Raw genomic sequence first — 51,210 nt, forward strand, 5'->3', positions numbered from 1 at the left:
ATCAGTACGGGAAGCAGCAGGCCCATGCCGGCATCGACGGCCACCAGCAGCAGGCTGACCAGCAGGGGCAGGCCGAAGCCGCGCAGCAGTCGGCGCAGCCCGTAGTCGTGCTCGGGGCGCACGGCGCGGGCCTCGTCGATGCCGGGGGTGCCGTCGGCCGGGGGCAGCGCCTCGACCTGGGCGAGCAGCTCGGGGGTCGCGCCGGGGATGGGGGTACCTCCCGTGCCGGAGGCTACGGGGGACGACGACTCGGCGTTCTCCTCGCGCTCCCACAGCCGGGGCGTGATGCCGCGCTCGGCGTCGAACTCGGCATCGAGCTCGTCCCGTACGGTGTGGTCCTCTTCCGGGTCCGCGGCGGGCAGCGGTGTGTGCCCCGGCGATACGCCGCCGAGCTCGTCCGGGTCGGTCAACAGCCGCCGGTACAGGGCCGAGCGGCGCGTCAGCTCCTCGTGCGTGCCGATGTCGGCGAGCCGACCACCGTCGAGCACGGCGATGCGGTCGGCGAGGCCGAGGGTGGAGCGGCGGTGGGCGATCAGCAGGGTCGTACGCCCGGCCATGACCGATCTGAGCGCTTCGTGGATCTCGTGCTCGACGCGTGCGTCGACGGCCGACGTGGCGTCGTCGAGGAGGAGCAGCCGGGGGTCGGTGAGGATCGCGCGGGCGAGGGCGACGCGCTGGCGCTGGCCGCCGGAGAGGGTGAGGCCGTGCTCGCCGACCTTGGTGTCGTAGCCACCGGGCAGCTCGGCGATGAAGCGGTCGGCCTGCGCGGCGCGCGCCGCGGTCTCGATCTCCTCCTGGGTGGCGTCCGGCTTTCCGTACGCGATGTTCGCGCGCACCGTGTCGGAGAAGAGGAAACTGTCCTCCGGCACGAGCCCGATGGCCGCGCGCAGCGAGTCGAGGGTCAGCTCGCGCACATCGTGACCGCCGACCAGGACCGCGCCGTGCGTCACGTCGTAGAAGCGGGACAGCAGCAGCGAGACGGTGGACTTGCCGCTGCCCGAGGAGCCGACGACGGCGACGGTCTCGCCGGGCCTGATCTCCAGCGAGAAGCCGTCGAGGACCGGGCGGTCCTCTTCGTAGCCGAAGGTCACATCATCGAACTCGACGGTGGCGGGGGCGTCTGCCGGGAGCTCCTTCGTGCCGTCCTTCATGGTCGGCTCGGTGTCGATCAGCTCCAGTACGCGCTCCACGCCGGCCCGTGCCTGCTGTCCGACGGTCAGCACCACGGCGAGCATCCGGACCGGGCCGACGAGCTGCGCGAGATAGCTGGAGAAGGCGACGAACGTGCCAAGGGTGATCTGGCCGCGGGTGGCCAGCCACCCGCCGAGCGCCAGCATCGCGACCTGTCCGAGCGCGGGGACGGCCTGGAGGGCGGGGGTGTACTTCGCATTGAGCTTGATGGTGCGCAGCCGCCCCGCGAAGAGCTTCCGGCTCACCTCGCGCAGCTTTCCGGTCTCCTGGTCCTCCTGGCCGAAGCCCTTGACGACGCGTACGCCGGAGACTGCGCCGTCGACGACGCCCGCGACGGCGGCGGCCTGGCTCTGCGCGTACCAGGTGGCGGGGTGCAGCCGGGTGCGGCTGCGCTTGGCGATGAACCAGAGGGCGGGGGCGACGGCGATCGCGATCAGGGTGAGCGGCAGCGACAGCCACGCCATGATCACCAGGGAGATGAGGAAGAGCAGGATGTTCCCGATGGTCATCGGGAGCATGAAGAGCAGGCCCTGGATGAGCTGAAGGTCGCTGGTGGCGCGGCCGACGACCTGCCCGGTGGACAGTTCGTCCTGGCGGCGTCCGTCGAGGCGGGTGATCGTCCCGTACATCTCGGTACGGAGGTCGTGCTGGACGTCGAGCGCGAGGCGGCCGCCGTAGTAGCGGCGGATGTAGGTGAGGACGTAGACGACGAGAGCGGCGGCGATCAGCAGGCCGGTCCACAGGGCGAGGGAGCTGGTCCGGTCGCCGATGACATCGTCGATGACGACCTTGGTGATCAGGGGGACGAGCGCCATGACGGCCATGCCGGCCAGCGAGGAGCCGAGCGCGAGTATGACGTTGCGCCGGTGTCGCCAGGCGTATCCGGACAGCCGCCGCGCCCACCCCTGATCTGCCGACTGCTCTGCCGACGCCACGTGGTGCCTCCCGTTTTCATCTGGTCTACCGGAAGGCACCAACGCGGCAAGTAGGGGATTTCATCCCGCTGCAACAAATCGTGGCTTCGGACGGGCCTCAGCGGGTGATCAGCGGGTGGCGGGAATCGCTTCCTTCGGGGCCGTCTCCGGGGTGGCCGGCAGCGCCTCGTGCGGCACCACGGGCGGCGTGAAGACTTCGGCCGTCTGGGTGGCCGCGGGGGCGAGGTCCTTGTGGACAGCGCGCGCGACGCCCTGGATGGTGTTCACGCCGTACTGCATGGAGCTGTTGTCGTGCGTGAGGACGGAGATCGTGTAGCTGTGGCCGCCGCTGGTGAAGGCGCCCACGCTGTGTACGCGCCAGCCGTGCGTGGCCCGCGAGAGCCAGCCGTTCTTGATCTGGACGCGGGCGCTGCTCGGAGCGCCTGCCGAGACGCCCCAGCGCTGCGAGGCCACGACCTTGTACATCAGGCCGAGGGTGTAGCCGCGCGAGGCGTCGGTGAGGACGCTGTTCTTCAGCGCCAGCAGGTTCATGAGCAGCATCTGGTCGCCGACGCTGGTCTGGGTCAGGCCCCAGTAGCCGCCCGAGCCCGGGATCGTGCGGGACATCTTGGCGACGTTGAGGAAACCCTGGATCTTGGTGACGCCCAGCTGCTTCCACAGGGTGCTGGTGGCGGCGTTGTCCGACTTGGTGATCATGTCGGACGCGAGCTGCTGCTCGCGCGTGGTCAGCTTGCGGCCGGTCTTCTGGGCGTCCCAGAGGAGCGTCGTCAGCACGGTGACCTTGACGACGCTCGCGGAGTCGTAGCGGTCGCCGCTGCGCAGGCCGCAGGTGGTGTTCGTGGCGTTGTCGCGAACGGCGACGGCGGCGGTGGACGCCCGGCCCTTGAGCGCGGCGGTGATGTCCTGGGACAGCTTCGCGGCGAGTCCCGACTTGCCGGAGGTACAAATGACCGTCGGCGTCGCGGCGGCCGCGGGCGTCGCGCCCGCGGCCAGCGGCACGAGCACGCCCGCGGCGAGGACCGCGGCGGCGGCACGGGCGCGCCGGGATTTGCGGCCCGTTATTCGGTGGTGAGTCATGGAGGCTTCCCGTCCCCTTGTGCTGGAAGGGGTGTGCTTTCGCGGCACACCCGTTCCACTTGACTCACGACTGGCCGAAAAGTTGTACGGCGTCAGTGGTTGTGCGACAACCGAACCATGAGCCGGTACAGCCGGTACAGCCGGGTGATCTGAGAGGCGTTCTGGTTGTCGTCACTGGCGAGCAGGAGCCGGAGCCGCCCGCCGGGGCCGTGCGAAGTGACGGCCAGGGCCTCGATGTTGTCGAGGAGGGGGATTGGGCTGGGCTGCTTAACCACGAGGCAGGACGTGGCAGGTACGCCAGACAATCTCGCCCCGCTCCACACCGGCAGCGAGGGCATGGGTGCTGTCTCACTCGGCGACGCCGCTCCTGCGGTTCGGCTGCCGGAAGCCGGGGAGGCCTTGCGCTCCGCCGGCATCAGCGCGGCACTGCCCACGGCACCTGGCCAACCCCCTTGCCTGCACTGTCGGGTACGGAGCCGTGGACGGGCCCGAGCATGCCGGCGAAGCGCCGTGCGGGACTGCGGTGCCGTACTCGCAGCCAGCCCAGGGCTGGCTGCGAGTACGCCCGTGGCCCCGGCGTGGTTACAGGCGGCCGAGTACCTCGAACGGGTCGGCGGCAGCGCCGCTGTCGACCGCGACGATTCGCCGGCGGAGGGTGAAAGTGTCCCCCGGCTGCACGGTCACCTGTCGCTGGCTCATGGTCCAGATTCCGCAGGCATAGGCGGTGAAAGCCGCCTCTTCGTAAATCAGGCCGTAGGTCTGCCGGTCGGCGCCGGCCATCCCTATCCACGGTGCGCTGGGGGTGAAGTCGGCCGGGGCGGCGTCCGTGATGGTGCCGAACCCGGGGACACCGCTGCGCTGGCCCACGCCGTCGTGGTCGAGCACATCCCCTGTCCAGAAGGTCTGCGCCGCGGACCCGCGGTTGGTGAAGGCACTCTCCGCGGTGACCCACGGCTCACCCTTGCGAACCGTGTACGTCGTCACGACCTCCAGGTCGGGAACCTCAACTCCCGTACCAACAGCCCGCACAGAGGCCGTGGCACCCCCTGCGGCCAGGACCTCGACCGACGCCGACCGCACGGTGAGCTGCCCCCAGGCGTTGCCGCCTCGCGGCTGCTTGAGAGAAGCGTAGGGAAGGTTCAGCCAGTCCAGCTGATCGAGGTGACCAACCGCGGCCAGGTCGAGCGGTTTGCCCACGGTCACGCCCGGCAGCTGCGGGTCGTTGGAACCGGCCGAGACCGCCAGGGCGACCATGTCGTTGCCGATCACGATGTCGGAGGCGGTGGCCTGCGACTGCGGACCTGGGACGACGCGGCCGGTCCCGGCGTACGCGGCGGCGCGTTGCAGGCGCAGGTCGGCCCGCGCCCCGGCCTTCGTCCCCACCTTCACATCCACAGCGGCCGACTCGTAGCCGGCGCCGTTCGCCGTGACCGTGTAGGTGCCGGGCGGCGCGAAGGCGATGTACTCGCCGGAGGGGTCGGTGGTGGTCGTCGCGATCTGAGCGCCGTCGGGCCCGGTGACCCTGACCCCGACGCTGACCAGCGGCGCGCCGGTGGTCTTGTCGACGATCTTCCCGACGAGGCCGTCGCCCGCGTCGATCCGCCGCGCACCCGCGACGCCGTCGCGCACCTCGAAGGCCGCGATGGTGTATGCGGGGGAGGCGGCGTTCCGGGAGTCCAACACGATCCGCAGGTCGCTGCGCCACCGCTTCTCAGTTACTTCGCAGAGCACGTAGCCCCGGTAGCTGCCGTTGTAGAACTTGACGTGCGGGTTGGCCGCCAGTCCCTGCCGGACATCATTGTCCCAGCCCGCGCCGGAGGAGATCGACGTGCCCACGAACTCGGTGGCGATGGTCTTGGACTTGGGGTCGGTGAAGTCGGTCTTGAGGTCGTTGACCCAGTGCGTGTGCCAGTCGCCGCTGAGCACGACGGGGTTGGAGGGCTTCTCCTTGGCGATGAAGTCGAGGATGCGGGACCTGGCGGCGGGATAGCCGTCCCACTGGTCGAGGTTGACGATCTGGCCCGGCCCGAGGTCGTAGTCGAAGGCCGCCATGATCGTCTGCTGGGCGATCACGTTCCACTGGGCCTTGGACCGGTCGAGCTGGCCGAGCAGCCAGCGCTCCTGGTCCGGCCCGGTCATCGTGCGGGCCGGATCGTAGACCTCCGCGTTCGGCTCCTTGCGCCCGTCCCCGTTCGCCTGATCCGAACGGTACTGCCGGGTGTCCAGCACGCTGAACTGGGCGAGCCGGCCGAACTGCAGGCTCCGGTACATGAGCGCGTCGGGCCCGTCGGCGCGCTGCTCGGGGCGCATCGGCAGGTGCTCGTAGAACGCCTGGTAGCCGTTGGCGCGCCGCTCCAGGAACGGGCGTCCGTCGCCTGCGGCGCCCGGGACCGCGTCCGCGTAGTTGTTCTGCACCTCGTGGTCGTCCCAGGTGTGGATGAACGGGAACCGCGCGTGGGCGGCGCGCAGGTCCGGGGAGGTCTTGTACAGCGCGTAGAGGCGCCGGAACTCCTCCAGGCTCCCCTTGGCCGTCTCGTAGATGTAGTCGCCGAGGTGCAGCACGAAGTCGATGTCCTGCTCGGCCACGTCCCGGTAGGCGGGGTAGGGGCCGCCCACCCAGGCCTGGCAGGAGACCATGGCGAAGCGCAGCCGGTCGGCCTTCGCGCCCGGAGCGGGCATGGTGCGGGTGCGGCCGGTGCGGCTGTGGACCCCGTCGGCCTGGAAGCGGTACCAGTACCACCGGTCCGGCGCGAGATCCTCCACGACGACGTGCACGGTGTGCGCCGACTCGGCCCGGGCCGTGACCTCACCGGAGTGCAGAATCTGGCGGAACTCCTCGTCGCGCGCCACCTCCCAGCGCACGGGCACGTCCTGTGCCGGCATGCCACCGGTCGCCACGTTCAGCGGATCAGGCGCCAACCGTGTCCACAGGACGACACTTTCGTGATCCGGTTCGCCTGAGGCGACACCGAGAGTGAAGGGAGCCGGGTCCATCTCCGCCGCCTGCGCGTCGGGGAACGTTCCGATCAACTGGCTTGTCACGACGGCACCGAGCGTTCCACCGGCCAGTGTCAAGAATCGCCGTCGGTCCAGTGGATTGCTGATCATGGTGACTTGCCTCTCTGGGGCTGGATGAATTCCGGTCTGGGGCTGGATGAATTCCGGCCACACGCTCGTCAGCCCAGATGTCCGAACACTCATGATTTGGTGTCCGAATCAGCAAGATTTGGTAAAGAACGTGGTGCTGCGCTTGCCAGGGTGAAATGTGATCCGGTCGCCGGCGAGCAGAAGGGCCGGTCCAAGAACTCCTGCGCGCACCCTGACCGTCGGCAGCGAGCAGTGCATGCTCAGCGCCGTGGATGTTCCCGCCCTGCCGGCCCGTTTTCGCGCACTCCGAGCGGCGAGGCTTTCGTGGACTTCGCTCCCGGCTGGGGAGCCCGCGCCCTCGCCGACCAGGGCCTTCGGCGATGCCGCGGTCAACGGCAGGCGTCCTTGGAGGTGAACGACGTACCCAGCCTCATCGGCAGCGAAGGTCTCCCCGGCCGGGCCGGTACCTGGTCGGGTGCGGAATGCGAGCAGGATGGCACCGCCGCACCGGCGATGACCGGCCTCGTGCTGAAAGAGCCGGTCCAGCACGGTCGGCCGACGCGAAGCTGCTCACCGGCGGGTACCGCGGCGGCTGAAGTGGTCGCCGAATCCGCTGGCTTGATTCCTTCGCGGGCTTCCCCGGATCCGCTGCCCGGTGGAACAGGTCACACAGCCCGGGATGGCCGAGTCGCGCGCGGAGAACGTGCGGCACCCGGGGTACGAGCAGCCCACCGACTACTTGGCGGGCCGACCGAGCACCTGGCCCGGCGGCCCGCCAAGAGTGTTCGCTGTGGGTCGCAGTCAGGACCTCACAACACGCCTTCGGGGCTGGCACCCTCGATCGAAACGGCGTCGGCGACGATCTTCTCGATCTCCGCGAGGTCGTCGGCGCTCAGCTCGATGTCGGCGGCGGCGGCGCTCGCCTGGATGTTGGCGCTGCTGCGGGCGCCGACGATGGCCACGTGCATACCGGGCTGAGCGAGGACCCAGGCAATGGCGAGCTGGCTGACACTGATGTCGCGGGCCTTGGCGAACTCCTCCAGCTCGCGCACGACCGCCAGGTTGCGCTTCAGGGCATCGCCGGTGAAGGCGCTGGACTTGCCGCGCCAGTCGCTGTCCTCGAAGGTGGTGTTCTCGTCGAAGCGGCCGGTGAGCAGCCCGCTGGCCAGCGGGCTGTAGGCCAGCATTCCGATGTTGTGCTCGATGGTGTACGGAAGGGTCTCCGCCTCGATGCCGCGGCGGAAGAGGTGGTACGGCGGCTGCAGAGTGTCCACGGGACGGATGGCGGCGAACTCGGCCATCTGCTCGGCGTTGTAGTTGGAAACGCCGACGTAGCGGATCTTGCCGGCGTCGACGAGTTCCTGAAGGGCGCCGGCCGTCTCCGCGGCGGGGACCTTCGCGTCCGGCCAGTGCACCTGGTACAGGTCGATGGTGTCGACATCGAGGGCGCGCAGGCTTTCCTCGACACCCTGGCGCAGATACCCGGCGGAGGCGTCCCGCCCGCCACCGTTGGGCAGCACGCCGCCCTTGGTGGCGATGACCACACTGTCGCGGTCGGTGGTGATCTCCTTGCGCAGTGCCTTGCCCAGCATGCGTTCGGAGGCACCGAAGCCGTAGGCCTGGGCCGTGTCGAAGAAGTTGATACCCAGGTCCCGCGCGTGTCGGATGGCGGCGATGGCCGCATCCTCATCGAACGTGCCCCAATCCCCGCCCAGCTGCCAGGTACCGAAAGCGATGCGGGAGACCTGCAGGCCCGTGGCCCCGAGGGAGATGGTCTTCATACGTACTGGTCCTTCCTACCGACGGCGCATTAAGCCGTTTTGTACCCATTCGCGTATAGGGCCGCATGCACCGTCGCAGTGCCCCAGCCCATTCAGCCTCCTGCGCGGCAGGCCAACCGTCCAATAGAAGAAGACGAACGCATTCAGTGGCAGGACTTCTGAATCGTGACCAGGTGCTTGTGCGGCGCGGCTCGGCAGCTCGGTCGGCAGGTGTTCGGGACCGCCGCGCGGCCGGCGGCCATGCCGATGGACGCCTACCGGCCCGGCGACGAATTCGTGGTCCACTGCGAGCTCCCGGGCGTCAATCCGGAGTCGATCGACCTCGACGTCGAGCAGAACGTCCTCACCGTCCAGGCCGAGCGCCGCTCCCCGGCCGCCAAGGACGCGGAGCTGATCGCGGCGGATCGGCCGGCGGGCTCCTTCAGCCGCCAGCTGTTCCTCGGCGAGAGCCTCGACACTGTCCACGCACTCTGGGCCGTTCAGACATGGCCTGGCTGCGCTGCCCCGGAGGATGGAACAGCGGGGCCAGGGATCAGAGGACGGCTCAGGCGTGTGTCGGGGCGAACATCCGCAGGACCGCCGGGAGCACGACCACCGACGGGCCCGGATCCGTGAGCGCATTGCCGAGGTCTTCCGTCAGGGACTCCGGCGTCGTACGGACCGCAGGCACCCCGAAGGACTCCGCCAGCGCCACGAAGTCCGGGCGTGACAGTTCCGTGGCGGTGGCCTCGCCGAAGGCGTCCTTCATGTACTCGCGCAGGATGCCGTAGCCTCCGTCGTCCACGATCAGCCAGGTGACCGGGAGGTCGTACTGACGTGCCGTGGCCAGTTCGGCGATCGAGTACATCGCGCCGCCGTCGCCCGAGACCGCGAGGACCGGGCGGCTGCGGTCCGCCGCCGCGGCGCCCAGCGCCGCGGGGTAGCCGTAGCCGAGGCCGCCCGCGCCCTGGGCCGAGTGCATCGTGTTCGGGTGGCGGGCGTCGAAGGCCGACCAGGCCCAGTACGCCAGGATCGTCATGTCCCAGAAGCTCGGCGCATCGTCAGGCAGGGCCTCCCTGACGGACGCGAGCACCTGCTGCTCCAGAGTGAGGTCCTGGGTCGCGATGCGCTCGCGGACCTGCGACACGACCGTACGGACACGCTCCGCCGCCGTCTCGTCCTCGCGCCCCTCCACCGTCTCCAGCAGCGCCGACAGCGCGAGGCGCGCATCCGCGTGGATGCCCAGGCCCGCGTGGTTCGACTCCAGCTTGCCGGCGTCCGCCTCGATCTGGATGACCCGGCCGCGCGGGGCGAACGTGTGGTAGTTCGAGGAGAGTTCACCGAGGCCGGAGCCGACCACGAGCAGGACGTCCGCAGACTCGAGGAAGTCCGTGGTGTGGCGGTCCTCCAGCCAGGACTGCAGTGAGAGCGGGTGCTCCCAGGGGAACGCGCCCTTGCCGCCGAAGGTCGTGACGACCGGGGCGTCCAGCTTCTCCGCGAGCGCGAGCAGCTTGCCGGACGCGTCGGAACGAACGACTCCGCCGCCCGCGATGATCGCCGGACGGGAGGCACGGGACAGCAAGTCGGCCGCCACCGCGGTCAGTTCGGGGCGCGGTACGACATCGTGCGGAGTCGCGTCCATCGCCGTGACGAGCGGCAGTGTCGTCTCCGCCAGCAGAACGTCTTGCGGGATCTCCACCCACACCGGGCCGTGCGGAGCCGTCAGCGCCGACTCCCACGCCGCCGCGATCGCCGACGGAATCTGGGACTGCGTACGGGCCGTGTGGACCGACTTCACCACATCCCTGAACGACGCCTGCTGGTCGCGCAGTTCGTGAAGATAGCCGTGGCGGCCGCCGCCGAGACCGGCGGTCGGAACCTGGCTGCCGATCGCGAGCACCGGCGCCGAAGCCGCGGCCGACTCCTGGAGCGCGGCCAGCGCCATCAGCGCACCCGGGCCGGTGGAGAGCAGCAGCGGGGCCACTTCACCCGTCAGGCGGCCGTACGCGTCGGCGGCGAAGCCCGCGTTGTTCTCGACGCGCAGTCCGACGTACGAGAGCGAGGAGCGGCGCAGCGCGTCGAACATGCCGAGCGCGTGCTGGCCGGGCAGGCCGAAGACCGTCGTCGCGCCCAGGCCCTGGAGTGTCTCGACCACGAGGTCGCCGCCGTTTCGGCCGGGCGGCGGGTTCAGCGCGGCCGCGGTCTGCGCCTCGGTCGGCCGCAGCACCAGGTCGTGATCGTGGGTCATCGGGTCTCCGCGATCTGGCGGGACATGATCGTGGTCAGCTCGTACGTCGTGTGCGACGCGGCCACCGAGGTGATCTCGGCGTGGTCGTACGCGGGCGCGACCTCGACGACGTCCGCCGAGACGAGGTTGCAGGAGGCCAGACCGCGCAGGATCTCGAGCAGCTCACGGGAGGTCATGCCCCCCGCCTCGGGGGTGCCGGTGCCCGGGGCGTGGGCCGGGTCGAGGCAGTCGATGTCGATGGAGATGTAGAGCGGGCGGTCGCCGATGCGCTGGCGCAGCTGGTCGGCGACCTCGTCTGCGCCCCGGCGGTAGACGTCGGAGGAGGTGACGATGCCGAAGCCCATCTTCTCGTCGTCGGTCAGGTCCTGCTTGCCGTACAGCGGGCCGCGGATGCCCACATGAGAAAGGGCGGAGGTGTCGAGGATGCCCTCCTCGACGGCCCGCCTGAAGGGAGTTCCATGGGTGTACTCCGCGCCGAAGTACGTGTCCCAGGTGTCCAGATGCGCGTCGAAGTGGAGCAGGGCGACCGGGCCGTGCTTCTTGGCGACCGAGCGCAGCAGCGGCAGCGCGATGGTGTGGTCGCCGCCGAGCGTCATCAGGCGGGCGCCGGTGCCCAGCAGGTCGTCGGCCGCGGCCTCGACCGTCTCGACGGCCTCATGGATGTTGAACGGGTTCGCGGAGATGTCACCCGCGTCCGCGACCTGCGCGAGAGCGAAGGGCGAGGCGTCCTGCGCCGGGTTGTACGGGCGCAGGAGCCTCGACGCCTCGCGGATCGCGTTACCGCCGAAGCGCGCGCCGGGCCGGTAGGAGACCCCGGAGTCGAAGGGAACACCGACCACGGCGACATCGGCACGGCCGACCTCGTCGAGCCGGGGCAGCCGGGCGAACGTCGCGGGTCCGGCGTACCGCGGAATACGGGACGAGTCGACCGGGCCGCGCGGCTGCTCGTTGCTGCTCATGTGAATTGCCTTCTTTCCTACGCTTCGTTGCGGTTTTGACTCTAGCTGGGTACGGCCACGGACTCGACCGGGGTCTCTTCGTCCTCGGTGGACCGGCCCGCCAGGCGCTCGCGCCAATTGGCCAGGATCGCGGGGTCCGTCGGCTTGGTCGCCAGAGAGACGATCAGGTACGCCGCGAGGGAGGACAGCAGGCCGTAGTAGACCGGCTCGTTGGCGAGGATTCCGTACGACGCCATCAGTCCGATGACCGCGACGCCGCCGACGACCACCGAGGCGAGCGCGCCGTACACGGTGCCGCGCTTCCACAGCAGGCCGCCCAGGATGGGCACCAGCAGGCCGCCGACGAGCAGGTTGTACGCGACCGTCAGCGCCTCGATGACGTTGTTGAGCGCGATGGCGATACAGATCACCGCGACTCCCATGATCAGGATGAAGGCACGGTTGCCCTTCACCTCGTCGTGGTCTTCACCGCGCCGGGACGCGAGGCCCCGCAGCCGCGACCAGACGTCGTTGTTGGCGACGGTGGCACAGGCGATCAGCGCGCCGGAGGACGTCGACATGACGGCGGCGAGGGCCGCGGCCAGCACCAGACCGCGCACGCCCATGGGCAGTTCGTCCTTGACGATGGTGGCGAAGGCGTCGTCGGCGCTGGGGAGCTTCGGGTAGAGGACCCGGGCGGCCGTGCCGATCACGGCGCCGGCCAGGGCGTAGACGAGGCAGTACGTACCGGCGACCGTGCCACCGTAGCTGGCGACCTTGTCGCTGCGCGCGGTGAACACCCGCTGCCAGATGTCCTGACCGATCAGCATGCCGAAGGTGTAGATCAGGACGTACGTGAAGATCGTCTCGCCGCCGATGCCGAGCGGCGCGAAGTACTCGGTCGGCAGCTGGGCCTTCATCTGGGCGAAGCCGCCCGCCTTGACGACCGCGATGGGCAGCAGGAGCAGCAGCACGCCGACGGTCTTGACGACGAACTGCACCATGTCGGTGAGGGTGATCGACCACATGCCGCCGAGCGCGGAGTACGCGACGACGATGGAGCCACCGAGGATGATCGCGACGGTGCGGTTCATGTCGAAGAGGACGTCGAAGATCGTGGCGTACGCGATGGTCGAGGTGACCGCGAGCATCAGGGTGTACGCCCACATCACGACGCCGGTGATGACGCCGGCCTTGCCGCCGTAGCGCAGGTCGAGCATCTCGGAGACGGTGTAGACCTTGAGGCGGGCGATGCGCGCGGAGAAGAAGATGCTCAGCGCGAGCAGCCCGAGGCCGATGGCGAAGACCATCCAGGCGCCGGAGAGGCCGTACTTGTAGCCGAGGCCCACGCCGCCGATGGTGGAGGCGCCGCCGAGGACGATGGCGGCCATGGTGCCGGAGTACATCCAGGGGCCGAGCCGGCGGCCCGCGACCAGGAACTCGCTCTTGGTCTTGGCCCGGCGCATGCCCCACCAGCCCATGCCGAGCATGCCGGCCAGATAGACGACGATTACTGCATAGTCGACAGCCATCGGCTTCCCTTCGTCTCGTCCCCCGGGTCCTCAGATCCTGTGCGACGACGGTAAGTGGCCGGAAAGCATCGCTGAAGTGTACGTTTCATCCATTCTTGACGCCGCCTATGGATGGACTGTCCATGCCGGAGATCGCAGCAGCCCCACCGACCCCACCTATCCCCCTCGCCGCGCTGCTCGCCCGCGAGGAACTCGGTCTGCGGCAGATCGCCGGGCCGGTGGTGGCGGGCGCGGCGGTGCACTGGGTGCACACGTCCGAGATGGCGGATCCCTATCCGTATCTGCTCGGCGGCGAGCTGCTGCTGAGCGCGGGGGTGCTGCTCAAGGACCCCGACATGTACGTCTCACGCATCGTGCAGGCGGGGGCGGCGGCGCTGGGCTTCGGGGTGGCGCCGGTGTACGACTCGGTGCCTCAGGCGCTGATCGAGGCGTGCGACCGGCATGAGCTGCCGCTGATCGAGGTGCCGCCGGAGACGACGTTCACAGTGATGGGTCGTGCGGTGTGGCGCCTGATGGCGGAGGCGCGCCACCGGGAACTGCGCCGGGTGACCCAGGCCCAGCAGGGCCTCGCCGCGGCGGCGGCCCGCCCGGACCCGGTCCCGGCGGTCCTGCACCAGCTGGCGTCACGCCTGGGCGGCCAGGCGGTGCTGCTGGCCCCGGACGGCACGGAACTCTCGTCGTCGGGCCGCGCGCCGAGCCCGGATGCGGGGGCGGCGCTGAGGCGGCTGGCGCGGGTGGTGAAACCGCTGCCGGGAGCGCCGCGGGACGACGCGGGACAGGCCGGGCCCCTGCCCGCCTCCGCCAGTGACGCCATTCCCGGCGCACAGCTCGCCGCCTACGCCCTCGGCGGGCACCAGGGGCTCGTCCTCGGGCTCGCCACCCCCGTGCGCGAGGCCGGCGACCACACCGTCGCCGGAGTCGCCGTCGTCCTCCTCTCGCTACTGACCGCGCCCCACCAGGGCGCCGACAGCAGCGGGCGCAGCGCCGCCCTCGTACGGCTGCTGCTCGGGGCCGGGCCCTCCGAGGCCGCGTCGCTGCTGGGGGCCGAGCGGTGGACAGTCGTTCATGCACGCGGCGGGAGCGGCACCCCCTTCGCCGCGTCCGCGCTCGGCGCCGCGCTCGGTAGCGCGCTCGTCGACCCGGCCGACGACGGGACCGTACGGATCCTGCTGCCGGCCGACCGCGAGGTCACCCCGCAGCCCGGCTGGGTGCTCGGCGTGAGCGCCCCCGTCCACCCCGAAGAGCTCGACGCCGCCGACACCCAGGCCGCCAGGGCCGTGCACCGGGCCGCCGCCACCCGCACGGACCTGGTCAGGCACCGCGGCACCTCGCTCGCCGCGCTGCTGACCCCCGAGGAGGCGGCCGCCCACGCCCGGCTGCGCCTCGCCCCGCTCGCAGACTCCCCCGCCTTGCTCGACACCCTGCGCAACTGGCTCTCGCTGCACGGCAGTTGGGACCGCACCGCGGCGGCGATGGAGGTCCACCGCAACACCGTCCGCCAGCGCATCGCGCGCTGTGCGGCTCTCCTCGACGACGACCTGGACGACCCTGATGTACGGATGGAGCTCTGGTTTGCACTGCGGCAGGCGTGAGGTGTTGGGACGTCCACGGTTCCGTGGGGAACCCACGAAGGAGGTACCCAAAGACTGTTGCGCCAGCGCAAATCCCTTGGCAATCAACTGTGTTGGAATTCCCGCATGGCAACTCCCGCTGATGGAACCATGCTCCTGGACCCGGGCGAACCGTCCCGTCGCCTGCGCGCCGAGACCGAGCGGCTGCGGGACGAGGCCTCTCGCCAGAAGGAACTTGCAGGCCGACGAGCCGAGTTGTGGAACAAGGCCAACATCCTTCTCGGATTCCCCGCCGCGCTACTCGCCGGCACGTCCGGAGCCGCGGGCCTGGCCTCGGCGGATGCCCGCATCCCGGCCGCGCTGACCGCCCTGGCCTCGGCGGGGTTCGCTGCCGGCGCGGGCTTCCTGCGCAGCGGCGTCCGATGCAAGGCCAACAAGCGGGCCCGGCACGCGTGGGCCGCCGTGGAGGGCAGGGCACTGGTGAGACTGGCCCAGGAACACCTGACCCCCGACGACCTGGCCGAACTCCTGGACCTGCGCCAGGCCGCGCTGGCGGCCTACGACGGGGAGGACGCCGGGGTGGGTGCGGCTCCGGGCATCCCCGAGTGAACCCGTTGGCTACGCAATCTCTCCCATCCACATGCGCCGCCCCAGTTCGTCGAGCTCGGCCCGGCGCTCCTCGTACTCGGGCAGTGCCTGCCCCAGCAGCCGCCAGAAGTCCGCACCATGACCGGGAACCCGGACACCGTTCGCTCGAACCGGTCAGCTTTCGTCAGTAAGAGGTCACACCCATGCCCTGCTCGACGAAGTCAAATACGTCCGTGTACGGGTCGCGCAGCGACTTCGGCACATGGTCGCCATGGGCCGCGTTCATCCTCACTGCACGCTTCTTGGCCTCCGCGAAGCTGCCCGCTGACACCATCGAGCACGAGATCCGTCTCGAAGAAGCTCGGCTCTTCACCTTCCTTGGCGTCCAGTGCGAAGGGGGTGCGTGCGGTGCCGTCGTAGGACGCCCAGCGGGCGTACGAGTTAAGGACTGCGGAGCGCATATCGGTCATTGCGGCCAGCACGTTCGACTTGCCCGACGCGTTGGCCCCGAAGATGCCGATGAGCGGCAGAACCGACAGGGAACGGCTGCCGGCGAGCTCGATCGGCCGCCCGGCCAAGCTCGGCTCATCGTCGGACACGACAAACGACAGCTCCTGCTCGTCACGCAGTGACCGCACATTCGCGGTGCGGAATCTCAGCAGCATGCTGCCCCCCTCTCCGCGGTCAGGGTAATGGTCATAACTGACATCGGCTCGCGTTGGGTGGCATGGGAGTGTGCCGAGCCTCACCCTGGACAGCCGCGGTGACTGCCCGGTAACTTTTCCTGAGCAAGCGCTTAGATAAACCTTGGACGAGCTGACGAAGGGGGCGTCCCGTGCGCCGTACCGTGTACAACGAGGACCACGAGGCGTTCCGCGAGACCATTCGCGACTTCATCGAGACCAAGGTCGTCCCCGTTTACGACGAGTGGTACGCCGCCGGCCAGGCGCCTCGCGACTTCTACTACAAGCTCGGCGAGCTGGGCGTCTTCGGCATCGAGGTGCCTGAGGAGTTCGGCGGCGCGGGTCTGGAGACCTTCAAGTTCGAGGCCGTCATAGCCGAGGAGACCGCCCGGGCGGGGGTCAACTTCGGCGGCTCCGGCGTACACGTGATGCTCTGCCTGCCGTACCTCAAGGCCTACGCCACGGACGAGCAGAAGAAGCGCTGGCTGCCCGACTTCGTCACCGGCAAGACGATGTACGCCATCGCCATGACCGAGCCCGGCACCGGCTCCGACCTGGCGGGCATGAAGACCACCGCCAAGCTCTCCGAGGACGGCACGCACTACGTCCTCAACGGGGCCAAGACCTTCATCACCGGCGGCGTCCACGCCGACCGCGTGATCGTCTGCGCCCGTACCGCCGCCCCCACCGCCGAGGACCGCCGCCACGGCATCTCCCTCTTCGTCGTCGACACCAAGTCCGAGGGCTACGCGGTCGGCCGCAAGCTCGACAAGCTGGGCCTGAAGACCTCCGACACCGCGGAGCTGTCCTTCACCGACGTCAAGGTGCCGGTCGAAGACCTCCTCGGCGAGGAGAACAAGGGCTTCTACTACCTGGGCCAGAACCTGCCGCAGGAGCGTCTCGGCATTGCCGTCGGCGCCTACGCCCAAGCCAAGGCAGCCGTCAGGTTCGCCCAGAGTTACGTCGAGGAGCGCACCGTCTTCGGCAAGACCGTCGCCTCCTTCCAGAACACCAAGTTCGAACTGGCCGCCTGCAAGGCCGAGGTGGATGCGGCCGAGGCCGTCGTGGACCGCGCGATGGACGCCATCGACGCTGGCGAGCTGTCCGCCGCGGAGGCCGCGTCCGCGAAGCTGTTCTGCACCGAGGTCGCGCACCGCGTCATCGACAAGTGCCTCCAGCTGCACGGCGGTTACGGCTACATGAACGAGTACCCGATCGCCCGCCTCTACGCCGACAACCGCGTCAACCGCATCTACGGTGGCACCAGCGAGGTCATGAAGTCGATCATCGCCAAGTCCATGGGCCTCTGAAGCAGGCCACCGGTAAGGCAGTTACGTTCCTTCCATGAGCGAAGCACTTGACGGACTGCTCGATCTGCTCGACCTGGAGCAGATCGAGCAGGACATCTTCCGGGGACGGTCGCGCTCCGCCGCCGTACCGCGCGTCTTCGGCGGACAGGTCGCGGCCCAGGCGCTCGTCGCCGCGGGCCGCACCGTCCCCGAGGACCGCACGGCCCACTCCCTGCACGCGTACTTCCTGCGCATGGGCGACCCCGGCGCGCCGATCGTCTACACGGTCGACCGCATCCGGGACGGCCGCTCCTTCACCACGCGCCGGGTCGTCGCCGTCCAGCACGGCCACCCGATCTTCCATCTCTCGGCGTCCTTCCAGACGTACGAGGAAGGCCTTGAGCACCAGGCGGCGATGCCGGACGCGCCCGACCCGGAGACCCTGCCGACGGCGGCCGAGATCCTGCCGCGCAACCTCGAACCCCACGTCGCCCAGCGGCTGCTGGAGGCCAGGGCGGCGGTGGATCTGCGGTATGCGGAGGCACCGCCGTGGAGCACGGTCGGGCAGCCGCGCGAGCCGCGCTCGCAGGTGTGGTTCCGTACGAACGGCAAGCTCGCCGACGACCCACTGCTGCATGTCTGCCTCGCCACGTACGTCTCCGACATGACGCTGCTCGACTCGGTGCTGCTCGCGCACGGCCGCGGCGGCTGGGCGGTCGGCGATGTGGTGGGCGCCTCGCTCGACCACGCGATGTGGTTCCACCGCCCCTTCAGGGCGGACGAGTGGCTGCTGTACGACCAGGAGTCACCGTCGGCGTCCGGCGGCCGGGGTCTGGGCCAGGCCCGGATCTACACGCAGGACGGGCAGCTGGCGATCACGGTCATCCAGGAGGGCGTCGTTCGCGTACCCCGCGCCTGAGGACGGTCAGGGGGCAGCAGTGCCCGCCCGCCGTCAGCCCTGGGACGTCAGCCCCGCGGCGTCCAGCAGGTACTCGGCCATCGGGTCGTAGAAGCGGGGATCCGTGACGTGGTCGTCCAGGGGCACCACCACCTGGAGGGTTCCCTCTGCCTCCCCGATGAAGAGCGCGGGGTCGTTGCAGTCGGCGTACCCGACGGAGTCCAGACCGCGCTGCCCGGCGCAGCCGGCCCAGCCGTGGTCCGCCACCACCAGGTCGGGCTGCGGGCGGCCCTCCCGCTCGAGCGCGTCCAGGATCGCGGCCATGGGCGCCGGGGAGTGCGTGTGCCACAGGGTCGCGCCGCGCTCCAGCATCGCGATGTCCGCGAACTGGAAGACCATGCCCTCGTCGGCGGTGAGCCCGCCCGGAATCCGTACGATCTCGCACCCGGCGGCCCGCAGCGCGTCGGCGGTCTGCCTGTGGACATCCAGCAGCCCGCCGGGGTGCCCGGTCGCGAACAGCACCCGCTCCTGCCCGGCGGCGGCCTTGCGCAGCCGGGCGGCCAGCCGGTCCAGGGCGTCGACGGTCAGCTCGGGGTCGATGGTGTCCTGCCCGGTTCGGTGCTGGGGATCGTCGTTGACACCGCACCGCTCGGCCATTACGGCGAGCACATCCTGCTCATCCGTCCACCGGTCGCCGAGCTCAAGGCCGAGCCAGAAGTGACGGTCGCCGTTGGCGAGCTTGCGGTAGTGGGAGAGATTGTTGTCGCGGGGGGTGGCGACGTCTCCGGCGATACGTGTGTGGACGAGATGGTCGACAAGGGCGGCACGGCTGGGTATCGGCATGAGCCCATTGTGCCGTCCGCCACGCCCGCGGCACCCTGCGTCCCGAACGTTGGACGGCAGCGGCCGGTGCCTGGGCGAAACCCCAGGTCCTTAGCCCGCCAGTGACGCGAACGCCCCGTGTGCCAAGCGTCGCAGCAGTGTCTCCGTCGCCGCGCGGCCCGGCAGACCGCCGCCGTACGAGCCCAGGTGCGGCGTCGAGTTGAGCAGGCCGAACACGGCGTGGACCGCCACTCGGGCCTCCGACTCCGCGACGTCCGGGTGGAGTTCGCGGACCGCCGCGACCCACAGCTCGACGTACTGCCGCTGCAGCTGCCGCACCAGCTTGCGGTCGCTGTCGCGCAGCCGGTCCAGCTCGCGGTCGTGGAGCGTGATCAGCGGGCGGTCGTCGAGCGCGAAGTCGATGTGCCCGTCGATGAGCGACGCGAGCAACGCCTGGGGGTCGGCCGCCGCCTCCTCGACGCGGAGCCGGCCGCCGTTCAGCAGGCGTTCGCTGATACCCACCAGCAGCTCCGCGAGCATCGCGTCCTTGCCGGGGAAGTGGCGGTACAGGCCGGGTCCGCTGATGCCGACGGCCGCCCCTATCTCGTCGACGCCGACGCCGTGGAAGCCGCGCTCGGCGAACAGGCGCGCGGCCTCCTTGAGGATCTGCTCGCGGCGCGTCGGGGCATCCGTCCTGGTGGTCATGGATTGATTCTAGACAACGCTGTTAGCGGTCGTTAACCTGAAGGAAATGCGTTAACGCTCATTAACTTTTCTCGTACGAAGTCGTACGGCAAGGGGGCTCACGACGATGCAGCAGGCACCCGTGCTGGCGAGCGCGGCGGACCCCGCCTCCCCGGCCTGGCAGGCCAACGAGGAGGCGCACCAGGAGCTGGCCGACGCCCTGCGCGCCAAGCTGGCCGCGGCCCGCCTCGGCGGCGGCGAGAAGGCCCGAGCCCGCCACACCGCGCGCGGGAAGCTGCTGCCGCGCGACCGCGTGGACACCCTCCTCGACCCGGGCTCACCCTTCCTGGAGCTCGCCCCGCTCGCCGCGGAGGGGATGTACGACGGCCAGGCCCCGGCCGCCGGAGTGATCGCCGGGATCGGCAGGGTCAGCGGCCGCGAGGTGGTCGTCGTCGCCAATGACGCCACCGTCAAGGGCGGCACGTACTACCCGATGACGGTCAAGAAGCACCTGCGCGCCCAGGAGGTGGCGCTGGAGAACCGCCTGCCCTGCGTGTATCTCGTCGACTCCGGCGGCGCCTTCCTCCCCATGCAGGACGAGGTCTTCCCCGACCGCGAGCACTTCGGGCGGATCTTCTACAACCAGGCCCGGATGTCCGGCGCCGGCATCCCGCAGATCGCGGCGGTCCTCGGCTCCTGCACGGCCGGCGGGGCATACGTCCCGGCGATGAGCGACGAGGCCGTGATCGTGCGGGGCCAGGGCACGATCTTCCTCGGCGGCCCGCCCCTGGTGAAGGCCGCGACCGGCGAGGTCGTCACGGCGGAGGAGCTGGGCGGCGGCGAGGTCCACTCCCGGATCTCCGGCGTCACCGACCATCTCGCCGAGGACGACGCGCACGCGCTGCGGATCGTACGGAACATCGCGGCGACGCTCCCCGAGCGCGGCCCGCTCCCCTGGCCGGTCGAACCGGCCGAGGAGCCGAAGGTGGACCCCGCCGGGCTGTACGGCGCGGTGCCGGTGGACTCCCGCACCCCCTACGACGTACGCGAAGTGATCGCCCGGATCGTGGACGGCTCCCGGTTCGCGGAGTTCAAGTCGGAGTTCGGCACGACGCTGATCACCGGCTTCGCCCGGATCCACGGCCACCCGGTCGGCATCGTCGCCAACAACGGCATCCTGTTCTCCGAGTCCGCCCAGAAGGGCGCGCACTTCATCGAGCTGTGCGACCAGCGCGGCATCCCCCTGCTCTTCCTGCAGAACATCTCGGGCTTCATGGTCGGCCGGGACTACGAGGCGGGCGGCATCGCCAAGCACGGCGCGAAGATGGTCACGGCGGTGGCCTGCACCCGCGTGCCGAAGCTGACGGTCGTCGTCGGCGGCTCGTACGGCGCGGGGAACTACTCGATGTGCGGCCGGGCGTACTCCCCGCGCTTCCTGTGGATGTGGCCCAACGCCAAGATCTCGGTGATGGGCGGCGAGCAGGCGGCGTCGGTGCTGGCCACGGTGAAGCGGGACCAGCTCGAGGGCCGCGGCGAGCAGTGGCCGGCCGCCGAGGAAGAGGCCTTCAAGGAGCCGATCCGAGCGCAGTACGAGCAACAGGGCAATGCTTATTACGCGACGGCCAGGCTGTGGGACGACGGCGTGATCGACCCCCTGGAGACCCGGCAGGTGCTGGGCCTCGCGCTCACGGCCTGCGCCAACGCCCCGCTGACCGACCCCGCCTTCGGCGTCTTTCGGATGTGAGACGGACCATGACGATGTTCAGCACAGTTCTTGTCGCCAACCGGGGCGAGATCGCGGTCCGGGTCATCCGTACGCTGCGCGCGCTGGGCGTCCGCTCGGTCGCCGTCTTCAGCGACGCGGACGCGGACGCGAGGCATGTACGGGAGGCGGACACGGCAGTCCGCATCGGCCCCGCACCCGCGGCCGAGAGCTACCTCTGCGTGGAGCGCCTGCTGGAGGCCGCGGCCCGTACCGACGCCGAGGCCGTCCACCCCGGCTACGGCTTCCTCGCGGAGAACGCGGGCTTCGCACAGGCCTGCAGCGACGCGGGCCTGGTCTTCATCGGGCCGCCCGCCTCTGCGATCTCGCTGATGGGCGACAAGATCCGCGCGAAGGAGACCGTGCGAGCGGCGGGCGTCCCGGTGGTGCCGGGCTCGTCCGGCTCCGGCCTGACGGACGACCAACTGGCCGTTGCCGCCCGGGAGATCGGCATGCCGGTGCTGCTGAAGCCCTCGGCGGGCGGCGGCGGCAAGGGCATGCGCCTGACCCGGGTCGAGTCGGCGCTCCTGGAGGAGATCGCGGCGGCCCGCAGGGAGGCGCGTGCCTCGTTCGGCGACGACACCCTCCTTGTGGAGCGGTGGATCGACCGCCCCCGGCACATCGAGATCCAGGTGCTGGCGGACGGCCACGGCAACGTGGTCCACCTCGGCGAGCGCGAGTGTTCGCTCCAGCGCCGCCACCAGAAGATCATCGAGGAGGCGCCGAGCGTCCTGCTCGACCCCAAGACCCGTGCCGCGATGGGCGAGGCGGCCGTTCAGGCGGCGCGTTCGTGCGGCTACCGGGGCGCGGGCACGGTGGAGTTCATCGTCCCGGGCAACAACCCCTCCTCGTACTTCTTCATGGAGATGAACACCCGCCTCCAGGTCGAGCACCCGGTGACGGAACTGGCTGTGTCGATCGCGGGAAGGAGCGGCCTGGACCTGGTGGAGTGGCAGCTTCGGGTCGCGGCGGGCGAGCAACTGCCGTTCGCCCAGCGGGACATCTCCCTCACAGGCCATGCGATCGAGGCCCGTATCTGCGCGGAGGACCCCTCCCGCGGCTTCCTGCCCTCGGGCGGCACAGTGCTCGCCCTGCGCGAACCGCAGGGCGACGGAGTGCGTACCGACTCCGGTCTCAGCGAGGGCGCGGATGTCGGCAGCCTGTACGACCCGATGCTGTCGAAGGTCATCGCCCACGGCCCGGACCGCGCGACGGCCCTGCGCCGCCTGCGCGCGGCCCTCGCCGACACGGTCACCCTCGGCGTGCCGACGAACGCGGGCTTCCTGCGCCGCCTGCTGGCCCACCCGTCGGTCGTCTCGGGCGATCTGGACACGGGCCTGGTGGAGCGCGAGGCGGACGGACTGGTGCCGTCCGGGATCCCGGACGAGGTGTACGAAGCCGCGGCCGCGGTCCGGCTCGCCGAGCTGACTCCGCGGCGGGGCACGGGCTGGACCGACCCCTTCTCCGTGCCGAGCGGCTGGCGCATGGGCGGCCGGCCTGCCCCCGTCACCCACTGGTTCCGCGCGCCGGGACTCGACCCGGTGGCCTATGAGGTGCGGGACCGCAGCAGCCACCGCGTCGAGGCCGACCGGGTCTCGGTCACCCTCGACGGCCTGGTCCACACCTTCTGGCGGGCCGGCGACTGGCTCGGCCGGGACGGTGACTCCTGGCACGTCCAGGACCACGACCCCGTCGCCGCCTCTCTCACCGGCGCCGCGCACGCGGGGGCCGACACGCTGGCCGCACCCATGCCCGGGACGGTCACGGTCGTCAAGGTCGCCGCCGGGGACGAGGTCGCCGCCGGCCAGAGTCTGCTGGTCGTCGAGGCAATGAAGATGGAGCACGTCATCTCCGCCCCGCATGCCGGCACCGTCACCGAGCTCGATGTGACCGCGGGCTCCACCGTCGCCATGGACCAGGTGCTGGCCGTGATCACCCCGTACGAGGAGGACGAGCGATGACCGGCCGACTGCCAATGGAGTTCCCGTCGCAGGACCTGCTGCCACCCCGGGTGCGCATCCACGAAGTGGGCCCGCGCGACGGTTTGCAGAACGAGAAGACGGTCGTACCGACCGAGATCAAGGCCGAGTTCATCCACCGGCTGGCCGACGCCGGACTGACCACCGTCGAGGCGACCAGCTTTGTGCACCCCGACTGGGTGCCCCAATTGGCCGACGCCGAGCAGCTGTTCCCCCTCCTCGGCGACATCGGGGGCGTCGGCCTGCCCGTCCTCGTGCCGAACGCCCGCGGGCTGGAGCGAGCCATGGCCCTCGGCGCGCGCCGTATCGCCATCTTCGGCAGCGCGACCGAGACCTTCGCGAAGCGCAACCTCAATCGCACAATCGACGAGTCGCTCGCCATGTTCGAGCCGGTCGTCGCCAAGGCCCGCGACGACAAGATCCATGTTCGCGGCTATCTCTCGATGTGCTTCGGCGACCCGTGGGAGGGGCCCGTCCCCGTCCACCAGGTCGTCCAGGTCGCCAAGCGGCTCATGGACCTCGGCTGCGACGAGCTGAGCCTGGGCGACACCATCGGCGTGGCCACGCCCGGCCATGTGCAGAGCCTGCTCGCCGAGCTCAACGGGGAGTCAGTGCCCACCTCCGCGATCGGGGTGCACTTCCACGACACGTACGGGCAGGCCCTCTCCAACACCCTCGCCGCGCTGCAGCACGGCGTGACCACCGTGGACGCCTCCGCGGGCGGCCTCGGCGGCTGCCCCTACGCGAAGAGCGCGACCGGAAACCTCGCCACCGAGGACCTCGTGTGGATGCTCGACGGCCTCGGCATCGAAACCGGGGTCGACCTCGGCCGGCTCACCGCCACCAGCGTCTGGCTGGCCGGACAGTTGGGGCGACCCAGCCCCTCCCGCACCGTCTCTGCCCTCTCCCACAAGGAGTCGTAGAAATGTCGCTCGACCACCGGCTCTCCACCGAACACGAGGAACTCCGCCGTACCGTCGAGGCGTTCGCGCACGACGTCGTGGCGCCCAAGATCGGCGACTTCTACGAGCGCCATGAGTTCCCGTACGAAATCGTCCGCGAGATGGGCCGCATGGGCCTGTTCGGACTGCCCTTCCCCGAGGAGTACGGCGGCATGGGCGGCGACTATCTCGCCCTCGGCATCGCCCTGGAGGAGCTGGCCCGCGTCGACTCGTCCGTCGCGATCACCCTCGAAGCGGGCGTCTCGCTCGGCGCGATGCCCCTGCACCTGTTCGGTACCGAGGAGCAGAAGCGGCAGTGGCTCCCCCGCCTGTGCTCCGGCGAGATCCTCGGCGCGTTCGGCCTGACCGAGCCGGGCGCGGGTTCGGACGCCGGAGGCACCCGCACCACGGCGGTACGGGACGGCGACGAGTGGGTTGTCAACGGCTCCAAATGCTTCATCACCAATTCCGGTACGGACATCACGGGCCTGGTCACGGTCACCGCGGTCACCGGCCGCACGGACGGCGGGAAGCCGCAGATCTCCTCGATCATCGTCCCCTCCGGCACCCCGGGCTTCACTGTCGCCGCCCCCTACTCCAAGGTCGGGTGGAACGCCTCGGACACCCGTGAGCTGTCCTTCGACGACGTCCGGGTGCCGCTCGCCAATCTGCTCGGCGAGGAGGGCCGCGGCTACGCCCAGTTCCTGCGCATCCTCGACGAGGGCCGGATCGCCATCTCCGCGCTCGCCACGGGCCTGGCCCAGGGCTGTGTGGACGAGTCCGTGAAGTACGCGCGGGAGCGGCACGCCTTCGGACGCCCGATCGGCGCCAACCAGGCCATCCAGTTCAAGATCGCCGACATGGAGATGCGGGCCCACATGGCCCGGGTCGGCTGGCGCGACGCGGCGTCCCGGCTGGTGCGGGGCGAGCCGTTCAAGAAGGAGGCCGCGCTGGCCAAGCTGTACTCCTCGACGATCGCGGTGGACAACGCCCGCGAGGCCACCCAGATCCACGGCGGCTACGGCTTCATGAACGAGTACCCGGTGGCCAGGATGTGGCGCGACTCCAAGATCCTGGAGATCGGCGAGGGCACGAGCGAGGTACAACGGATGCTGATCGCACGCGAGTTGGGCCTGCCCGCCTGACGCACGGAGTTGGGCCTGCCCGCCTGGCGCACGGGCCCGCCGTCCGCACGGCCGGGGGAGGCGCCCTCTGGACACGAGGTGAGGTTAGGCTAACCTACCTTCGAACTGCCAGTGGCCGACCCCGGCACGTACGAAAGCGGACACCATGATGCCCAACGCCCGAGCTTCCCACCTCACCCGTCGCGGCCTGCTCACCGCGGGCGGCGCCCTCGGGCTCGGCGTCGCAATGGCCGCCTGCGGCAACAGCGACGACAAGGGCGGCACCGGCAAGGCCGCCGAGAAGTCCGGCCCCTGGAAGTTCCAGGACGACCGCGGTACGACGGTCGAGCTGAAGTCCGTCCCGAAGAACATCGTCGCCTTCACCGGCACCGCCGCCGCCCTCCACGACTACGGCGTCGAGGTCAAGGGCGTGTTCGGCCCGACCAAGACCAAGGACGGCAAGCCCGACGTCCAGGCCGGCGACCTCGACGTCAACAAGGTGAAGATCGTCGGCAATGTCTACGGCGAGTTCAACATCGAGCAGTACGCGGCCCTCGCCCCCGAGCTGCTGATCACCAACATGTGGGCCAAGGACGACCCGTGGTACGTCCCGCCGCAGTCCAAGGACAAGATCATGAAGCTGGCCCCCAGTGTTCTGCTGTGGGCGGCCGAGACCACGATGGCCAAGGCCCTGCAGCGCCACGCCGAGCTCGCCGAGTCCCTCGGCGGCGACGTCAAGGGCAAGAAGGCCGCCGACGCCAAGGCCCGCTTCGAGAAGGCCGCGGCCCGGCTGCGCGCGGCCGCGAAGGCCAAGCCGAACATCAAGGTCCTGATTGGCTCCGGCAGCCAGGAACTCTTCTACGTCTCCGTCCCGAAGACATCCGCCGACACCCTGTACTTCCAGGAACTGGGCGTGAAGTTCGTGGAGCCGAAGCCGAACGCGCAGGGCTTCTTCGAGGAGCTCAGCTGGGAGAACGCCGGCAAGTACGGCGCCGACATCATCATCCTGGACAACCGCACCGGGACCCTTCAGTCCAACTCGCTGTCCAAGAAGCCGACCTGGGGCAAGCTGCCCGCCGTCAAGGCCGGACAGGTCTTCCCGCGCGTCACCGAGCCGGTCTACTCCTACGACAAGTGCGCGCCGATCCTCGAGGACCTGGCCAAGGCCATCGAGACCGCGAAGAAGGTCGCCTGATCATGACGACGACGGCCGAGATCGCCCCGTTCCGCTTCTTCGACCTGGAGGTTGTACGGACCAGGCGGCTCGGCCCGTCCATGGTCCGCGTCACCTTCGGGGGCAAGGACCTCAAGGACTTTGCCACCGGGGGCCGCGACCAGTCCCTGTCGCTGTTCCTGCCGCACCCGGGCCAGAAGGCACCTGTCGTGCCCGTCGACGCAGGTGACGGCAGCGCGATATTCGCCGCCTGGCGGGCGCTGCCCGACGACGTACGGGCCGTGATGCGCTCGTACACCGTGCGCGAGCAGCGTCAACTGCCGGGCGAGGCAGGCGAGATGGACATCGAGTTCGCACTGCACGATGACGGCGGTCCCGCCTGCCGCTGGGCCGGCCAGGCCGCGCCCGGACACCGCGTGATGGTGCTCGGTCCGGCCGTCGCCGACAACACCGCCGTGCGCTGCCGGCCGCCTGCGGACACCGACTGGGTACTGATCTGGGCCGACGAGACGGCACTGCCGGCCGCCACGGCGATCCTTCAGTGGCTGCCGGCCGGGATGAAGGCCCGGGTCTGGCTGGAGGTGCAGCACACCGAGGACCGCCAGGCCCTCAAGACCGCGGCGGACGCCCGGATCACCTGGCTGGTACGGGAGGAGGGCGCGCCGTCCGCCCTGGAGGCGGTCAGCGCGGCCGAGTTGCCCGAGGGCACCGGGTACGCCTGGATCGCGGGCGAGTCGGGCAGCGTGAAGGCGCTCCGCCGCCATCTGGTGCGCGAGCGTGAACTCGACCGCCGCCGCGTCACGTTCGTCGGCTACTGGAAGCGCGGGGTGAGCGAGGACGGCCTCCGTGAGGGGGCCGACACCGGCGCGGTGGACAAGGCTGACGCAGCTGCCGAAGCCACCGCTATGTGAACAGGGCCATAACAGGCGCGCCCCAAGGGGGCGAGGGCTGGGCTTGAAAGTTAGGTTAGGCTAACCTAAGTTCAACGTCGCCCCCTCGCCCCCTCTCCTGTCCTGAGGGGCGACCAGGGCCCCGCATCCGGGAGGACATTGAAATGCGCTCGCACCTGCTCAATGACGTAACGGCGGAGAGCTACCGGCGCTCCGTGACCGAAGGAGTCGAGCGGGTGGCGAACCGACTCGCCACAACCCGGCGGCCGTTCACCGGCGTGACCGCCGACGAGCTCGCCCCGGTGATCTCCGCGGTCGACCTCGACCAGCCGCTGGGCAACGCCTCCGCCGCCCTCGACGAGCTGGAGAGGGTCTACCTGCGGGACGCCGTCTACTTCCACCACCCCCGCTACCTCGGCCACCTCAACTGCCCGGTCGTCATCCCGGCCGTCCTCGGCGAGGCCGTGCTCTCCGCGGTCAACTCCTCGCTCGACACCTGGGACCAGAGCGCCGGCGGCACCCTCATCGAGCGCCGCCTCATCGACTGGACCGCGCAGCGGATCGGCCTCGGCCCCGCGGCCGACGGTGTCTTCACCAGCGGCGGCACCCAGTCCAACCTCCAGGCGCTGCTGCTCGCCCGCGAAGAGGCCAAGACCGCGGACCTCGCCAAACTGCGCATCTTCACCTCGGAGTGCAGCCACTTCAGCGTGCAGAAGTCGGCGACGCTACTGGGTCTTGGCCGCGAAGCCGTCGTCTCTATCCCCGTCGACCGCAACAAGCGGATGCAGACGGTCACCCTCGCCGCCGAGCTGGCGCGCTGCACCCGTGCGGGCCTGGTCCCCATGGCCGTCGTCGCGACCGCAGGCACCACCGACTTCGGCTCCATCGACCCACTGCCCGAAATCGCCGAGCTGACCGGGCAGTACGGAACCTGGCTGCATGTGGACGCGGCGTACGGCTGCGGACTGCTGGCCTCCCCCACCCGCCGCCATCTCCTCGACGGCGTGGAGAACGCCGACTCGGTCACCGTGGATTACCACAAGTCCTTCTTCCAGCCGGTGAGTTCGTCCGCGGTGCTGGTACGGGACGGGTCCACGCTGAGCCATGCCACCTACCACGCGGACTACCTCAACCCGCGGCCCACCGTCGAGCTGGGGGCACTCCCCCCGGCTGCGGCGGGGGGAGTACCGCCCGTGCCCGAGGGGCTACGGGGGAGCATCCCCAACCAGGTCGACAAATCCCTGCAGACCACCCGCCGCTTCGACGCGCTGAAGCTGTGGATGACGCTGCGCGTGATGGGCGCGGACGGCGTCGGGCAGCTCTTCGACGAGGTCTGCGACCTGGCCACGGCCGGCTGGGAACTGCTCGCCGCCGACCCGCGCTACGACGTGGTCGTACAGCCGCAGCTGTCGACGCTGGTCTACCGCTACATCCCCGAGGACGTCACCAGCCCCACCGAGATCGACCGGGCCAACCTCTACGCACGCAAGGAGCTGTTCGCGTCCGGCGAGGCCGTGGTCGCCGGGACGAAGGTCGGCGGCCGCCAGTACCTGAAGTTCACGCTGCTCAACCCCGAGACGACGACCGAAGACATCACTGCCGTACTCGATCTGATCGCCGGCCACGCCGAGCAGTACCTGGGAGAGAACCTTGTCCACGCGTCTTGAGCCCCTCGATTTCATCGGTATCGGGCTCGGGCCCTTCAATCTCGGTCTCGCCTGCCTGACCGAGCCGATCGACGGGCTGAACGGCCTCTTCCTGGAGTCCAAGCCGGACTTCGAGTGGCACTCGGGGATGTTCCTGGAAGGCGCGCACCTCCAGACGCCGTTCATGTCGGACCTGGTCACCCTCGCCGACCCCACCTCCCCCTACTCCTTCCTCAACTATCTGAAGGAATCGGGGCGGCTGTACTCCTTCTACATCCGCGAGAACTTCTATCCGCTGCGGACCGAGTACAACGACTACTGCCGCTGGGCCGCTGCCAAACTGGCCTCCGTCCGCTTCAGCGCCACGGTGACCCGCGTCGAGTACGAGAGTGAGCTGTACGTCGTCCACACCGCCGCCGGCGAGCGGTTCCACGCCCGCCGCGTCGTCCTGGGCACCGGCACCCTGCCGTACATACCCGAGTCCTGCCAGGGTCTCGGCGGCGACTTCCTGCACAACTCGCGCTACCTCGACCACAAGGAGGCGCTGCAGCAAAAGGAGTCGATCACCCTCGTCGGCAGCGGGCAGAGCGCCGCGGAGATCTACTACGACCTGCTCTCCGAGATCGACGTGCACGGCTACCGGCTCAACTGGGTCACACGCTCACCGCGGTTCTTCCCGCTGGAGTACACCAAGCTGACGCTTGAGATGACCTCGCCGGAGTACATCGACTACTTCCACGCGCTGCCGGAGGCCACCCGCTACCGGCTGGAGTCGCAGCAGAAGGGCCTGTTCAAGGGCATCGACGGGGACCTCATCGACGAGATCTTCGACCTGCTCTACCAGAAGAACCTGAATGGCCCCGTCCCGACCAGACTGCTCACCAACTCGGCTCTTCAGAAGGCCAGTTACGAGGACGGTACGTACACCCTCGGACTGCGCCAGGAGGAGCAGGGCAAGGACTTCGAGCTGCGCACGGAGGGCCTGATCCTGGCCACCGGCTACAAGTACGCCGAGCCGCAGTTCCTGGAGCCGGTCGCCGACCGGATCCGCCGGGACGGGCAGGGCCGCTTCGACATCGCCCGCAACTACAGCATCGACACGGCCGGACGCGAGATCTTCCTGCAGAACGCCGGCGTGCACACGCACTCCATCACCTCGCCCGACCTGGGCATGGGCGCGTACCGCAACGCCTACATCATCGGCGAGCTGCTGGGGTCCGAGTACTACACGGTCGAAAAGTCCATCGCGTTCCAGGAGTTTTCCGCATGACGTTCACCATCCGTCCCCTCGACCCTTCCCCTGACTTCGTCGGGGAGACCCCTATCTCCGACGCCCAGCTGGTGCACGGCTGGGTGACCCACCCCAAGGCCGCCTTCTGGCTGATGCAGGACGCGAAACTGCAGGATGTCGAGCGCGATTACATGGCGATAGCCGCGCACGAACACCACGACGCCTTCATAGGCCTCAAGGACGGCGAGCCCGTCTTCCTGATGGAACGCTACGACCCCGCACATGTGGAACTGAAGGGGCTGTACGACGCCGAGCCCGGCGATGTCGGCATGCACTTCCTGGTCGCGCCGACCGACACCCCCGTGCATGGTTTCACCCGCGCCGTGATCACTGCGGTGATGGAGAAGCTGTTCGCGGACCCGGCCATCCGGCGTGTGGTGGTCGAGCCGGACGTACGCAACAAGGCCGTGCACGCGCTCAACGAGGCCGTCGGCTTCGTGCCCGCACGAGAGATCGAGAAGCCGGAGAAGGACGCCCTGCTGAGTTTCTGCACCCGCGCCCAGTTCGAGGCTGCACGAGGAGTGGCGGCATGACCCTGTCCGACGCCGTATCGCATCTGACGCCCGGGCTGTGGGAGCGGGCCAACAGGCTCCTCCTGCGCAAGGCACTCGCGGAGTTCTCCCACGAGCGGCTGCTGGCCCCCGAGTCCCTCGGAGAGGACCGCTACCGCGTCCTCAGCGACGACTCCGGCACCGAGTACCGCTTCACCGCGCGGCGATTCGCCCTCGACCACTGGCAGGTCTTCGCCGACACCATCACCCGGCACCGGGACGGCGACGAGCAGCCGCTGGACGCGCTCGACTTCTTCATCGAGCTGCGCGGCGTACTCGGCCTGAGCGAGGAGATCCTCCCGGTCTATCTGGAAGAGATCTCCTCCACCCTCTCCGGCACCGCGTACAAGCTCACCAAGAAGCAGGTGACGTCCGCCGAGCTGGCCACGGCCGGCTTCCAGGCCATCGAGACCGGCATGACCGAGGGCCACCCCTGCTTCGTCGCCAACAACGGCCGGCTGGGCTTCGGGGTGCACGAGTACCTCTCGTACGCCCCCGAGACCGCGAGTGAGGTCCGCCTGGTCTGGCTGGCGGCCCGCCGCGACCGCGCCACCTTCACCGCGGGCGCGGGACTCGACTACGAGTCGCTGGTCCGCGACGAGCTCGGCGAAGCGGCCCTCGCCCGCTTCGGCGGGCAGCTGAACGCCCTCGGCCTCGACCTCGCCGACTACTTCCTGCTGCCCGTCCACCCCTGGCAGTGGTGGAACAAGCTCTCCGTCACCTTCGCCGCCGAGATCGCCCAGCAGCGGCTGGTGTGCCTGGGCCCGGGCGACGACGACTATCTCGCGCAGCAGTCGATCCGCACGTTCTTCAATGCGAGCGCCCCGGCCAAGCACTACGTCAAAACCGCGCTGTCCGTCCTCAACATGGGCTTCATGCGTGGCCTTTCGGCCGCGTACATGGAGGCGACCCCTGCGATCAACGACTGGCTGGCGAGCCTGATCGGCAGCGACGACGTCTTCAAGGCGGCCCGCTTCTCGATCATCCGGGAGCGGGCGGCGGCCGGCTACCACCACCGCCAGTACGAGCGGGCGACCGATCGCTACTCCCCGTACCGCAAAATGCTGGCCGCGCTGTGGCGCGAGAGCCCGGTGCCACAGCTGCTGGACGGCGAGCGGCTGGCGACGATGGCGTCGCTGCTCCATGTGGACCACAACGGCGCGTCGTTCGCGGGCGCGCTGATCGACGAGTCGGGCCTGACCCCCGCCCACTGGCTGCGCCGCTATCTGGACGCGTATCTCACGCCCGTACTGCACAGCTTCTACGAGTACGACCTGGTCTTCATGCCGCACGGCGAGAACGTCATCCTCGTCATCGGCGAGGACGGCACGGTCCAGCGGGCGATCTTCAAGGACATCGCCGAGGAGATCGCGGTGATGGACCCGGACGCGGTGCTGCCGCCGGACGTCGAGCGCATCCGCGCGGACGTGCCCGACGACATGAAGCTGCTCTCCGTCTTCACGGACGTCTTCGACTGCTTCTTCCGCTTCCTCGCGGCCACGCTGGTCACGGAGGAGCGGCTGGACGAGGAGACGTTCTGGCGGACGATCGCGGAGTGCGTCGCGGCGTACCAGAGGTCGGTGCCGCATCTGGCGGACAAGTTCAGGGAGTACGACATGTTCGCGGGCGAATTCGCGCTCTCCTGCCTGAACCGGCTCCAGCTGCGCAACAACAAGCAGATGGTGGACCTGGCGGACCCGGCCGGCGCGCTCCAGCTGATCGGCAGCCTGGAGAACCCGATCGCGCGGTTCTCCCACTGAGCGGACGGGCGCGCCGGTGAATACGGTCCCTCACCGGCGCGCCCGTCTCATGGGCGGGGCCTTTCCCCTACCCGCCCCTGCCCGTAACTGGGGCTCCGCCCCAGACCCCCGAAAATCAGCCCCGCCGACGATTGAGGCGCAGGGCCCGGGGCGGAGCCCCCGGCGGTCAGCCCGCAGGCCAGGGCACCTGCGGCGACCGGTAGTAGTCGATCCCGAGCGCCGACATCCTCGGCCCCTGCGCCCCCAGCCGCACCTTGTACGCCTCCCAGTCATGCGCAGACGCAGGCGACCACCCGAGCTCCGCCACCCCCACCACCCGCGGGAACGCCATGAACTCGATCTGGTCGCTGGTCGAGATCGTCTCCGACCACAGCGGCGCCTCGACCCCGGCCACCGCCGACGCCGGCGCGCCCGGCAGATACGCCGCCGGGTCCCAGTCGTAGGACCGCTGCACCTCTACATAGCCGGCCCAGGCCAGCCCCAGCGGGGTGTCCTTGTTGTACTTCATGTCGAGGTAGATCCGGTCCGCGGGCGACAGAATCAGCCCGGTGCCGTTCTGCGCGGCCTGCGCGACCTGCGCCTTCTCCGCGGCGCTGGTGCCGTCCAGACCCCAGTACTGGGCGAGCGCCCCCTTCGCCGGGGTCGCGCCGGTCAGCTGGTGCCAACCGACCACCTTCTTCCCGTACTTGGCGACGATCGGCTGCACCTTGTCCATGAACGCCACATAGTCCGCGTGGCTGGTGGAGTGCGCCTCGTCGCCACCGATGTGGAGGTACCTGCCGGGGGTGAGGGCGGCCAGCTCGCGGATGACGTCGTCCACGAAGTCGTACGTCACGGGCTTCGCCACGCACAGCGAGCTGAAGCCGACCGCCGTCCCGGTGTAGAGGGACGGGGCGATGCCGGAGCAGTTCAGCTCGGCGTACGAGGCGAGGGCGGCGTTGGTGTGCCCCGGCATGTCGATCTCGGGGACCACCTCCAGATAGCGCGAGGCCGCGTAGCTGAGGATCTCCTTGTACTGGGCCTTGGTGTAGTAGCCGCCTGGGCCGCCGCCGACCTGGGTCGAACCGCCGTACGTGGCCAGCCGCGGCCAGGAGTCGATGGCGATCCGCCAGCCCTGATCGTCGGAGAGATGCAGATGCAGTTTGTTGATCTTGTAGAGCGCCAACTGGTCGATATAGCGCTTGACTTGGTCGACGGTGAAGAAGTGCCGGGAGACGTCGAGCATCGCACCCCGGTAGCCGTAGCGCGGGCTGTCGGTGATCGTGCCGCCCGCGACCTTCCACGGGCCGGGCTGCCGGGTGTCCTTCTCCACCGAGGCGGGCAGCAGCTGGCGCAGCGTCTGCACGGCGTGGAAGAGCCCGGCGGGCTTCCCGGCGGTGAGGGTGAGCGCGCCGCGCGTGGACTCCAGCCGGTAGCCCTCGTCGCCCAGGGAGCGGTCCGCGGAGCTCAGCCGCAGCCGGATGCCGCCGGATCCGTGGTCGTCGGTGACGGGCAGGGCGTAGCCGGTCGACGGCCGCAGCAGCTGGGCAAGATAGGTGCCTATCCGGCCGGCCTCGCGGGAGTCGTCGTCGACCCGGATCCGGGTCCATGGGGTGAGGGTGTACGCGGACCCGCCCGGGCGTACGGAAGCGGGCGCGGGGACGATCTGGCCAAGCGGCCGGACCTCGGGGGCGGCCGGGGCGGGGGCTGGGCCGGCGCCGATGCCGGCGATACCCGCGGCCGCGACGAGCAGCAGCGAACCGAACAGGCGGGGGAACGTTCTGGGCTGTCTCACAGGCTGGGTCCCTTCGACGGGCGTCGCAACTGTGGTGCTGAGCAACCGAACGGCAGTCATCATGCGTACCGCGTGCCCCAACTCCGGTCAAGGTGTAGACCACTTGCTCACTGCCCCTGGGCGAGCCCACGTATGCCGTACCCGGTGCGAGAATCCCGGCATGGCGGAAATCATCCAGAAGGACGGCACCTGGACCTTCGACGGGGACACAGTCCGCATCGTGCCCGGCAGTGACAAGAGCGTGAGCCTGCTGCGCAAGACTCTCGGCGAGATCGCCGTACCGCTGGGGGCGCTCGCCGGGATCTCCTTCGAGCCGGGCAAGAAGTCCGGACGGCTGCGGCTGCGCAACGGCGCCGACCCGCTCCTGCAGATCACCGGCGGCAAGCTGGAGACGGCTCGGACCCCTACCGGCTGACCGTGGACAAAGGGCCGGAATACTGACGGCCGAGGAGTTCACCACCGCCAAACGGGCCGCATTGAAGCGAACGTGAGCGTCTCCTGCCCGTAATCGGGCAGGATTCTTGCAATTGCGGTAGGTGACCCCGCAATATCTACGGGTGCTCGATCGCCGCCCCTCGTCACACGACGACCTCATCGACCATCTGGTGCGCAGCACCGCGCTCCAGCGCGGTGAGGCGGCCCGGGTGGTGCTCGACGTGCTGGCGTACTTCGACGAGAAGACCGACGAATTCGTCCGCCGCCGCCACCGCGAGCTGCAGTCCGGTGGCCTGGCGAACACGGAGATCTTCGAGCGGATCGCGGCCGAACTGCCGCACCGCGCCGTGGCGCCGCCGGAGCTCTCGCTCCGCCAGCTGCGCCGCATCGTCTACGGCTGACTCTACGGCTGACCGGCCGACCGGTCCGGTCAGCCAGGCGGCCATGCGACCAGGCACACACCTGACCTATGGAGGGGTAAGAACTCTATGTGCGGAATTGTCGGATACATCGGCAAGCGTGACGTGGCACCGCTGCTGCTCGAAGGCCTGCAGCGGCTGGAGTACCGGGGTTACGACTCCGCGGGCATCGTGGTCACGAGCCCCAAAGCCGCCGGCCTGAAGATGGTCAAGGCCAAGGGCCGGGTCCGTGACCTGGAAGCCCGGGTCCCCAAGCGCTTCGCCGGCACCACCGGCATCGCCCACACCCGCTGGGCCACCCACGGCGCCCCCAGCGACGAGAACGCCCACCCCCACCTGGACGCTGAGAACAAGGTTGCGGTCGTCCACAACGGCATCATCGACAACGCCTCCGAGCTGCGCGCCAAGCTCGTCGCCGACGGCGTCGTCTTCGCCTCCGAGACGGACACCGAGGTGCTCACCCACCTCATCGCCCGCTCCCAGGCCGAGACCCTGGAGGAGAAGGTCCGCCAGGCGCTGAAGCTGATCGAGGGCACGTACGGCATCGCCGTCATGCACGCCGACTTCAGCGACCGCATCGTCGTCGCCCGCAACGGCTCCCCGGTCGTCCTCGGCATCGGCGAGAAGGAGATGTTCGTCGCCTCCGACGTCGCCGCGCTGGTCGCCCACACCCGTCAGATCGTCACCCTCGACGACGGCGAGATGGCCACCCTCAAGTCCGACGACTTCCGTACGTACACCACCGAGGGTTCGCGTACGACGGCTACGCCGACCACCGTGGAGTGGGAGGCCGAGTCGTACGACATGGGCGGCCACGACACGTACATGCACAAGGAGATCTCCGAGCAGGCCGACGCCGTGGACCGCGTGCTGCGCGGCCGTATCGACGACCGGTTCTCCACCGTGCACCTGGGCGGCCTGAACCTGGACGCCCGCGAGGCGCGCGGCATCCGCCGGGTGAAGATCCTCGGCTGCGGCACCTCGTACCACGCGGGCATGATCGGCGCCGGACTCATCGAGTCGCTGGCCCGCATCCCCGCGGACGCCGAGCCGGCCTCCGAGTTCCGCTACCGCAACCCCGTCGTGGACCCCGACACCCTCTACATCGCGGTCTCCCAGTCGGGTGAGACGTACGACGTTCTCGCCGCGGTCCAGGAGCTCAAGCGCAAGGGCGCGCGCGTCCTGGGCGTGGTGAACGTGGTCGGCTCGGCGATCGCCCGCGAGGCCGACGGCGGCACGTACGTGCACGCAGGCCCCGAGGTCTGCGTCGTCTCCACCAAGTGCTTCACCAACACCGTGGTCGCCTTCGCGCTGCTCGCCCTGCACCTTGGCCGGATCCGCGACCTGTCGGTCTCCGAAGGCAAGCGGATCATCGAGGGCCTGCGCAGGCTGCCCGAGCAGATCACCGAGATCCTCGAGTCCGAGGCCGAGATCAAGAAGCTGGCCGAGGAGTACGCGGGCGCCAAGTCGATGATGTTCATCGGCCGGGTGCGCGGCTACCCGGTGGCGCTCGAGGCCTCGCTGAAGCTCAAGGAGATCTCCTACATCCACGCCGAGGCCTACCCGGCGTCCGAGCTCAAGCACGGCCCGCTGGCCCTGATCGAGCCGGCGCTGCCGACGGTCGCGATCATCCCGGACGACGAGCTGCTGGAGAAGAACCGCGCCGCCCTGGAGGAGATCAAGGCCCGCAGCGGCAAGATCCTCGCGGTCGCGCACCGCGAGCAGGAGAAGGCCGACCACACGATCGTCGTGCCGAAGAACGAGAACGAGCTGGACCCGATCCTGATGGGCATCCCGCTCCAGCTCTTCGCGTACCACACGGCGCTGGCCATGGGCCGGGACATCGACAAGCCGCGCAACCTGGCGAAGTCCGTCACGGTCGAGTAGTACAGCCCGTTCAGGCAGGGGCGGTCCCCCCGCGCGTTGCCACCTTTACGCGCGGGGGGACCGCCCTTTCGCCAGCCGGAGCAGCCCCTCACACCGGCCTGTGGCTGCCTCAGCCGGTGGCCGTCACTCCACGGCCGGCAGCACGTCCGGAGAAGGTCGGCCACTTGGCGAGTGCGGCCGTCGCGCCGTACCAGGCCGCGAGACCCGCGACCGCACCGATCCAGCCGCCCGCCTTGGCGAGACCGTCGTTCTCGGCGAACGACGCTATGCCGAGCAGCAGCAGCGAGACGAACAGCAGCCCGTACACGCCCTGTCCGAACAGTCCGCTGCCCGCGGACGCCGCTGTCAGGGTCAGTGCGAGCAGCGCCCAGAGCAGCAGGAAGAGGCCTGCCGCCTCACCGGTGACTTCGGCGCCGACCCCGGTCCCCCAGGTGAACCAGAAGGCGCCGAGGCCCGAGAACGCCGTGCCCGTACCGGCGTTGCCCGCGCGGAATTCGAGCAGCCCGACGATGAACAGTGCGACGCCGCCGATCCAGGTCGCGAGAGCGGCCGCGTCTGCCGCCGCCACGTTGTCGATCACGCCGGTGTGGCCGACGCCGAACGCCAGCAGGGTCAGTCCGAGTGCGAGGTGGCCGAGAGTCGAGGTTGTAGCGCTTCCCGCAGAGACTTCATTGTCCACGGCGGGCTCCCTTCGTGTCCTGTGCAGTTGTGCTGCTTCCCAGCGACCGGTATGTACCCTTCACAAGCGCACAATCCACCTGTACGGACAGGTAGATTTCCCCGCAGAGGAAGGGAGTTGACGCTGCCTCACCTGGACTGACGCCGGGATTACGGAATGGACACGGCAGGGCGTACGCGGGATTACGACGAGCAGTAACCAGCAGGCGACCGTGTGTTACGGCCGGCTACGTGATCCCGCTACGGGTCGAACTACGGGATCACGATGACCGGGCGCTGCGCGCGCCGCGCGAGCCGCCCGGCCACGGAGCCGAAGATGCGTCCGACGATGCCGTGCGTCGAGCCGACCACGATCGCGTCGGCAGAATACTCACGGCCGACCTCCTCCAGCTCGTGGCAGATGTCGCCGCCGCGCTCGACCAGGATCCAGGGCACCTCGGCGAGATAGTCCGCGCAGGCCAGCTCCAGGCCGATGACCTCGGTGCGGTGATCGGGGACGTCCACGAAGACGGGGGGCTCGCAGCCCGCCCAGACGGTGGTCGGCAGCCGGTTGGCGACGTGAACGATGATCAGGCCGGAACCAGACCTTTTGGCCATTCCGATGGCGTACGCGAGCGCCCGCTCACTGGAGGTCGAGCCGTCGAAGCCGACGACGACTCCGTGCCGGAACGCTGGATCGCAGGAATGACGTGTTTCTTCGGCCGCTTGGAGGTCCGACAGTGGGTCGGCTACCTGCTTGCGGTCCGCGGGTTCGGGAATTTCGTGACCGGCCATCGGTGTCTCGGCGAAGAAGGTCCTCTTGTGAGGGATCGTCTCAGGGAGGGTGCGTGGGTTGGCATCGCGGCGGAGCTGTGTCCGGGAATCATCTTCCCTGGCCCATACCCCAAGGGTACGGCGACACTCCTCTCCTGCCCAGAGCCTGCTGCCCCGTACGCGGCGTTCAAGGGAGCATGCCCGAGCCTGCCCAGGAAGGCAATGCCGGTTGGCCTCTACAGCGGTCTGCCCCGACCGTCCACTGGGCCGTCCGACGGCCCGTCCACCCGTCCCGCCTCCGATCCGTCCGCCGATCAGCCCGCTGATCCGCCGGTTGATCCGCCGGTTGACGTCCGCGCCAGTGACCGGAAGGCTCCGCTGCTCGTTGCACCTCGGTCACCCCGCCGCCTCCAGGGAGCTTTTGTGCCCGCACGCCCGTCCGCCCCGGCCCCCGACACCTCCCCGGCCCCGCAGCACGGACAGCGCGTTGAGGCCGCCCGGCGCCCCTCGTCCGATTCGGCGAGCGACGTGGTGCGCTGGGCGGCCTTCAGCTGCGCGGTCGTCCCTGTTGTGCTGGTCGTGTACGGGACGTCCGTCGGCGGAGCGGCCGCCGCTGCCCTCGGCCTCGCCGCCGTGACGGCCGCCTGCCGGGTGCTGCTGCGCCGGTCCGAGCGCAGTGCGCCCCGGGCCCGGGCCGCCGAGTCGGCGCAGCCCCGCGGCCGGCGCCTGCGGACCGTTCCCGGGGCTCACCGGGGCAGTCGGCGCGGCGCGGGAAGCGGGCCCGGCGACTGACGGGTTCGCACACCCGCACCCGTATATTTTCAGCCAACTTCGCGCTACCGGCCTTCCCTTGGCGAAATGGCCTGCCAACCCCCTTGCCACCAGGGAAGAAAGGGCCATTCACGGCGCTCGCACCCTACGTGGACGGGCCATGCGTGCGACGCGCACTTCCCTGCGGAGCCCCCGAGTGGAACGCTTCGTGATCGAATGCTTCGCGCCAAGTTGCCTTGTCGACATAGCGGGGCATGCCGAACTTGTCACGTCGGCGCCACGGGACACAGTAGATTCGATCATGAGTATCGAAGGCTCGGGACTCGTGCGAAACCGAGGGGAAACGTGCAGGAGCGAAAGGCCCGAAACGAACGGGGAGACGCGAACACCGAGGGGGGCTTAGCGTCATGAGTCAGGACTCCGCCGCACCGGAGGCAGCACGGAAGCTCTCCGGGCGCCGGCGCCGGGAAGTCGTCGCGGTGCTGCTGTTCAGCGGCGGCCCCATCTTTGAGAGTTCCATCCCGCTCTCGGTGTTCGGAATTGACCGTCAGGACGCCGGAGTTCCCCGCTATCGACTGCTGGTCTGCGGTGGCGAGGAAGGCCCGCTGCGGACCACCGGCGGGCTCGAACTGACCGCGCCGTACGGCCTGGAGGCCATCGGCAGGGCGGGCACCGTCGTCGTACCGGCCTGGCGGTCGATCACCTCACCGCCACCGCCCGAGGCGCTCGACGCGCTGCGCCGGGCGCATGAGGAAGGAGCCCGGATCGTCGGACTGTGCACCGGCGCGTTCGTGCTGGCCGCGGCCGGTCTGCTGGACGGCCGCCCGGCCACCACCCACTGGATGTACGCGCCGACGCTGGCCAAGCGGTACCCGTCCGTCCATGTCGATCCGCGCGAGCTGTTCGTCGACGACGGCGATGTGCTCACCTCCGCGGGCACGGCGGCCGGAATCGACCTGTGCCTCCACATCGTGCGCACCGACCACGGCACCGAGGCCGCCGGCGCACTGGCCCGCAGGCTGGTCGTGCCACCGCGCCGCAGTGGCGGGCAGGAGCGCTATCTGGACAGGTCTTTACCAGAGGAAATCGGGTCGGACCCGCTGGCCGAGGTCGTCTCGTGGGCGCTGGAGCATCTCCATGAACAGTTCGACGTGGAGACCCTGGCGGCCCGGGCGTACATGAGCCGGCGCACCTTCGACCGGCGATTCCGATCGCTGACCGGCAGCGCGCCGCTGCAGTGGTTGATCACCCAGCGGGTGCTGCAGGCCCAGCGGCTGCTCGAGACCTCCGACTACTCGGTCGACGAGGTCGCGGGCCGTTGCGGCTTCCGCTCGCCGGTGGCGCTGCGTGGCCACTTCCGGCGTCAGCTCGGCTCGTCCCCGGCCGCGTACCGGGCCGCCTACCGGGTCCGCCGCCCGCAGAACGACTCCGCCCCGCCCACTGTGGTGGAGGCCGTCGTCCCGGCACAGGTCACCGCCCAGGCCAGACGCGCCGCCGCGGCGGCGGGAGCCCCGGGACCCGCGGCCACCTCGGCCGCTCCGCCGGAGCTGGGAAAGCCTCCTTCCGACGCGTACGCGACAGGTCACGGCCGTCCGAGCCTGCCCGGCCAGCGGAGTGCGCCTTAGGCAAGACCGGCGCCCCCCGATCTCCGGTCCGCCTAAGGTAGGACGCATGAACGATCGCATGGTGTGGATCGACTGCGAGATGACCGGGCTCTCGTTGACGGACGACGCACTCATCGAGGTGGCCGCACTGGTCACCGACTCGGAACTGAACGTGCTCGGCGAAGGGGTGGACATCGTGATCCGCCCGCCGGACGCGGCGCTGGAGACGATGCCCGAGGTGGTGCGGCAGATGCACACCGCCTCGGGCCTCCTCGACGAACTGGCGGGCGGAACCACGCTCGCCGCTGCCGAGGAGCAGGTCCTGGCGTACGTACGCCAGCACGTGAAGGAGCCCGGCAAGGCCCCGCTGTGCGGAAACTCGGTCGGCACCGACCGCGGCTTCCTGCTGCGCGACATGCCGACGCTGGAGGACTACCTCCACTACCGGATCGTCGATGTCTCCTCGGTCAAGGAACTGGCCCGCCGCTGGTACCCGAGGGCGTACTTCAACAGTCCGGAGAAGAACGGCAACCACCGGGCGCTGGCGGACATCCGCGAATCCATCGCGGAGCTGCGCTATTACCGCGAGGCGGTCTTCGTGCCGCAGCCCGGACCCGACTCGGAGACCGCGAAGACGATCGCGGCGAAGCACGTCCTTCCTGCGCAGTAGCCGCCGCGCGAAGGGGGCGAAAACCCGGGCGCGAGCACCCTCCCCGACCCTGTACACTTTTTCTCGGCCGGTCGGGAAGAAGACCGGTCGTGGTGGGTATAGCTCAGCTGGTAGAGCACCTGGTTGTGGTCCAGGATGTCGCGGGTTCGAGTCCCGTTACTCACCCTGAAGGATCAAGGGCCCCGGTCTTCGGACCGGGGCCCTTATTCTTTTCCGCAGCGCTATTGGATCTGTGGATCCACGCTACGACGACTCGCGTACGACCAGCTCCGTCGGGAGCACGATCCGCGGCCGCTCGCCCGTGCCCCCCGTAATCTCCTGAAGCAGCACCTCGGCCATCGTGCGGCCCATCTCCTCGATCGGCCGGCGCACGCTGGTCAGCGCCGGGTCCAGGTGGCGGGCGTCGGGAGGCAGGCCCGCCGCCGCGAGAGCGGCGCGGTAGCCGTCCAGGCGGCACTGGGCGCCGTAGACATCCAGGCGTCCGGTGATCGTCGCTATCGCGCGGCGGCCGCCGGCCACGAGATGCGCGACTGCGCTGCGGGCGCCCTCGAAGTTGTCGGAGTCGACCGCGGGGAGCGTCTCGGCGGCCGACCTGCGACCGGTGATCACGAGCGCGCGGCCGCACGGTTGGGTACGTATCCGAGTTCGGCGACGGCGGCCTCGACGACGGCGCGGGTGCGGTCGCTGACCCCCGGCGAACCGTTGATCACGCGGGAGACCATGCCGCGCCCGACACCGGCGCGTGCGGCGACCTCTTCGAGGGTGGGTCTGCCCGTGCCCCGCCCTCCGTTGCGCGTACGGATTGTCCGAGTCACCAGGCTTGGGACCAGGGCTACGCGAACGGCACGTTCGCTACCGTCTCCTGCCCGGCCTGGATGCTCGGCTACGTCCAGGACAAGGGCGGGGCCGCGGGCAAGGACAAGTGGGACATGGCCGCAGCGCCCAAGCCCAGCAACTGGGGCGGCTCCTTCCTGACCGTCCCCGCGGCGGCGCCCCGGTACACCGGTCCGGTGGCCATGCTCACCGGCGGCTCGACGGTCAGCGCCGGTGAGACCTTCACCCAGGCGCTGATGGAACGGCCCGGCCGGACGGTCAGGATCGGGGAGCACACGCAGGGTGTCTTCTCGGACGTGATGCGGCGCGCGCTCCCCGGCGGCTGGGAGTTCATGCTGCCGAACGAGGAGTTCCTGACTCGTACGGAAGCGACCTTCGACGGTCCGGGCGTCCCGCCGCATTTGCGTGAACCGGTCTTCACGGACGAGGAGCTCGCGCGGGGAAGGGACTCGGCCTTCGACCGGGCGGTCGCCGTGCTCAGCCGCCGGTAGCACGAAGCGCGCGTTACGGCGCGAAGCCCGCACCGGCGCCCGTACCGCCGCCGGACGTCTCGGTGGGGGTGGGGGTGGGCGTCGGGGTCGGCGGCTTGGCCTCGCGCGCCGTGCGGTGATCGTGTCGACCTCGCGCTCCAGCTGCTCGACCGCGGCCCTGGTCTGGTCGGCGGCGGGTCCGTGGCCGAGCGACGCGGCGTTGAGACGCAGCACGGTGAGCGGCGTACGCAACCGGTGCGACAGGTCGGCGGCCAGCTCGCGCTCATTGGCGAGGAGCTGGACGACCTGGTCGGCCATGGAGTTGAAGGCGATCGCGGCGGAACGCAGTTCGGTCGGCCCCTCCTCGGGGACGCGCGCGCCGAGCTTGCACTCGCCCAGGTCGTGCGCGGCGCCCGCGAGGCGCTGGGCGGGCTGCACCATGCGGATGCCGAGCCGGTCGGCGACCGCGACCGAGCCGACGATCAGTGCGATGCCGACACCGGCGAGCACCAGCCAGGCGGTGTCCACACCGTTGGAGACCTCGCCCTCCGGTACGAACACCTCGACGATGGCGATCTGTCCGGTGCTGATCGCGGTCGGCGCGAGCAGCGCGGAGCCGCCGGTCACCTCGGTGATGGAGGCGCGGCCGAGCTGCTGCGTGGTCGTCAGGTCCTTCTGAGTGGCCCGGCGGGTGCCGATGTTCACCGGCTGGCTGCCCGGCTCGCCGGCGGCCGGTATGTGCACGGCCATCCGCCCGGCCGATCCGGCCTGGGTGGACATCACCGCCCGCTCCAGCGGAACGCGGTCGGCGGTGATGGAGAGCGTGGGGCCGATGGCAGCGGCCTGCCGCTCGGCGTTGGAGAAGGCCCGGTCCCTGGCCATCTCCTTGATGACAAGCCCGAGGGGTATCGCGAAGGCAGGGCTTGAGGACAAACCGCCGCCGGGGTCCCGGTCACCGCGCTAACGGAACGTCGCGGGCGGCGGTACGGGTGAGGGCTTCGCGCTCGCGTCGGTCACCGCGGCCGCGCCGCCCGTGAAGTCGGTGAGCGCCTTGCCGTGTTCGACGCGGCCGGGATGCGGGTCGCTCGCGACGCGGCGGGTCAGTTCGGCGACAGGCAGCGCGACGTCGGACGCGAGCAGCACCGCATTGCCGAACCGGCGGCCGCGCAGCACCGTCGGGTCGGCGGCGAGAGCGAGCTCGGGGAAAACGGCGGCGGCGGTGGCGACCTGAGCACGCAGATGGGCGAGCGGCGGCCCGTCGGCGAGGTTCGCCGCGTAGTGCCCGCCCGGCTTCAGGACCCTGCGCACCTCGGCGAGGAATTCCGTACTGGTCAGATGCGCGGGGGTGCGGGCTCCGCTGAAGACGTCGGCGATCACCAGGTCCGCCCAGCCCTCCGGGACCTTGCCGAGCCCGGCGCGGGCATCGGCCGACCGGACGCGTATCCGTGCGCCGGGGTCCAACGGGAGCTGTTTGCGGACCAGTTGGACCAGCGGGACGTCCAACTCGACGATCTGCTGGGTGGAGCGGGGGCGAGTCGCCGCGATGTAGCGGGCAAGAGTGAAGGCCCCGCCGCCGAGATGCACGACCTGGAGGGGGCGGCCGGGCGGGGCGGCGAGATCGGCGACATGGCCGAGACGGCGCTGGTACTCGAACGAGAGATGGACCGGGTCGTCGAGGTCGACATGGGACTGCGGGGCGCCGTCGAGGAGCAGCGTCCAGCCGCGCGGCCGCTCACGGTCGGGTATCAGCTCGGCGAGCCCGCCGTCGACCTGCTCGACGACGGGTTCGGGGCTGCCTGCCCCGCCCGTACGGCTGCGCCGCTTGCTCTTCGCCACCAGCCCATTATCGGCGCAGTACGGACGGGTGGCTCAGCGACCGGGGCTCAGCAACACTTGTCGGCGGCCTCGATGAGGCGGGCCGCCTCGCCGAGCGCCTCGCGCAGCACCACCGGATCGGTGACCGGGTCGGCGGCGTCCGGCGGGAGCAGCCAGTCAGCGCCTGTGCCAGTGCCGGTGACCGGGGGTTCGGCAGGGATACGCAGACCGCGTCCCGACGTCTGCGTACAGGCGCTGCCCGGCATGTCCCAGCCGTCCGCGGTGCCGGGCGGCACCAGGAAGCCGAGGGTGTCGCAGGTGCCGTCGTGGAGCACCGGGCCGACGGCCGGTCCTGCGCCGCGGCGCAGGATGTCGACGGCCTCGAGCCCCTGCCGGGCGGGGACGGTCACCAGATCGCACGGCTCGGCGTCGTCGCCGGGCGGTGCGCTGCTGTCCGGGGTTGGCCTGTGGTGAGCAGTCGTCGCAGTCGTGCGTGAGCCGCCGTTGGCGCTGGTCTCCATGCCGATCTCCAACAAGGGGATCCCCTCCTCGCTCGAGTGGAGACACGCATCGCGCCTCCGAATGGTTCAACGCCCGTGCGCGTCAAGGGCTACGGCGGCCCGCCGCCGCAAAGAGTGGCAGTTCATGGCAGATCGAGGGCGAGATATCCCTTTTGTAGCTAAACCCTGTGTGTGCGGCCCATCACAGCAGGTACGTTCTTGCTCCGCCGGAACACGGCTGCACCAAGAGAGGGCTCGGCCATGGCGTCATCGTCACAGGCATCACGGGCAGTTCCCAACCTCGCCTTCCGCCGGCTGCGGGGGCGGCACTCGCCGGGGGAGTTCGCGGCGAGTGTGCGCAAGGCGGCTCGAGAGATCGGCGAGCAGGTCTCGTGCGACGCCCGCTATATCGGGCGCGTCGAGGCCGGCGAGATCCGCTGCCCGAACTACGCGTACGAGCGGGTGTTCCTGCACATGTTCCCCGGTCTGGCGCTGGCGGACCTGGGGTTCGCGGCGCGGGAACAGGTGCGGGGCGGCGGACGGGGGCGGCCGCCCGAACCTTGCAGCCCCCTCGACCCTCTCGACCTTTTTGACAGCACCAGCAACATCGACAGCGACATCGACGAGGAGAGCGACGTGCTGCGTCGCGCATTCATGACGAGCGGCTCCGCCACCGTGGCGGCCGCGTCTCTCGGGCTCGGCCCCAATCCCGGCCTTGTGCCCGCACAGCGACGCGTCGGCGAGGCGGAGGTGAACGCCGTCGAGGACGCGGTACGGCGGATCCGGCTGCTCGACGACCGGCATGGCGCGGACGGGCTCTACCAACGGGCCGCGCAGCCGCTGCGGGCGGCGTACGCGCTGCTCGACGCGGGCACGGCCGCGCGCCCCTCGACGGCGGACCGGCTGCACGCCTGGGCGGGCGAACTCGCCATCTCGGTGGGCTGGCTGGCGCACGACTCGGGTCGGTTCGACGATGCGCGCTCGCACTACGCGGAGGCGCTGGCGACGGCTCGGGTGGCGGGCGATCCGGCGCTGGAGGCGCACGCGTTCTGCAACACGTCCTTCCTGGCGCGGGACGCGGGCCGCCACCGGGAGGCGGTCCGCTCGGCCCAGGCGGGTCAGCGGGCGGCGGGGCACCTGGCCTCGCAGCGGCTGCTGTGCCTGCTCTCGCTTCGGGAGGCGGGCGGCTGGGCGGGGCTCGGGGACCGTGCGGGCTGCGAGAAGTGCCTGGCGCGGGCGCACGCGTACTTCGACCGGGGCCGCGCGGACGCGGATCCGGAGTGGATGTCCTTCTTCGGCGAACCGGAACTGGAGGCCCTGCAGGCGCAGTGCTGGTCAGCCCTCGGCGACTGGCCCCGAGCCGTCCGCCACGCCCGCAGGGCGGCCACCCTCCAGGACGGCCGGTTCACTCGCAACCTGGCCCTGTACCGGGCGGAACTGGCAGCGGACCTGGCCCGCGCCGGAGTCCCGGACGAGGCGGCAGAGGCGGGCCACCAGGTGCTGGACCTGCTGACGGGGGTCCAGTCGTCACGCATCCAGTCGATACTGGCGGACACGGCGAGGGTGCTGCTGCCGAAGCGGAGGACGGGAAGTGTCGGTGCGTTCCTGGAGCGGCACGGGGAGTCGCTGCGCAGGGCGTGACGCGGGCACCACCCCCGGGGGCCCACGGCGCGGGTCGCGGACGCCACGGGGTGCGGGTCGCGGGCGCACGTGGCGCGCGGCGGGGGTCGCCTCCGGCGGGAGGCTCACCCCTCCAAATGGCCCGTGTCGTTCCAGCGCTCCACCGCCGGCGCCCCATACGCCCACCCCAGCACCGACAGACTCGTCGGATCCAGCTTGATCCGCGCCGCGAACGACGGGTCCAGGCCCAGCCACCGCGCCCCCAGCACCCGCAGGATGTGACCGTGCGCGAAGACCAGCACGTCGCGGTCGGCCGAGCGCGCCCACTCCACCACCTCGTCCGCCCGCGCGCCGAGCTCCGACAGGGTCTCGCCGTCCGGGACGCCGTCGCGCCAGATCAACCAGTCCGCGCGGTCCGCATGGATGTCGGCCGGGGCCAGGCCCTCGTACGCCCCGTAGTCCCACTCCATCAGCGCGTCCCACCCGGTCGCCCGCTCCGCGAACCCCGCCAGCGCGCATGTCTCCGCCGCACGCACCAGCGGGCTCGTACGGACCTCGACGCCCTCCAGGCCCGACCACGGTGCCCGGTGCAGCCGCTCGCCCAGCAGTTTCGCCCCGCGCCTGCCCTCTTCGAGCAGGGGGATGTCCGTCCTGCCGGTGTGCTTGCCGAGCAGCGACCATTCCGTCTGGCCGTGCCGGGCGAGCAGGATGCGCGGTGCCATGCGGGGTCTCCCTGAGATTCACATCGGGTGGCCTTCCATCATCGCGCACATGAACGCGGGGCAACCTCCAAGCCGATCTCGGCGTCCCTGTACAGGCTGGGACCTTCCGACGGAGCGCTGCCCTGTACACCGTACGGTTGAACGGTGGCCGATGGCTGCCTGAACACAAACTGGAGAAACGTTCGGATGCCGTACACCGCGCCCCGCCATCGGCCCCGCTGGTGGACCGAACTGACGCTGATCGCAGTGGTCTACGCCGCCTACTCGGCGGGCCGGCTGCTCGCCCGCGGCAATGTGTCGACCGCGGTCGACAACGGCATGGCGATACTCCGGGCCGAGAAGGCCCTCCTCCTCAACGCCGAGCACCCGCTCAACCGCCTCTTCAGTCAGACCCCCGCCCTCGGCATCCCCGCCGACTTCGCGTACGCCTCGCTGCACTATCTCCTCACTCCGGCCATCCTCGTCTGGCTCTTCCGCCGCTCCGCCCGCTACCACGCAGCCCGCACCTGGCTGATGCTCTCCACGCTGCTCGGCCTCGTCGGCTTCACGCTGCTGCCGACCTGCCCGCCGCGGCTGCTCGCCCCCGGTGAGGGGTTCGTCGACACGATGGCGCAGTACAGCTCGTACGGCTGGTGGGGCGACGACGCCAGCGCGCCGCGCGGCCTGGGCGAGATGACCAATCAGTACGCGGCGATGCCGAGTCTGCACGTCGGCTGGGCGCTGTGGTGCGGCGTGATGCTCTGGCGGCACGGGCGCACACCGCTGATGAAGGTCCTCGGCGTCGCCTACCCGCTGCTCACCACGCTCGTGGTGCTGGGCACGGCGAACCACTACTTCCTGGACGCGGTCGCAGGCGCCGCGGTGATGGGCGTCGGCGCACTGCTGACGCGGCCCGCGATGCGCCTCGCCGACCGGGTACGCACACTGGTCCTGTCCGCTCCTTCCGGCTCGAAGTCCCCGATTGTCAGTGCCGGATGCGAGACTTCCGCGGGTGAGCGAATCCCTGGACAGCGGACCTCCTCCGCAGGCGCCGACGACAGCACTCCGGCAGCGGCTCGCTGAGCTGCGCGGCCCCGCCGCCCAGCCACATCCGCTCGACGCCCGCGCGCTGGCCGCCCTCGCCGCGAACCCCGGCTGCAAGCGGCGCGCGCTGCTCGACGGCGCCGGGGTGGACAAGGCTGCGCTCGCCTCCGCACTGGGGTCCCCTGCGGCGTTCGGGCAGTCGCAGTTCGCGTTCATGCGCGGCAATGCCTTCGAGGCCAGGGTCAAGGCCGACGGCGGTACGGAACTGATGCGGCTGCTGGGCGTGGACGCCCCGGCCGAGGTCCTGGTGCCCGATCTGTCCGCGGCCGGTCCCGAGGGCCGGGCCGCGCGTACCGCGCTGGCGCTGCGCGAGGCGACCGCGGCCGGTGCCCGGGACGGGGCATGGACGCTGCTCGACCACCCCCTGCTGGCGCTGGAGGTCGCGGGCTCCCCCGCCTATCTGGAGCCGGACGCGGTGGTCGTCCACCCCGGCGGGCGCTGGACGGTCGTCGAGATCAAGTCCTTCCCGATGATCGACGCGTCGGCGGACGCGACGAAGGTGGGCGCGGCCGCGCGCCAGGCCGCGGTGTATGTGCTGGCGCTGGAGCGGGTCGCCGCGCTGACGGAGGGCGCGGAGGTGGCGCACTCGGTGCTGCTGGTCTGCCCCAAGGACTTCTCCAATCTGCCGACCGGGTCCGTCGTCGACGTACGCAAGCAGTTGTCGGTCACCCGCCGCCAGCTGGCCCGGCTGACCCGGATCGAGGACATCTCCGCGGCGCTGCCCGAGGGCACGACCTTCGACCTGGAGCGGCCGGCTGAGGAGCTGACGGCGGCGGTCGAGTCGGTGTCCGCGGCTTACGCCCCCGAGTGCCTGGCCGCGTGCGAGCTGGCCTTCCACTGCCGTGACCGGGCCCGCGAGTCGGGCGCGGTCGAGGCGCTGGGCCGTGGGGTGCGCGGCGAGCTGGGCGGGTTGACGACGATCGGCGACGTCCTGGCGGCGGCGCGGGGGGCCGCGGGCGATCCGGACGATCCGGCGGTGGCCGCCCTGCGCAGGGCCGCGGCGCTGCGGGCCGAGGCCCTGGAGGCGGCCGGATGTCGCTGATCTCCACCCTCGCCCGGCTGGAGGCCGTGGAGTCGGGGCGGGCCACCCCGCTCGCAACCGTGCGCCACCGGCATCTGTCCGAGCGGCCGCTGGTCTTCGTGCCGCTCACCACGGCTGGTGAGGCGGGGGCGCCACTGGGCGCGCTGGTCGGCACCGATCCGGAGGAGCCGCGGCTGCTGGTCGTGGCGCAGCCCCGCGACCGCGATCTGCGCTTCGCGTTCCTCGCGGAGCTGGCCGACGCGGTGCTGCCGCATCTGGATGCGTACGCCGACGACATCGAGCCCGCCGAGCGCAACGAAACGGACCCGGAGACGGGCAAGCGCGTCAAGGTCGAGGTCGAACTGTGCGCGGACGCCCCGCAGTTGATTGTGCCGGGGCGGGCCGGCATCGACTTCGTACGGCTGCTCGGCCGGTCGATGCGGTTCCGGCGTACGGCGGAGGAGGACCCCGACGCGCCCTACCCCGCGCCGCCGCGCGTGCCGCTCCTCGGCCGCTGGCTCACGCACTACGGCGAACGGGCCCGGGTGCCCGGCTCCTCACTGCTCGTCGCCGCGACCGATCTGCTGAACCGGCACTGGGCGAGTGGCCAGTCCAGCCTGGAGGACCAGCATCTGGGCGCGCTGCTCGCCTGGATCGATCCACCCGACGGGAGATCCGGCGCGGAGGCTGCGCTGCGGGCCGAACTCGCGCGGGACCGGGACGGGCAGCTGCTCTGCCCGCCGGCCGGGCCGGCCACCGACCCGGCCTTCGACAACAGGCTGCTGGCCCCGGCCGTGGAGCGCTACGACCGTGCGCGACAGGCGCTGGGCGCGGCGCAGGACGGCGCGGCGGCGGATGCGCGACTGGGTGAACTGACCGTCGCCGAGCAGGAGATCCGTCGGCTCGTGCTGACCCAGCTGCGGCCCACGTGGCACGCGGTGTGGCGCAGCCTGGAGCTGTTGCGTGAGCTGCCGGAAGGGTCCAGGGCGGCGGACCGCTGGACGCGGGACCGCTGGTCGTTCACCGCGCACCGCGATCGCGTACGGGCGGGCGAGCCGCCGCAGCCGCGCCGCGACGACGCGGTGACGGCCGCGCAGAAACTCGCCTCCCGCGAAACGGCCCAGGCGCAGCTGGAGGCCCAGGAGGCACTGGACGACCCACTGGTGCTCGCGGGGCGCAGGCTGGCGGGCGAGGCGTTCCTGGGCGAGGTGACGGAGGTCGTGATGGCCTGGTCCGACTCGAAGCGGCCGAGCCCGCGTCCGCTGCTCACGGTCCGCACGGACGACCGCCCGCAGCTCGCCGAGCGGGCGAAGGTGTACCGCTCGCTGGAGGACAAGCCGCAGACGGCGGAGTTGGTACGGTACGAGGCGGAGGGAACGCTGGTGCTGCGGCTGACGGACCGCATGGGCCGCGCCAAGGACCCGGCGGTGGGCTCGGTCCCGGGGAAGGGCGAGCGGATCGCCTGGACCCTGTTCGAACACGACCAGCGGGGTGGCCCGAAGCTCCCGCCCCCGGAGGAAACGCCGTGGACCCACGGTGGGCCCCCGGGCACGTCGGCTCAGAGCCCGGACCCCGTGACCCCGGAGGACGTGCTGTGACCCGGCCCGACCAGGGCGCGGTGGAGTTTTCCCACCCGCCCGCGCATGACGCGGAGGGCCTGCTGCGGCGCGCGGACGTGGCGATGTACCAGGCGAAGCGGGACCGCACGGGCGTGGAGGTGTACGAGTCCAAGC

The 51,210-nt window shown here is 70.4% G+C and carries 40 protein-coding genes, 1 tRNA gene and 5 pseudogenes (1 of these 46 cut by a window edge); 27 read left to right on the forward strand and 19 right to left on the reverse strand.

The window, feature by feature from the left end; genetic code table 11:
• The 5 genes from ACWDO5_RS03560 to ACWDO5_RS03580 all read right to left on the reverse strand — a co-directional run.
• Nucleotides 1–2,126 carry the 5' portion of an ABC transporter ATP-binding protein gene (locus ACWDO5_RS03560; protein ID WP_450528024.1) on the reverse strand. The gene continues 1,624 nt to the left of window position 1, outside the view, so only the first 2,126 of its 3,750 coding nucleotides appear in the window; its start codon is at nucleotides 2,124–2,126; the stop codon falls past the left edge of the window.
• A gap of 108 nt (nucleotides 2,127–2,234) precedes the next feature.
• Complete coding sequence (locus tag ACWDO5_RS03565; RefSeq protein ID WP_450528026.1) at nucleotides 2,235–3,203, reverse strand: serine hydrolase; 969 nt, start codon at nucleotides 3,201–3,203, stop codon at nucleotides 2,235–2,237.
• A 92-nt stretch (nucleotides 3,204–3,295) separates the two neighbouring features.
• Nucleotides 3,296–3,478, reverse strand: coding sequence for a hypothetical protein (locus ACWDO5_RS03570; protein WP_450528028.1), 183 nt, complete (start codon nucleotides 3,476–3,478; stop codon nucleotides 3,296–3,298).
• 307 nt (nucleotides 3,479–3,785) lie between these two features.
• Nucleotides 3,786–6,245, reverse strand: a complete 2,460-nt coding sequence (locus ACWDO5_RS03575) for an alkaline phosphatase D family protein (protein WP_450528030.1) — start codon at nucleotides 6,243–6,245, stop codon at nucleotides 3,786–3,788.
• 854 nt (nucleotides 6,246–7,099) lie between these two features.
• Nucleotides 7,100–8,071, reverse strand: a complete 972-nt coding sequence (locus ACWDO5_RS03580) for an aldo/keto reductase (protein ID WP_450528032.1) — start codon at nucleotides 8,069–8,071, stop codon at nucleotides 7,100–7,102.
• 165 nt (nucleotides 8,072–8,236) lie between these two features.
• Between ACWDO5_RS03580 and ACWDO5_RS03585 the strand changes: the two are divergent.
• Nucleotides 8,237–8,530, forward strand: a pseudogene (locus tag ACWDO5_RS03585) (Hsp20/alpha crystallin family protein); the annotation flags it as partial.
• Nucleotides 8,531–8,615: 85 nt separating this feature from the next.
• Here the strand turns inward: ACWDO5_RS03585 and ACWDO5_RS03590 are convergent.
• From ACWDO5_RS03590 to ACWDO5_RS03600, 3 genes are read right to left on the reverse strand one after another with little or no spacing between them, the layout of a single operon-like run.
• The gene (locus ACWDO5_RS03590; protein ID WP_450528034.1) at nucleotides 8,616–10,298 is read right to left on the reverse strand and encodes a thiamine pyrophosphate-binding protein; all 1,683 of its coding nucleotides are present in this window, start codon (nucleotides 10,296–10,298) and stop codon (nucleotides 8,616–8,618) included.
• Nucleotides 10,295–11,257 carry an agmatinase gene (gene speB / locus ACWDO5_RS03595; RefSeq protein WP_450528035.1) on the reverse strand — a complete coding sequence of 321 codons (963 nt, stop codon included), beginning with the start codon at nucleotides 11,255–11,257 and terminating at the stop codon, nucleotides 10,295–10,297. Before speB ends, ACWDO5_RS03590 begins: the two co-directional genes overlap by 4 nt.
• 41 nt (nucleotides 11,258–11,298) lie before the next feature.
• Nucleotides 11,299–12,768: a sodium:solute symporter gene (locus ACWDO5_RS03600; protein ID WP_450528036.1), complete on the reverse strand. Its 1,470-nt coding sequence runs from the start codon at nucleotides 12,766–12,768 to the stop codon at nucleotides 11,299–11,301.
• A 122-nt stretch (nucleotides 12,769–12,890) separates the two neighbouring features.
• Between ACWDO5_RS03600 and ACWDO5_RS03605 the strand changes: the two genes are divergently transcribed.
• Both ACWDO5_RS03605 and ACWDO5_RS03610 read left to right on the forward strand, forming a co-directional pair.
• Nucleotides 12,891–14,360, forward strand: a complete 1,470-nt coding sequence (locus ACWDO5_RS03605) for a PucR family transcriptional regulator (protein ID WP_450528038.1) — start codon at nucleotides 12,891–12,893, stop codon at nucleotides 14,358–14,360.
• A 105-nt stretch (nucleotides 14,361–14,465) separates the two neighbouring features.
• Nucleotides 14,466–14,948, forward strand: coding sequence for a hypothetical protein (locus ACWDO5_RS03610; RefSeq protein ID WP_450528039.1), 483 nt, complete (start codon nucleotides 14,466–14,468; stop codon nucleotides 14,946–14,948).
• Nucleotides 14,949–15,148: 200 nt separating this feature from the next.
• On the opposite strand, the gene ACWDO5_RS03615 is transcribed toward ACWDO5_RS03610, so the two are convergent.
• Nucleotides 15,149–15,592, reverse strand: coding sequence for an AAA family ATPase (locus tag ACWDO5_RS03615; RefSeq protein ID WP_450528040.1), 444 nt, complete (start codon nucleotides 15,590–15,592; stop codon nucleotides 15,149–15,151).
• Nucleotides 15,593–15,762: 170 nt separating this feature from the next.
• Here ACWDO5_RS03615 and ACWDO5_RS03620 point away from each other — a divergent pair, with 170 nt between their 5' ends.
• Both ACWDO5_RS03620 and tesB read left to right on the forward strand, forming a co-directional pair.
• Nucleotides 15,763–16,920, forward strand: a complete 1,158-nt coding sequence (locus tag ACWDO5_RS03620; protein WP_450528041.1) for an acyl-CoA dehydrogenase family protein — start codon at nucleotides 15,763–15,765, stop codon at nucleotides 16,918–16,920.
• A 34-nt stretch (nucleotides 16,921–16,954) separates the two neighbouring features.
• On the forward strand, nucleotides 16,955–17,818 hold the full coding sequence (gene tesB / locus ACWDO5_RS03625; RefSeq protein ID WP_450528043.1) for an acyl-CoA thioesterase II: 864 nt from the start codon (nucleotides 16,955–16,957) through the stop codon (nucleotides 17,816–17,818).
• Between the two features lie 33 nt (nucleotides 17,819–17,851).
• Here the strand turns inward: tesB and ACWDO5_RS03630 are convergent, their stop codons facing one another.
• The gene (locus ACWDO5_RS03630) at nucleotides 17,852–18,640 is read right to left on the reverse strand and encodes a phosphatase (RefSeq protein WP_450528044.1); all 789 of its coding nucleotides are present in this window, start codon (nucleotides 18,638–18,640) and stop codon (nucleotides 17,852–17,854) included.
• A gap of 90 nt (nucleotides 18,641–18,730) precedes the next feature.
• Complete coding sequence (locus tag ACWDO5_RS03635; RefSeq protein WP_450528046.1) at nucleotides 18,731–19,324, reverse strand: SACE_7040 family transcriptional regulator; 594 nt, start codon at nucleotides 19,322–19,324, stop codon at nucleotides 18,731–18,733.
• A gap of 106 nt (nucleotides 19,325–19,430) precedes the next feature.
• Here ACWDO5_RS03635 and ACWDO5_RS03640 point away from each other — a divergent pair, with 106 nt between their 5' ends.
• The 10 genes from ACWDO5_RS03640 to ACWDO5_RS03685 all read left to right on the forward strand — a co-directional run bounded on the left by ACWDO5_RS03640 (nucleotide 19,431) and on the right by ACWDO5_RS03685 (nucleotide 32,421).
• The gene (locus tag ACWDO5_RS03640; RefSeq protein ID WP_450528047.1) at nucleotides 19,431–21,047 is read left to right on the forward strand and encodes a carboxyl transferase domain-containing protein; all 1,617 of its coding nucleotides are present in this window, start codon (nucleotides 19,431–19,433) and stop codon (nucleotides 21,045–21,047) included.
• A gap of 14 nt (nucleotides 21,048–21,061) precedes the next feature.
• On the forward strand, nucleotides 21,062–23,026 hold the full coding sequence (locus ACWDO5_RS03645) for an acetyl/propionyl/methylcrotonyl-CoA carboxylase subunit alpha (RefSeq protein ID WP_450528048.1): 1,965 nt from the start codon (nucleotides 21,062–21,064) through the stop codon (nucleotides 23,024–23,026).
• Complete coding sequence (locus ACWDO5_RS03650; protein WP_450528050.1) at nucleotides 23,023–23,967, forward strand: hydroxymethylglutaryl-CoA lyase; 945 nt, start codon at nucleotides 23,023–23,025, stop codon at nucleotides 23,965–23,967. Before ACWDO5_RS03645 ends, ACWDO5_RS03650 begins: the two co-directional genes overlap by 4 nt.
• Nucleotides 23,968–23,969: 2 nt before the next feature.
• Nucleotides 23,970–25,130 (forward strand): acyl-CoA dehydrogenase family protein, encoded by a 1,161-nt coding sequence (locus tag ACWDO5_RS03655; RefSeq protein WP_450528052.1) that lies wholly within the window; start codon nucleotides 23,970–23,972, stop codon nucleotides 25,128–25,130.
• A gap of 148 nt (nucleotides 25,131–25,278) precedes the next feature.
• Entirely contained in the window at nucleotides 25,279–26,304 is a 1,026-nt protein-coding gene (locus tag ACWDO5_RS03660; RefSeq protein ID WP_450528091.1) for an ABC transporter substrate-binding protein, read from the forward strand.
• A 2-nt stretch (nucleotides 26,305–26,306) separates the two neighbouring features.
• Entirely contained in the window at nucleotides 26,307–27,194 is an 888-nt protein-coding gene (locus ACWDO5_RS03665) for a siderophore-interacting protein (RefSeq protein ID WP_450528053.1), read from the forward strand.
• 143 nt (nucleotides 27,195–27,337) lie between these two features.
• The gene (locus ACWDO5_RS03670; RefSeq protein ID WP_450528055.1) at nucleotides 27,338–28,840 is read left to right on the forward strand and encodes a pyridoxal phosphate-dependent decarboxylase family protein; all 1,503 of its coding nucleotides are present in this window, start codon (nucleotides 27,338–27,340) and stop codon (nucleotides 28,838–28,840) included.
• Nucleotides 28,824–30,089, forward strand: coding sequence for a lysine N(6)-hydroxylase/L-ornithine N(5)-oxygenase family protein (locus tag ACWDO5_RS03675; RefSeq protein ID WP_450528057.1), 1,266 nt, complete (start codon nucleotides 28,824–28,826; stop codon nucleotides 30,087–30,089). Before ACWDO5_RS03670 ends, ACWDO5_RS03675 begins: the two co-directional genes overlap by 17 nt.
• Entirely contained in the window at nucleotides 30,086–30,643 is a 558-nt protein-coding gene (locus ACWDO5_RS03680; RefSeq protein ID WP_450528059.1) for a GNAT family N-acetyltransferase, read from the forward strand. The genes ACWDO5_RS03675 and ACWDO5_RS03680 overlap by 4 nt, the downstream gene beginning before the upstream one ends.
• Entirely contained in the window at nucleotides 30,640–32,421 is a 1,782-nt protein-coding gene (locus ACWDO5_RS03685; protein ID WP_450528060.1) for an IucA/IucC family protein, read from the forward strand. Before ACWDO5_RS03680 ends, ACWDO5_RS03685 begins: the two co-directional genes overlap by 4 nt.
• Before the next feature lie 166 nt (nucleotides 32,422–32,587).
• On the opposite strand, the gene ACWDO5_RS03690 is transcribed toward ACWDO5_RS03685, so the two are convergent.
• Complete coding sequence (locus ACWDO5_RS03690) at nucleotides 32,588–34,255, reverse strand: beta-N-acetylhexosaminidase (protein ID WP_450528093.1); 1,668 nt, start codon at nucleotides 34,253–34,255, stop codon at nucleotides 32,588–32,590.
• A 100-nt stretch (nucleotides 34,256–34,355) separates the two neighbouring features.
• Between ACWDO5_RS03690 and ACWDO5_RS03695 the strand changes: the two are divergent.
• The 3 genes and pseudogenes from ACWDO5_RS03695 to glmS form a co-directional block, all read left to right on the forward strand.
• Nucleotides 34,356–34,618: pseudogene (locus tag ACWDO5_RS03695) on the forward strand (DUF4429 domain-containing protein); the annotation flags it as partial.
• A gap of 134 nt (nucleotides 34,619–34,752) precedes the next feature.
• Nucleotides 34,753–35,031, forward strand: coding sequence for a hypothetical protein (locus ACWDO5_RS03700; protein ID WP_450528061.1), 279 nt, complete (start codon nucleotides 34,753–34,755; stop codon nucleotides 35,029–35,031).
• Nucleotides 35,032–35,118: 87 nt separating this feature from the next.
• Entirely contained in the window at nucleotides 35,119–36,936 is a 1,818-nt protein-coding gene (glmS, locus tag ACWDO5_RS03705; protein ID WP_450528063.1) for a glutamine--fructose-6-phosphate transaminase (isomerizing), read from the forward strand.
• 109 nt (nucleotides 36,937–37,045) lie between these two features.
• Here glmS and ACWDO5_RS03710 read toward each other — a convergent pair whose 3' ends face one another.
• Nucleotides 37,046–37,615, reverse strand: coding sequence for a GPR1/FUN34/YaaH family transporter (locus ACWDO5_RS03710; RefSeq protein WP_450528065.1), 570 nt, complete (start codon nucleotides 37,613–37,615; stop codon nucleotides 37,046–37,048).
• Between the two features lie 251 nt (nucleotides 37,616–37,866).
• Nucleotides 37,867–38,388: a universal stress protein gene (locus tag ACWDO5_RS03715; RefSeq protein ID WP_450528066.1), complete on the reverse strand. Its 522-nt coding sequence runs from the start codon at nucleotides 38,386–38,388 to the stop codon at nucleotides 37,867–37,869.
• A 402-nt stretch (nucleotides 38,389–38,790) separates the two neighbouring features.
• Here ACWDO5_RS03715 and ACWDO5_RS03720 point away from each other — a divergent pair, with 402 nt between their 5' ends.
• The 4 genes from ACWDO5_RS03720 (at nucleotide 38,791) to ACWDO5_RS03735 (ending at nucleotide 41,577) form a co-directional block, all read left to right on the forward strand.
• Nucleotides 38,791–39,159: a hypothetical protein gene (locus ACWDO5_RS03720; protein WP_450528068.1), complete on the forward strand. Its 369-nt coding sequence runs from the start codon at nucleotides 38,791–38,793 to the stop codon at nucleotides 39,157–39,159.
• 386 nt (nucleotides 39,160–39,545) lie between these two features.
• Complete coding sequence (locus ACWDO5_RS03725) at nucleotides 39,546–40,763, forward strand: GlxA family transcriptional regulator (RefSeq protein ID WP_450528070.1); 1,218 nt, start codon at nucleotides 39,546–39,548, stop codon at nucleotides 40,761–40,763.
• 46 nt (nucleotides 40,764–40,809) lie between these two features.
• Entirely contained in the window at nucleotides 40,810–41,412 is a 603-nt protein-coding gene (gene orn / locus ACWDO5_RS03730) for an oligoribonuclease (protein WP_450528072.1), read from the forward strand.
• A gap of 92 nt (nucleotides 41,413–41,504) precedes the next feature.
• Nucleotides 41,505–41,577 (forward strand) — tRNA-His (locus tag ACWDO5_RS03735).
• A gap of 78 nt (nucleotides 41,578–41,655) precedes the next feature.
• Here the strand turns inward: ACWDO5_RS03735 and ACWDO5_RS03740 are convergent.
• A pseudogene (locus ACWDO5_RS03740) lies at nucleotides 41,656–42,134 on the reverse strand (substrate-binding domain-containing protein).
• A 99-nt stretch (nucleotides 42,135–42,233) separates the two neighbouring features.
• On the opposite strand from ACWDO5_RS03740, the pseudogene ACWDO5_RS03745 reads away from it, so the two are divergent.
• Nucleotides 42,234–42,737, forward strand: a pseudogene (locus ACWDO5_RS03745) (S41 family peptidase); the annotation flags it as partial.
• A 70-nt stretch (nucleotides 42,738–42,807) separates the two neighbouring features.
• Here the strand turns inward: ACWDO5_RS03745 and ACWDO5_RS03750 are convergent.
• The 3 genes and pseudogenes from ACWDO5_RS03750 to ACWDO5_RS03760 form a co-directional block, all read right to left on the reverse strand.
• A pseudogene (locus ACWDO5_RS03750) lies at nucleotides 42,808–43,649 on the reverse strand (histidine kinase dimerization/phospho-acceptor domain-containing protein); the annotation flags it as partial.
• Between the two features lie 27 nt (nucleotides 43,650–43,676).
• Nucleotides 43,677–44,552 carry a spermidine synthase gene (locus ACWDO5_RS03755; RefSeq protein WP_450528074.1) on the reverse strand — a complete coding sequence of 292 codons (876 nt, stop codon included), beginning with the start codon at nucleotides 44,550–44,552 and terminating at the stop codon, nucleotides 43,677–43,679.
• A gap of 47 nt (nucleotides 44,553–44,599) precedes the next feature.
• Complete coding sequence (locus tag ACWDO5_RS03760) at nucleotides 44,600–45,052, reverse strand: hypothetical protein (protein ID WP_450528076.1); 453 nt, start codon at nucleotides 45,050–45,052, stop codon at nucleotides 44,600–44,602.
• Between the two features lie 240 nt (nucleotides 45,053–45,292).
• On the opposite strand from ACWDO5_RS03760, the gene ACWDO5_RS03765 reads away from it, so the two are divergent.
• Nucleotides 45,293–46,672, forward strand: a complete 1,380-nt coding sequence (locus tag ACWDO5_RS03765; RefSeq protein ID WP_450528078.1) for a tetratricopeptide repeat protein — start codon at nucleotides 45,293–45,295, stop codon at nucleotides 46,670–46,672.
• 104 nt (nucleotides 46,673–46,776) lie between these two features.
• Here the strand turns inward: ACWDO5_RS03765 and ACWDO5_RS03770 are convergent, their stop codons facing one another.
• On the reverse strand, nucleotides 46,777–47,373 hold the full coding sequence (locus tag ACWDO5_RS03770) for a histidine phosphatase family protein (RefSeq protein ID WP_450528080.1): 597 nt from the start codon (nucleotides 47,371–47,373) through the stop codon (nucleotides 46,777–46,779).
• Nucleotides 47,374–47,559: 186 nt separating this feature from the next.
• Between ACWDO5_RS03770 and ACWDO5_RS03775 the strand changes: the two genes are divergently transcribed.
• The 3 genes from ACWDO5_RS03775 to ACWDO5_RS03785 are packed head-to-tail and all read left to right on the forward strand — an operon-like array spanning nucleotide 47,560 to nucleotide 51,075.
• A complete protein-coding gene (locus ACWDO5_RS03775; protein ID WP_450528082.1) occupies nucleotides 47,560–48,435 on the forward strand; it encodes a phosphatase PAP2 family protein in 876 nt (291 codons plus the stop codon).
• Nucleotides 48,365–49,498 (forward strand): hypothetical protein, encoded by a 1,134-nt coding sequence (locus tag ACWDO5_RS03780; protein WP_450528083.1) that lies wholly within the window; start codon nucleotides 48,365–48,367, stop codon nucleotides 49,496–49,498. Before ACWDO5_RS03775 ends, ACWDO5_RS03780 begins: the two co-directional genes overlap by 71 nt.
• Nucleotides 49,489–51,075 carry a hypothetical protein gene (locus tag ACWDO5_RS03785; RefSeq protein ID WP_450528084.1) on the forward strand — a complete coding sequence of 529 codons (1,587 nt, stop codon included), beginning with the start codon at nucleotides 49,489–49,491 and terminating at the stop codon, nucleotides 51,073–51,075. Before ACWDO5_RS03780 ends, ACWDO5_RS03785 begins: the two co-directional genes overlap by 10 nt.
• Nucleotides 51,076–51,210 lie beyond the last annotated feature (135 nt).

This window comes from Streptomyces sp. NPDC000880, from assembly GCF_053599675.1.

Excerpts from the sequence above, each read along its gene's own strand:
- ACWDO5_RS03610 (WP_450528039.1), top strand. The coding sequence starts at position 14,466 with ATGGCAACTCCCGCTGATGGAACCATGCTCCTGGACCCGGGCGAACCG.
- ACWDO5_RS03725 (WP_450528070.1), top strand. The coding sequence starts at position 39,546 with ATGAGTCAGGACTCCGCCGCACCGGAGGCAGCACGGAAGCTCTCCGGG.
- ACWDO5_RS03650 (WP_450528050.1), top strand. The coding sequence starts at position 23,023 with ATGACCGGCCGACTGCCAATGGAGTTCCCGTCGCAGGACCTGCTGCCA.
- ACWDO5_RS03670 (WP_450528055.1), top strand. The coding sequence starts at position 27,338 with ATGCGCTCGCACCTGCTCAATGACGTAACGGCGGAGAGCTACCGGCGC.
- ACWDO5_RS03770 (WP_450528080.1), bottom strand. The coding sequence starts at position 47,373 with ATGGCACCGCGCATCCTGCTCGCCCGGCACGGCCAGACGGAATGGTCG.
- ACWDO5_RS03580 (WP_450528032.1), bottom strand. The coding sequence starts at position 8,071 with ATGAAGACCATCTCCCTCGGGGCCACGGGCCTGCAGGTCTCCCGCATC.
- glmS (WP_450528063.1), top strand. The coding sequence starts at position 35,119 with ATGTGCGGAATTGTCGGATACATCGGCAAGCGTGACGTGGCACCGCTG.
- ACWDO5_RS03605 (WP_450528038.1), top strand. The coding sequence starts at position 12,891 with ATGCCGGAGATCGCAGCAGCCCCACCGACCCCACCTATCCCCCTCGCC.
- ACWDO5_RS03775 (WP_450528082.1), top strand. The coding sequence starts at position 47,560 with ATGCCGTACACCGCGCCCCGCCATCGGCCCCGCTGGTGGACCGAACTG.
- ACWDO5_RS03590 (WP_450528034.1), bottom strand. The coding sequence starts at position 10,298 with ATGACCCACGATCACGACCTGGTGCTGCGGCCGACCGAGGCGCAGACC.
- ACWDO5_RS03765 (WP_450528078.1), top strand. The coding sequence starts at position 45,293 with ATGGCGTCATCGTCACAGGCATCACGGGCAGTTCCCAACCTCGCCTTC.
- ACWDO5_RS03630 (WP_450528044.1), bottom strand. The coding sequence starts at position 18,640 with ATGCCGATACCCAGCCGTGCCGCCCTTGTCGACCATCTCGTCCACACA.
- ACWDO5_RS03715 (WP_450528066.1), bottom strand. The coding sequence starts at position 38,388 with ATGGCCGGTCACGAAATTCCCGAACCCGCGGACCGCAAGCAGGTAGCC.
- ACWDO5_RS03760 (WP_450528076.1), bottom strand. The coding sequence starts at position 45,052 with ATGGAGACCAGCGCCAACGGCGGCTCACGCACGACTGCGACGACTGCT.
- ACWDO5_RS03640 (WP_450528047.1), top strand. The coding sequence starts at position 19,431 with ATGCAGCAGGCACCCGTGCTGGCGAGCGCGGCGGACCCCGCCTCCCCG.
- ACWDO5_RS03600 (WP_450528036.1), bottom strand. The coding sequence starts at position 12,768 with ATGGCTGTCGACTATGCAGTAATCGTCGTCTATCTGGCCGGCATGCTC.
- ACWDO5_RS03665 (WP_450528053.1), top strand. The coding sequence starts at position 26,307 with ATGACGACGACGGCCGAGATCGCCCCGTTCCGCTTCTTCGACCTGGAG.
- ACWDO5_RS03660 (WP_450528091.1), top strand. The coding sequence starts at position 25,279 with ATGCCCAACGCCCGAGCTTCCCACCTCACCCGTCGCGGCCTGCTCACC.
- ACWDO5_RS03645 (WP_450528048.1), top strand. The coding sequence starts at position 21,062 with ATGTTCAGCACAGTTCTTGTCGCCAACCGGGGCGAGATCGCGGTCCGG.
- ACWDO5_RS03785 (WP_450528084.1), top strand. The coding sequence starts at position 49,489 with ATGTCGCTGATCTCCACCCTCGCCCGGCTGGAGGCCGTGGAGTCGGGG.
- orn (WP_450528072.1), top strand. The coding sequence starts at position 40,810 with ATGAACGATCGCATGGTGTGGATCGACTGCGAGATGACCGGGCTCTCG.
- ACWDO5_RS03690 (WP_450528093.1), bottom strand. The coding sequence starts at position 34,255 with ATGACTGCCGTTCGGTTGCTCAGCACCACAGTTGCGACGCCCGTCGAA.
- tesB (WP_450528043.1), top strand. The coding sequence starts at position 16,955 with ATGAGCGAAGCACTTGACGGACTGCTCGATCTGCTCGACCTGGAGCAG.
- ACWDO5_RS03680 (WP_450528059.1), top strand. The coding sequence starts at position 30,086 with ATGACGTTCACCATCCGTCCCCTCGACCCTTCCCCTGACTTCGTCGGG.
- ACWDO5_RS03685 (WP_450528060.1), top strand. The coding sequence starts at position 30,640 with ATGACCCTGTCCGACGCCGTATCGCATCTGACGCCCGGGCTGTGGGAG.
- speB (WP_450528035.1), bottom strand. The coding sequence starts at position 11,257 with ATGAGCAGCAACGAGCAGCCGCGCGGCCCGGTCGACTCGTCCCGTATT.
- ACWDO5_RS03655 (WP_450528052.1), top strand. The coding sequence starts at position 23,970 with ATGTCGCTCGACCACCGGCTCTCCACCGAACACGAGGAACTCCGCCGT.
- ACWDO5_RS03615 (WP_450528040.1), bottom strand. The coding sequence starts at position 15,592 with ATGCTGCTGAGATTCCGCACCGCGAATGTGCGGTCACTGCGTGACGAG.
- ACWDO5_RS03565 (WP_450528026.1), bottom strand. The coding sequence starts at position 3,203 with ATGACTCACCACCGAATAACGGGCCGCAAATCCCGGCGCGCCCGTGCC.
- ACWDO5_RS03635 (WP_450528046.1), bottom strand. The coding sequence starts at position 19,324 with ATGACCACCAGGACGGATGCCCCGACGCGCCGCGAGCAGATCCTCAAG.